Below are 57,671 nucleotides of genomic sequence, written 5' to 3' on the forward strand. Positions count from 1 at the left end.
CTCATTTTTCTTATTTGTCTCTACCTCTATATTCGCCATGGATGTTCCATCTATATTAAATTTCTCAAGTTTTTCCATGAAAGCTCTGTAATCCTTTTTTGATAGTATATGCCTGGACATTATCCTATTATCCCCTTTATTTTCTTCAGTTGATCGTTCACGTCCTGGTTATTCACCATATCGTCAACATACTCATATATCCTCTTTCCAAGCAGAATCTGGTTTTCACTGAACATCCACTCCTCCTCATTCCCAACAGCTTTCAAAAAGGCATAGTATATGGATTTCTGAATATCATTATACATGTTCTTTCTGCCGAATTTTATTGAGTCGGATTTTCCATAATTAAAATAATATGTAATCAAATCTATTAAATACTTTGAATTCTCTGACCACGGATCCATAATTTTTGATTCCATGGATTTCTTGCTCTTCAAGAGCTTTGCATTTTCTATAACCTCCACTGGGTTTCCCTTCAGGGACTTAATTTCAGAGTCCGTAAGGTCATACATTAATTTTACTATCTCGTTTTTATATTTCGGGAAAAGATATTCAAGTACCTTACGCTGGCTTGGCGATTCAAGCACGAATCCCTTTGAGGCTATTTTTTCCCGGATGAAGGGTTTTAATTCCTCATCAAATTCAAGTTTGTCCAGAAACTGGTCAATATCATATTTCTGGTAATCTATAATGTAATAATTGTTTTTCAGGGCATAATTGATCTTGTCCTTTCTTAAGTGAGTAATTAACTGTTTAGTGCTAATCCTCTTCTGTATGAATTCATTTATGATCTCTGGATTATCGGGTATAAAATCCATGAAGTCTGACTGTATTTTAAATGGAATATCAGGTAATAGCATATGTTTCAGCATTATGAAGACTATGTTATGGTCAAAATCTTCATAGACATCCAGCACAGCATTATAAACGGATACAGTTATCTTATTTCCCGAGGTTCCCAGTACTATTTTTCCTTCCTGTGTTTCAAAGGGTATATTCTCTTCCCTCAGAAGGTCTGATATAAAATCACTATCAATTTTTTCCCTACATGTTGCTGTAAAATAATTCTTAGTGGAATATACCCTTAATTTTTTTAATTTAACTGTATTAGTAAATGCCAGAAGCCTGTAAATATCATTATCATAGTTTTGTATCCCTGATATTATAAGTTCATCAGCTTTTCCTCTTTTACAGTAATTGACCGAACCGTAATTTGTCTTTATAACTCCCATGAGAGGGGCTTTTTCATTTTCCAGTATCCTGTATGTTTCAGAAATTCCTGCAAGGAACTGGTCAGCAGAATTATAATACTTTCCATAATTTCCAGACTCCTTCATTTTCTGTATTTTCTTTTCATAACCTTTTATGGGGCACATGAAACAGCTGTCTGTACATTTCGGAAGTATAACCTCTGGGTTGGCAAAAAAATTTTTAATGTTATCGATAAACGCTTTTTCAGATTCCCTTGAATTAGATTTTGTTATCATGTTTTATCCATATTTCTAATAGCCTCAGCCTTGACGGTTACAGGTATGGGAACCATGGATTCTATTAACTGTACTGTTACCTCCTCCTTTGCAGCATCTATTGCCGTAACTTTTGCCCTTTCACCCTTGAATGGGCCTTCCACTATTTCCACCAGTGATCCCATTTCCAGCCCAGAAACTGCAGGCTTTGGTGTGAGGTATTTTTCTATCTCGGATATATCTATATCCCCTGTAACAAATCCCTTAAAACCTCTTATTGATTTTGACAGCACTTCAACTCTGTCAGCATGCATGGTCTCAATAAAGAAATAACCCTTTATCTCATATGGAGACATTACAGCCATAACCTCATTTTCAGCATTCTGGTTTCCCTCTCTGCGTTCTTCCTTATCCCTTTCAGCATGATTGGAAAGATCTATTGCGATGTCGAGTTCCTTTCCTATTGTGCATTTTGCTATTTTAATTACAGGAACAAGAACTACCTTGAAATCCTTATTATAGCTGTTTATACCATCCTCAGATTTTATTGACAGTTCCACAGCAAGTTCATCGCCTTCGTATCCGCCTATGGGCGTATCTATCTCTAAGCCCAGGTCCCTTTTTTTATTTCCATCCAGTTCAAATTCATACTCTATTTCAACGTTTTTATTGCTGGATAGCGTGTAATTATCTTTCAACTTCAATTTCCATTCTATGGAAGGATCCTTAAGTCTTAGTGAAGTACTGATATTCACATTAAATTTTCTTTTAGAACCCTGTATATTCTTTATTGAAATATTCATGGGAACAATTTTTTCCCTGTCATCTTTTTCTTCTAATTTCTTGATTCTCTTATCGCATCCAGCATTGACAGTATCGGGTATATCCGATGTTAACCAGTCATATTCCATCATTAAATTCACCTAAAACACTATCTGCATTATATAATATATAATAAACCCTATTAGTCCAAGCAGGATTATTCCGGAACCGGCAATCAATACTACCTTTGTGTATTCATTTCCATTGGGTTTCTTGGCCATTTTCAGTATACGGGCATATTTGCCCTTACCAATGCCCTGAAATTTTCGTTCTATTTTATCCTGCTGTTCAACGAGTTTCCCCTCGATGCCTTTGTCCATTATATAGATAAGATAAACATAAAATAAAATCTTTTCTAAAATTTAAAAACAAAGTAATTAAACACTATGATTTCTATTAAATTTAATTCCAAAATATATCCAATTATAAAATATCAGTTCAAAAAAATAAAAAGTTTGTAAGGCAAAGCTGCCTTTCACATGGAGGTGATCCATCCGCAGGTTCCCCTACGGATACCTTGTTACGACTTAACCCTCCTCACCGACATCAGATTTGATTTAACCCTCTCGAATTAAACCTCATCCAACACCAACTCGGATGGTTTGACGGGCGGTGTGTGCAAGGAGCAGGGGCATGTTCACCGCGGGTTGTTGACCCGCGATTACTACGGAATCCAGATTCATGAGGGCGAGTTACAGCCCTCAATCCTAACTATGGACGGGTTTCGCGATTAGCTTCCCCTTTCGAGGTTGCAACGTATTGTCCCGTTCTTTGTAATGCGCGTGTAGCCCGGGAAATTCGGGGCGTACTGACCTGCCGTCGACCACTCCTTCCTCCAACTTAGCGCTGGCGGTTTCTCTAAAGTGCATGCATATTCTCATATACATTTGCAATTAAAGATGTGGGTCTCGCTCGTTATCACACTTAAGTGAACGCCCTACGGTACGAGCTGACGACGGCCATGCACCACCTCTCCTGCTATCGAGTAAACTCGTCAGGTTGACTCTCATGCACAGGTCGTTCCCGGTGAGTTTTCCGGCGTTGAATCCAATTAAACCGCACATTCCTCCCGTTGCGGTGCTCCCCCGCCAATTCCTTTAAGTTTCAGTCTTGCGACCATACTTCCCAAGCGGCCCATTTAACACCTTCGCTCCGACACTGCCTTCCCTCAACGGAAAAGCAACATCAAATGGGCAATGTTTACAGCTAGGACTACCCGGGTATCTAATCCGGTTTGCTACCCTAGCCTTCGTTCCTTACCGTCAGATTCGTTCTAGTTAAACGCTTTCGCCACTGGTCGTCCTTCCGGGATTACAGGATTTTACCCCTACCCTGAAAGTACGTTTAACCTCACCCGATCTCAAGTCTTGCAGTCTCTTCAGACTTTCTGGAGTTAAGCTTCAGGCTTTATCTAAAGATTTACAAAACCGGCTACGAACGCTTTAGGCTCAATAAAAGTGACCACCACTTGTGCTGCGGGTGTTACCGCGGCGGCTGGCACCCGTCTTACCCAGCACTTATTCCTCATGCTTTTTAGGAATGAGAAAAGTCTTGGCTATGCCAAGACACTCAAGCTCCCCGTGTCGCGCTTTCGCGCATTGCACAGTGTTCGCGCCTGCTGCGCCCCGTAGGGCCTGGACTTATGTCTCAGAGTCCATCTCCGGGCTACCCCTCCCAGGGCCCGTACCCGTCTGAGGCTAGGTGGTCCATTACACCACCTACTACCTGATAGGTCGCAGACTCATCCTTGAGCGTCTGAACTTTTATTGCTTAAACATTCCAGTTTTAAGCAATTATAAGGTATTATCCTCAGTTTCCCGAGGTTATCCCTTACTCAAGGTTAGATTATCCACGTGTTACTGAGCAGTTTGCCGGCATCTTACGATACCTTGACTCGCATGGCTTAGTCGGAACTTGATAGCGGTGGCCGCCGGCAGGATCAACCGGAGTTAATCCTACCTCCACTCTTATTAATAAGAAATTAGCGGCTTTGCCTTACATATCGGAACTCATCATATGATGAGAACTTCATCTGTCCCAATCCTGGAATATAGATTTCATCATTGCACTTTGTGCATATATCCATCTATTTGCTGTAGATTGGTTGTGTTGACTACTCTAAATCACTTAGCAATATTTAAGGATTTTCAATTTATGAACTTATATAAAATCGATAAAAATAATGAGATATTATATATTAATATTATAATATCTAATCTTTATATTCCAGAATACCTTTAAATTTCAGGGTTAGTGATATAAATCCATATCAAAAGATATATTTATTCCCACTCTTTTCATATCATTTAGAAATTCTGGATAGCTCTTGTTTATTTTTTCTACATTCTTATATTCGGTATGGGATTCAGCTATTATTCCAGCTATTATCGCACTCATTATCATCCGGTGGTCGGTAAATGCTATAGATTCTGGGTCTTTAATACTATCCCTTTTAATGAAGATAAATTCTTCATTTGTTACAACTGAGGCACCAAAGGCACGGCACATATCAATTATCCCTTTCCATCTATCAGATTCCTTTGTCTTTAGTCTATGATAATTGTAAATTTTCACACCTGCAGGCGAGAATATCCCTATTACTGATATTATTGGCGCTATATCAGGAGATACTGAGGCATCTACTATAATTTCACCCATATTATTTGCCTTCTCAACGTTAAGCTCTCCATTATGAAAATCTATGGATCCGGTTGCCCTGCGTAATAAATCCACAACAATCCGGTCCGGTTGAAGGGAATTTTCATTCAGGTTTTTTATTTTTATATTGCCAGAAAATATACCTAGAACCATGAAGTATGAAGCAGAGGAATAATCACCTTCTATATCAATATCTTTTATATCATAATTGCCAGTTGTTATAGAATAGTTATTACCATTACCATATACTGTAACCCCAAAATTGCGGAGACAACTCTCTGTAATTTTAACATAATCTTCTGACACCATATTGCCTGCAGTAAATTTTCCACTTCCCAGAATGGAATAATAATACAGCATAGCACTTATGAACTGGGAACTTGTGCTCCCATCAATCCTGACCGGCTTATTAGAAGAGTTACCTGCATCCAGCCTGTAAAATCCATCCTCACAGCGGTTAAAATTACTGCCTGCTTCAGACAGGGCATTTATCAATGTCTCTACAGGCCTTCTGGCCAACTGCCCTTCACCAGTGATAAGTGTCTGGCATTTTCGTGCTGCTAATAGTCCCAGAGAAAGTCTGTAGGATGTACCTGATTCTCCAGCATAAATACGATCCGGGCATCTAAAATCAGGTTTTATCCTTATACTTTTTTTATCATATACAATGAAGGCATTACAGGTTTCTGCAATTTTTATTGATATTATCTCATCATCAGAAAATGATACATTGTTAATTTTTATGGGCCTGTTGGAAAAAGCAGAATATAGTACATATCTCTGAGTAAAACTTTTTGAGGATGGTGCAAAAATTGTCCCAGAAATCTCTCCCTTTCTTATCTTTACATTCATAGCTAAGATATATTAATTTCTGTATTATTAAATCTGCTTTTTATAACATGAAAACCGTCAGATATGAGCTCTTTAAAGGAACTTTCCATAGAACTCTCCGTCTCATATACTCCAAACACAGCAGGACCCTTACCGCTTCTTCCCGCGTATACTGCACCAGTTTCAAGCATATGGTTTATTACAGGAATGTCAGATCCATCACTGAAAATGTGGCCATTTAGCATCATAGATTCGTATATGTAGCCATCTTTCAGGAGTTTTAATATTCTTCCATAAAAATTTTTATATCCAGAAAAATCCATGTTTTTCATTCCATATGTCTCTGTTTTTTTGTTTCCAAATTCCAAAATAATATATTTCTCTTCGATTTTATGCCTTGATATGATACTATTTCTGACGTTGTCCGTAAAGCAAAATCCCCCGTAATAAGCTATTGATAGGTCATCAAAAGCCCCTGTTATTGAAGTATTGTTATGCACCGATGCCTTAGATGCTATTTTTAATATATCCTCAGAATCCATATCGATACCATTCATTTTCAAAATTCCATATATTACTGAAAGTGTCATGGCGCTGCTGCTTTTGAGTCCCATACCCATTGGAATCTGGCTTCTTATATTTATTGAATATTTATCGGGCAATGTAAACATCGACCTTATGAAATTTACCGTATCTGCAACTTCAGCGGTAGGGAAAATATCAAATTCATTTTGATTAATTTCTGTATACATTGGCAGGTTTATTGATACTGCTGCACCATAACCGTTGATAAATGCAGACAGGACGGAAAGTCCACCATTAGTTTTAACAATCATATTATATTCACCCCTCATTTTAGATTTTCAAAGAAAATATTACGGAATTCTGAGTAATCTATAGATAAATTATATATTTTTTTCATTGTTTCTATGCCCTGCCCAATAAACATGTCAACACCATTTACAGCGGTTCCTTCTCTCGCCTCAACGGCTTTTAAGAATGGGGTTTTGAGAGGGTTGTATATAATGTCTATACCTGTTTTTCCCTTAATTATGCGATTAGCAGGAATTGGCATCCCTGTGTCCGGAAAGGTTCCAATGGGAGTGCAGTTGATAATTATATCGTAATCATTAATCTCATCATATCCTACTGTATTTATTCCGGCAATACTCTTTTTCCCGGGTTTTCTGGATACTATATTAATATCAGAATTATAATTTCGGATTATTGCGTATGTTATAGTTCTTGCCGCGCCGCCAGATCCCATTATTACAACTCTTTTACCTGAAAAATCAATGTTGTTTTTTCTGGCAAGCATAAGGAAACCATCATAATCACTGTTGTAACCGTATAATTTTCCTCCCTCGTTCTTCACCAGATTCACCGACCCGGTAGCTGAAACTATTTCATCCACATGATCTATGAATTTTAATGATATCTCCTTATAGGGTGCAGTGATATTAAATCCTGCCATTACCTCTCTGGCCAGGTCAAAAAATCCTGGTAAATTATCCCTATGTACTTCTATTGCAAGATACTGGGAATCTATCCCATACTTTCTGAAGATCCTGTTATAAATATCCTGTCCCACTGAATGCCCCACAGGGCTCCCGATCAATGCTGAAAAATTCATAGGTTATCCCTGTAAATATTAATGTAGCGCCTGAGCTGCGAGAATTCTATCTCACCAATTTCTGCCCTGCCTGAACCATTCAACATCACCATATTGAGTTTTCCCCCCTGCACCTTTTTGTCGTTTTTTATGTATGATAAGAGTTGATCTGTTTCAATATCCCTGAAATCTATTAATGGAATGCCATAGGCGGATACAGCGGTCCTAATTATATCATGAAAGGGCTGTGAAAATCCGGATTTGTAAGCTATATAACTTTCCAGTATCATTCCATTTGCAACTGCAGTTCCGTGTGATATCCTGTTTCCGGTATAGGATTCAAGGGCATGTCCTATTGAATGCCCGAAATTAAGGAGATAACGTACCTTTTTTGTATCATAAAAATCCTCAGAGACCACATCCAGCTTTATTTTTACGCTCCTTGATATTATATGTTCAAGGCTTTCAGCATTGTGAACCGAATCTATGTTATTCCTGAGAAAATAGTCGAAGAATGATCCGTCCCTGACCAGGGCCATTTTTATGGCTTCGGCTATGCCATCCCGTAAGATAGTAGGATCTGATTCAACCAGGAAATCCACATCATCAAATACCACATCAGGATTATAGAATGTCCCTATAGCATTTTTAAGATTCATGAAATTTATTGCATTTTTACCCCCGATGGAGCTGTCTACCTGTGCGAGAAGGGTTGTTGGAACACCTATAAGATGAATGCCTCTTTTATATACAGATGCAGAATATCCGATAAGGTCTCCAAGAGTGCCACCCCCAATATAGGATATGGAATTATTGCGCTCAATTTCCATGCTTATTAATTTTCTTACAATAATATTGAAATACTTCGTTGATTTGGATGCTTCACCATCCCTGAGAAAGTATTTGAATGAGGATATGGCATTGATTTTCTTTTTATATAGCTGTTTCAGGGCATAACTTACAAAGGAGACATTTTTCATGTATTTTTCCATAGAGCTGTTAATCTCATTTTCCAGTCCCGATCCTATGTATATTTTTATGTTTTTGCCATTTATGGACTTTTCCAGCTTCTCCATGAGTAATAATGTCAAGGTATTATATTTAACAATCGATTTCATGATGCCTGTACTATACACAATATAAAAAAATATAATTACATATAATTTATTACCAATAATGCTTCTTTTTGACGATTACAGAAAAATTATACTGGATGAAATTAAAAAAATATACAGTATACAGGACAATGACATGGACATAAATGGCAATTTCGGTGATTTTACACTTAAAATATTCAAATTTAAGGAAAACAGAGAGGAGGTTTATTCTAAAATCAAATCAATTATGGGCAAGGACTTCATAGATAAAATAGAATTGCAGGGAAACTACATAAATTTTTATATCAGGGCGGAAAAAATGCTTGATACTATAGACAATTCCCTTGAAACCTTTGGCATGTACCCCAACGTTTTTCAGGATACCTCCAAGGCGCTTATAGAACATACAAGTTCAAATCCTACCGGACCAATACATGTGGGCAGAATAAGAAATTCAATAATAGGAGACTCCATTTACAGGATAATTAACAGATACGGCACAAGGTCATGCACACAGTACTTTGTGAATGATTCCGGGAAACAGGTGATATCATTATATCTGGGACATATAAAATATCATAGGGATGAGGAGATGACTGTGGAAAATCTTCTGGACGGTTACCAGAAGATCTACACAAACATTGAAAAAGACCCCGATATCAAAAAAGAGGTACAGGCATTAGATGAAAGGTACGAAAACGGGGACAGCCAGCTAATAAAGGAAATACAGAAAACAGCATCTATTGTTTTGCAATCCATAACAGATTCTCTGGAAAAACTCGGCATCCATATTTCAACATATGTTTGGGAATCAAATTTTATAATGTACGGCAATGTTAATGAACTTATCAATTCACTTTCTGATAACCTGAAATCAGAGGGAAAAGCAAAATATATAGAAATAGGTGACAAAAAAATATTTCTGACAAGGCAGGACGGCACATCCCTATATTTTGCCAGGGACCTTGTATATCACATGTTTAAATCAGAAAATTTCGACTGGATCATAGACGTTCTTGGAGAAGACCATAAGGACCATGTAAAAAACCTTGACTACGTTCTTCATAAATTTCTAGATTTTCCCTCAAGAATCGATTACCTGTTCTATGGCTTTGTTTCTCTGGATACAGGAAAAATGTCCACAAGAAAGGGCAATATTATAACGGTGAACGATCTATATGAAAAAACCGTTGAGGAATCTGTCAGTATAATAAAGGAAAAAAGGCCGGATTATGGAAAAGACGAAATTGATAGGATAAGCCGGGCAATAGCAGCATCGTCAATCCGATTTAATATCGTAAAAATAAATGCAAACAAGCCCTTAACATTCAGGTGGGAAGAAGCACTTAATTTTGAGGGAGATTCTGCTCCATACATAATGTATGCCTATGCCAGGGCATGCAGCCTTATCTCTCGCTCGGGGAAAAGCGGAAAATCCTCAGTAGAATACAATGAATATGAAAAAAATCTCATCAAGGCAATATATTTTTATCCATATTATATACAGAATTCTGTGGACTTTCTCAGGGCAGATATTATGGCAGGGTACATGCTTTACCTTGTAAAATCTTTCAATGATTTTTACCTGAACTGTCCAATAGTAGGCACTGAAGAGGAGCAGAAAAGGATAAAAATAGTAGAGGTATTCAAAAAGATTATGGAGGACAGTGCAGAACTTGTAGGAATTCAGCTTCTGGAAAAGATATAATATGAATAATAATCCTACCAATAAGCTTATTATATTCTGAATTATCCATTTTTATGACAAAAACTAAGATAGTTGCCACAATAGGCCCTGCAAGTTTTGACGAATCAACCATTATAAAAATGGCCGACAAGGGCCTGGCCACAATCAGGATCAATACAGCGCATATTGAACCTGGCTATATCACAGATGTTAGCCGCCTCGTCTATAGAATCAATAAAGAGCACAATAAAAAACTTGGAATAATGGTAGATCTGAAAGGTCCTGAACTGAGAACCGGTCAGTTTCAGGATGGAATTTTAAACATAGTGGCTGGAAAAATATACCAGATTTCCGACAGTCCCGGGATTAAATCCGACATATCCATAAATTACAAAATTTCTGATTATATTGACAAGGATACTTTAATAGCCATAAACGATGGAAGGGTAAGATTCAACGTGGAATCAATAGGCAATGGGATAATAATGGCACAGGCAATGGATAATGGAACACTGCATGACAGGTCAAGGGTAAACATTCCAGGTAAATACATCGAATTAGGAATTCTTACGGATCGGGACAAAATGTTCATAGAGGAAAGCCTGAAGAATGATATAAATTTCTATGCCCTTTCCTTTGTTCAATCCAGGGAAAATGTATACGAACTGCAGGATTATATATATGATAGAAACGGCCGCGGTGACATCATAAGCAAGATAGAAACAAAGAGTGGATATGACAACCTGGAATCTATTGTAAAAGCTTCTGATTTTATCATGGTTGCAAGAGGGGATCTAGGCGTTGAACTTCCACTGAAGGAGGTTGCCATGGCGCAGAAGAGGATTATAAAAATATCACATAAATATGCAGTGCCTACCATAGTTGCAACACAGATGCTTGAATCCATGGTAAATTTAGATTCACCTACAAGGGCAGAGGTATCTGATGTAACAAATGCAATACTGGACGATACGGACGCAGTAATGCTCTCAGAGGAGACTGCAATGGGAAAATATCCGGTGGAAGCTGTAACATACCTTTATGAGATTTCCAAGTATGTGGAGTCCCAATCACTATCCTTCCCTGAACCAGAAAATTTCATGGTAGATCCCATAGCATTTTCCGTGGCAAAGGGTGTAAAAATTATGTCAAGTACCATTGATGTGAGTTCAATTGTTGCATTGACGAGATCCGGGCACACAGCAAAAATAATATCGGCAATAAGGCCGGTTAATGATATTTATGCAGTTGTACAGTCTGAATGGGTTGCAAGGTCCATAAACCTTATGAAAGGTGTTGTGCCGGTTATACTGCCTCATGAGTATGCACAGAAAGAGGATATTTATGAAATAATAAATAAAATTGCACCGCTGGGATTCCTGCAACCGGGAGAGAAAACAATAGTAGTCTCTGGGTCACCCTCACTCTATCTGGGTGGAACCAATAATATACGGGTGCTTTCCATTGGTCGCTTCATGGGCAGAGGATATCCTGCAGGAACCAGTGTCACAGGAAAAGTGGATCCCGATATACCTGAAAACGGAAACATCATATTGCTGGATAAATACGAAAACACAATTGATTATTCAAAATATAAGGCTATTATAATTAAATCAGATGTTACAAACAGGATAATAGATAAATTCCTTGATTTAGGAAAAACTCTTGTGTATAATGCAGAACTTGTAGAAAAGATAGATAAAAATATCACAATCAGCATTGATGCTGATACAGGCATTATTACAGGAATATAAATTTATAAATCATCAAAAAGGCTGTTGTTTATGGTATTTATGTACAAAGGCTTCTTTGAGTAATCAACGTATACATTCTTTAATTGAAGATATTCATTTATACCGTATTTGCTGCCTTCGCCGGCCTGGCCTGTCAGTCTAAATCCTGTATGGTATCCCTGTGATGCTTCAGGGCCTGGCATGTTTATGTAAAGTTCCCCGAATCTGATCTTTTCCGAAGCATCCAGCATAAGTTCTGGATCCTCTGTAAAGAGGTAAGATGCCAGCCCGAATTTTGAATCATTAGCCTTGGTATAAAGCTCTTCTATGCCTGAAACCTTTTCTGTGCCTATTATGGGCCCGAATATTTCATCCTGGAACAGGCTGGAATTCTGATCAACATTTTCTATTATCGTTGGCTCAAAGAAATATCCATTTTTATATTTTCCCTGGAGATTAGCTGCACTGCCCCCTGTCAGTATTTTATATCCTGAATCTCTGGCACTATCTACGGTTTTGGCCATTCCGGAAAGAGCCGCTTTGTTTATTAGAGGACCAACATCCGATGTTTCTGGATTTCCCAGTTTCAATTTCTTTGTGACGGCTAAGAACTTTGACATGAATTTATCATATATTTCCTCATGTATATATAATCTCTCAGCTGCTATGCACGATTGCCCAACGTTCAGATACTTAGCCCACACAAGGCTTTTCAATGCCCTTGTTATGTCAGCATCTTTCCATACCATGAACGGTGCTTTTCCGCCAAGCTCTAGAATCAGTTTCGCCATATTGGAAGATGCATTCTGCATTATTCTCTGGCCAATAGACGTTGAGCCAGTCATGGTTACGAGCCCAACCTTCCTGTGGTTTACTATATAATCTCCTATTTCAGATCCCCGGCCAGTCACAAAATTCAAAACACCTTTAGGAATTCCAGCCTCTATGAATTTATTGACTATCCATTGGGCGGTGAGTGGCGTATCAGAACTTGGTTTCAGTATCACAGTATTTCCTGTCAGCAGTGCCGGTGCTAACTTTCTAACTACCATTGCGGCAGGAAAATTCCACGGGGTTATTGCAACTACTATACCATATGGAACCTTATACTGGAAGATTTTTCTCTTTGAATTCGACCCTTCCACTATGTCCCCTGTCAGCTTTCTTTCAAATTCGGCATAGTATTGTATCTGGTCAATAACGCCATTAACCTCATCTACTGCTTCCCTTTTGATTTTTCCAACTTCCAGTGTAAGCAGGTTTTCAAGTTCCCCTCTTTTCTGTATTATTAACTCTTCTGCCTTAAAGAGAATCTTTGCCCTTTCAGCAGTACCCAGATCGGACCATGATAGAAAAGCAGATTCAGAAGCGTCCATGGCTTCATCCACATCATCCTTTGTGGCTGCAGGGAATGTGTCTATGACCTCACCTGTGCTGGGATTGTATTTATTCAGGGTGCTACTGTTGGAAGACTCTTTCCAAATTCCGTTGATATATATTTTCATAATAAATCATTCATACAATATATGAAAGTATTTTAAATTTTATGAAATTATAGATATTTTCATGGTCACAGTATTCAATATCCCTATTTTCAATAAATATAAATAGAAATTAATAATTCCATACAGTAAATTATCGGTGATTATTGATGAATGATGGGGATTTCATAGAACTAAGCTTCGAAATGAGAGCAGGACAGGAAAAAAAATTAATTTCAACCAGCAAGGAAGATTTAGCCAAACAGGATAATATATTCGATGACAAGAAGAAGTATAAAAATGCTGTTATTGTTATAGGCACAGAAGGTCTTTTTAAAGAAATTAACGATTCATTTAAGGAGGCAGAAATAGGCAAGGAATACGAAGTTGTGGTTCCGGCAAAGGATGCATATGGTATGAGAGACAACAAAAATATCAAAGTTGTTCCCATGAGAGAATTCCAGAGGAATAAAATCAATCCGGAAATCGGAAAAGAAGTGAATATAAATAATAAAGTAGGCAAAATTATTACTGTGACTCCTGGTAGAGTCTTGATTGACTATAATCATGAACTGGCTGGAAAAGACTTATATTATAAGTATCAGATTGTTAAGGTAATAGATGACCTCGCAGGAAAAATAAATGCAATAATAGACATGGACTATTCTGATTCAGAGAATTTTGTGGTGAAAATTCAAAACGACTCTATTGGCATACAGATTCCAGAAGAAGCAAAGTTTGATGTGAACTGGATAGATGCCAAGTACAAAATCGTAAATGATATAAGAAAATATATACCTGGCAAGGACATAGTTATAAAGGAGACTTACAAGAAAGAAGAGAAAAGTGAAGAAAAAACAGAAAATGCTCCTGTAGAAAAAAGTGAAGAAAAAACAGAAGAAAGCAAGGAAAAACCCAAGGACAACGTAAAAGAATCACAGTAAATGTTGGAACTTGATAAATTTATCTCTGTTGTGCTTGTTGAGCCCAAATATCAGGGAAATATAGGGGCTGTTGCAAGATCAATGGCAAATAGCGGAATAAGCGACCTTAGAATAGTCAAAACTCCTGTAGAAACAGAAGCCATGTATAGATCCATGCATGGTCGCTATATTTTAGAAAATGCTAAGACATTTAATACTCTTAAAGAAGCAGTAAAAGATTTTGAAATCATTGCCGGGACTTCAGATATTTCCAAATCTGGGGAAAAATTTCGCCGTGTCCCCACCGGTCCGGAAGATTTCTGGACTAATAATGGTCTGAAAGGGAAAAAAGTTGCACTGGTATTTGGAAGGGAGGATAATGGCTTAAACTATGAAGAACTTGGCCTGTGTAATTTCTTCATAAAAATTATAGGGAATCCGGAGTACCCTGTCTACAATTTATCACATGCTGTTGCCATAATACTTTATGAAATGATCAAGTATAACTATTCAGGCAATGCCACAATAACTCACGATATTATAGATCGGGATAAAATAGATACCCTTTCCGGCAGGATAGAAGAACTTCTTGGGAAAATAGATTATAATGAACCAGAAATAGAGACACTCATGAATATGCTTAACCGCATAATAGCCAGGGCAAATATAACGGATTCAGAATTCTTCAAGATCATGGGGATCCTGCGGCAGACTATAAACAGGATAAAATAAAACTATTTGGCAAACTTTATCATTATATATAAAATACGTGATGGATTAAGATGCTTTCTGTTCATAAAAGAATAGATGAACTCCCCGTAAGCCCATTTCTCCTAAAAATTACATTCCTCTCCTCAATGGGGATTTTCATGGATGGATATGTGCTTTCAATATATTCAATCGCCATACTCTATATGCGTGATTATTTTGATCTGTTCCCTGGAACACCATTTTATGTTTATTACATATCATTTATGGGTTCCGCACTTTTCATAGGTATGTTCTTCGGAAGCATAATACTGGGAAATATTTCAGATAAATACGGTAGAAAGAAGATATACGAATATGATCTTGTAATAACTATGGTGTTTCTCATACTCAGTGGCATTTCAACTAATATAACAGAATTCATCATATTCGAGATCTTAGCAGGTGTGGGAATAGGGGCAGATTATCCTATAAGTTCTTCAATCCAGGCAGAATTTTCACCCAAAAAACAAAGGGGAAAGTTTCTCGTTTTCAACATATTTTCATGGACAATTGGTGGAGTAGCACTGCTTCTTGTTGCAATTCCGGTTATACTTTACATACCCATATCTATTAACTGGAGAATACTCTATCTTACCGGTGCTATTATTCCCTTTTTTGTCATACTGTCACGTAGAAATCTTCCTGAAAGCCCATTCTGGCTCACAGGTAAGGGAAAGAACAGTGAAGCATTGAAATCATCCAATTATCTTGGCAAATCGGCGGGGGTTAACGTTGATGAACTTCCTGTTGTTGAAAAGGGCAATTCAAAAATAAGCGATCTTTTCTCGAAAAAATACCTTTATTATACTATTTTTGTGTCAGTAGCATGGTTTTCATATGATGTTTCAAGTTACGGGGTTTGGGAATATACACCATCCGCGTTTGCATACAGCAATTCCAGTATTATTATGGTAGTCCTTGCAACGTTGCTTGAGGAATTGCCGGTGTTTATCGGGTTCCTTATATGCATGTACTATGTAGAAAAAACTGGCAGAAGGAGCCTGGAACTCATCGGTTTCGCCGGTGCTGCAGTTTCACTTGCAATTTTTGCCGCAGTTTCAAATTTTATGGCACTGGGCATTCTCCTTACATTCTTCTCATTTGCAACAATGCATCTTTTCCATAATATGGGACCCACAAATCTTACCTATGATTATCCCGCAGAGATTTTCCCAACAAGGATACGGGGAACAGCTATGGGTTTTGCCACTTCCGTTTCCAGAATCGGCGCAATTGTAGGAACTTTAGCATTTCCAATAATCCTTTTTACATTGCCATTTACATACGTTTTGATGTTCCTTGTTGTGTTTGAAATCATAGGTTTTTCCATAACATTCAAACTTGCACCGGAACCAAAGAATAAAAGCCTCAACTGAGATTACTTTTTACATTCAATAAATTTATTAATTAATTATCAATATGGACGTATGTCGATCAAAGTAGAGAGAAAGACAAGCGTCCATTTAATAGACGTGATAAATAATTTGCTTGAAAGATCGAGGGAGAGCCAGAGTAGCTTCTGGCGCGATATTGCCTCTCGATTAAATTCTTCAAGAAACCATTACGCAAACGTGAATCTTGGCAAACTTGACAGATACGTTTCTGAGGGGGAAACAGTGGTTATACCTGGAAATCTCCTTTCATCCGGGATACTTCACAAGAAGATCAGGATTTCTGCCTTGAAGGCCAGCGATAAGGCCAAAGCAAAGCTTGCCGAATCGGGTAGTGAGTTCATAGAGTTAAAGGATCTTGCCAATGAAAATCCCAAGGGTACAAATTTAAAAATTATAAAGTGATACATATGATATATATTGACGGGGACAACCATATTTACGGAAGGCTTTCAACATATGTGGCAAAGCAGCTTCTATTGGGGGAAGAAGTAGTAATAGTGAACGCTTCTAAAATAGCCATAACAGGCAGCAGGAAGTTCATTCTTGAAAAATTCAACCACAGAAGAAATATAGGCAGTGTAAGAAAAGGTCCGTATTATCCCAGGACACCGGATCAGATAATGAGAAGATCAATAAGTGAAATGCTTCCCATAAAGAAGACAAAGGGACTGGAAGCACTAAAAAAATGCAAGGTATACAGCGGGATACCAAAATCACTGGCAGATGTGGAATTTGTCAAAATAGACAAGGCAATGAATACCAACGCAACAGGATTCATAACATTAGGAGACATTTCAAAGATATTAGGTGAGAACCAATGAGTAATGAAATACTGACAATAGGAAAGAGGAAAACTGCAACTGCCAGAGCGGTTACTCGCAAGGGCAATGGAAAAGTCCTCATAAACGGGAAACCGGTTGAACTTTATCCTATAGAACTTCTGAGGAATAAACTCGTTGAGCCTCTGAAGATACTGGGAGACAGGGCCAATGAAATAGATATTGAAATAAAGGTAAGCGGTGGCGGAAATACCGGGCAGACCGACGCAGCCAGAACAGCTATGGCAAAGGGAATAGTGAAATATTTCTCCGATGACCAGGAACTTGAAAACAATATCAGGACATATGACAGAACGATGCTGGTAAACGACATAAGAAGAAAAATGCCAAAGAAGCCTATGGGATCAGGAGCCAGGGCGAAGAGGCAGAAATCATATAGGTGATATCATGATAATACCAGTAAGATGTTTCAGCTGTGGAAAGGTTATAGGATCGGACTATGTAAAATTCGTGGAAGAATCAAAGAAAATCCGTAAAGATACTGGCCACGACCCAACAGGGGAGGAAAAATCCAGGATAATGGATAGCCTCGGACTGGAAAGATACTGCTGCAGAAGGATGATTCTTTCCAATGCGGACCTGATGGATGAGATTATATCCTATTCCTGAAGTTTTGTTAGATATTTAAGTAAAATAGGAAAGGCAGAATAACAATGTATTTCTGCTATTGAAAATTTTATATCCTATTTCGATATCCATAATGTAAGGGACCGTGGGGTAGCTTGGTATCCTACCAGCTTGGGGTGTTGGTGACTCCGATTCAAATTCGGACGGTCCCATTGACCATGGATTTTATTTATTTTTTAGCATTTTCTCTGCCGCTCCCATTCTTATTTTATATTTTCTTCCATTAATAATCTGATCACAGTAATTTTTTAAATCGTTATTTCCCGTTCTCGCCATGTAATGAGCATAATAAAGCGGTGAAACAGCGCGATAGAATAATACTCTTTTAATTGCCCTGTGAGAAAATTTTTGTTCATAATTTAAAAGTAAAGGATCAAGCGCAGCTATGGGATAATTGTCAACAATTGCTGCAATATCCAGTGCCATATCCCCATAACATGAATCAGACCAGTCAATGATGCCATTTATCCTGTCGTGCCTCCTGTTGATGATTACATTACCATTTGATAAATCTCCATGTATGAGGGAAAAGTCATCAGGTTCCAAATCAGAAAAAGCAGATTCCATTAAATTGACTATATTATTGAAATATGACTCTTTAATATGGTCTGCTAAAGATTCAGAAAACATCTGTATCAGGGAGTTTTCATAATATTTCCATGTTTTGTAATTGTATATATCTATGTCATTACTATGGAATTTATAACCATTATAGGATTTTAAATAATTTAAAAATCTTATAAAATCACTCAAAATACCCTTGCCCAGAGATTTAGAATTGTTTAACGGCACACCATTTATTTTGTAATATCCTCCATATACGGGTTCATCTTTGCTGATAAATACATACTCTGGAACTTTTACTGGGGGATTATGAAGAATAGACAACAGCCTGATTTCTTTCTGAAATTTTTTAACCATTTTCCTGGTTTTAGGGAATCTAAATACAATGGCATCATTAATGACTATTATGTAATTCATCCAGCCGGATTCTATTGCATAAAATTTTTTTATGTTGATTTCTGGAAAGTTGTTTTTTATCCGGCTGATTAAACTTTCCATAATTAATTCATCCACATTTCACACCAGTCAGGACGGATAATAAAAGTTGAAAATATAATTTTTTCCATTTAACCAATGATTTAACTGCCCGTTTAGCTAAATAATGGATTTAAAACTAAAAATTCTTTATAAAATTTATAAAATGAATTCTTAACATAGTAGTTAGGTATGCCTAACAAATATTTAAATATAAACTTAAGCTAACTTAAAAATACATCATAGACTGAAATATCCACATAATTTGAGGTTCAAAGCAATGAATATGCGTAATATTAACACAGGGAGAAAATTATTCAACAGAGATACATTAGTTCTATTCGGTCCTGCATGGTTAGTTATGATGGCGGATATGGACGCATCATCCTATATTGGAGCTGCACAGACAGGAGCAACTCTTGGATATGGACTTATCTGGCTTATGTTAGTATTAATTATACCCCTGTACATAGTCCAGGAACTTGCAGGCAGAATAAGTATAGCCACAAGAGATGGTCTCGGAAACATTATTCGCAAAAATTACGGAAAGAAAATAGCATCTCTGGTTGCATTGCCAATGGCATTAACGGATATGGTAACCTATGGCATCGAATATCTGGGAATAGGTATTGGTCTCGAGATAATGGGCCTTTCCATTTATTATACGATTCCAGCTATATATCTTATACACATATTGATAGTTACCCGGAAAAAATATAACCAGGCTGAAAAACCATTGCTCATAATGTCATTTTTCCTAATAATTGCATTACTCTTATCATTGTCTCTTCGTGGCTTCATATCCATGTCATCTCCTCTTTCTAATCCAATAATGATAAAACCCACTTCCGGATATTTTTTTCTGCTGGCGGCTAATGTTGGGGCTGTGATAATGCCCTTTATGATATTCTTCCAGGCATCAGCAACTGGCCTGAAATTGACTGGCATCGACAATACCAGCATCAAAATAAGCAGGCCCAGATCAGTGACCATAATGCGTAAGGAAACCTTAGCAGGTGCAATAATGACAGAATTACTTATGATTATTGCACAGATGGCCTTTGCTGGGATACCACATGCTTCACATGCATCATTTTTCTCAACGCCAGGAGAACTTGGCAGTGTACTGACGCCAATAGCCGGATCCCTATCACCTATTGTACTGGGATTTGGGCTTATAGGAGCAGGTTTCATAGCCCTAATAGCCATATCACTGGGAAGTGCATGGGGAATTGCAGAATCCCTTAATATTTCAAAGAATTCCTACTGGCTCGTCTATATACTCGAGAGTTTACCTGCAGCAATAGCAATCATGTTTATAAATCCATCAAGTATGATTTCTCTGGTGCTTTACTTGCTGATATTTTTTGTTTTCACCCTTGTGGCTCCAATGACAATGCTGTGGATTATAGGAAGAAATAAGAAAATCATGGGTGATCTCGTTTTGTCAAAAAAGAATGAGGCTGTATACCTCGTAATGTTTGCCTTGATTGTGGCAACCGCCTGTATAGCAGTGGCAACATAACTATTCTTACTGTTAATAACTGTCATTTCCAGGATTGATTTTTTACAGACATTATATTTATGGTAATTATAACGTAAAAATAAAAAAATTTATAATTATTGTGCTATGGTTTCCACCTGTTCCCTGGAACTTTTAGGCCCAAGAATCCCCAAATCTAAAACTACAATTGCAATGAATACCCATATTATCCCGAAGCTAGCTATAACACCATGAGGAAGGAATATATCAACTATAAACAGGGTTAGAATAGCCGTTGAGACCCTGCTAACGGCGTATACAGTTCCTGCTGCTGTTGGCCTTATCCTTGTTGGGAATATCTCTGCCTGGTATGCGTGGAAGAAATTAGAGAAGTTCCACAGTATAAATGTTGTTATAAACCCGAATATAACTATAAGGTATACATTAGAAACTATTGCAAATGCCGTTCCAAATATTCCTGCAAGCACTGCACTCCCTACTATGCCCCATTTTCTCTCAACCTTATCTATTATAAATAGGTTAAATACCGAACCAAAGAAAAACCCTGTAAAGATGAGGAATACGAATCCTAGAGTTGTTGGAAGGTTAAATCCCTTCTCAATAAGGAATAATGGGGCAAGTGATGTAAATCCGTAGAATATACCAGACTGGAAAAACTGGAAAATTATCATCATTATTGATCTTTTTCTAACATCCGGTTCGAACATATCTTTATATCTGCTCCTGTTTTCTTCTATTGGAGTGTTGGTTGTGGGTTTTGGCAGTTCACTCAGATGTTTAGCTTTCATGGTCCTCTGCTCCCAATCTGTTGTGATTTCATCTGCTTTTTTATATTCACCGTGTACTTCAAGCCATCTTGGTGATTCTTTCAGCCTTGTTCTAACAGCCCATATTGCGAATCCAACGACAGCCATGAACCAGAATAGTATTCTCCATGAATAATAAAGCGGGGCTATTTTATCCATTTCATATGTAAGAAAAGCTATGACAAAACCAGCTGTAACTGCGATAGTATACACTAATGCCAGACGGTTGCCACGAACCTTTGCTGGCATCATTTCTGTAGTAAAGGAATCCACTAATGGAAACTCACCACCTACTCCAATGCCACCTATGAATATAAATACAGCAATAAGGTAAGGTTGAGACATGAAACCCGCTATTAACATACCAAATGAGAATACAAGAAGATTGTAAAGGAAAACAAATTTTCTCCCTTTCTATCAGCAAGCCATCCGAAGAAAGCACTGCCGACAAATTCCCCCATAAAAAATGCGGTTGTTATAATAGCAGCACCCAAACTATGTGATATGCCCAACACCGTGATTACCAGTGCCAGTATTGCACCGTTACCAAGCAACATTAAGGTCTCAGCCCATTCTCCTCCAGCAACCATTAACAGGAAATCCCTCTGAACCGAGCTAAATGGCAGCCGTTCGAGTCTGTCTGAAACACTACCTTCATAAGGTTTATTTTGCATGAAAATACATATAACATTTATATATAAAGTAGTATTATAATATGTTAGAGTAACTAATATTATATAATTATTTCTTTTTTTAATTCTTCTATTTCGTCGTTAGTGTAGCCAAGGTCGGATAGTATTGTTTTGTTACAGTTTCCAAGTTTTGGAGCGTTATGAATATCCGCCACTGAAAATGGGAGCCTTGGAACCTCATAATTTTGATTGTTGTAGGTTACATTTACCATATATTTCATCGCCTGCGGATCATGTAGAAGATCCCATGGCCTGTTAAGCGTTCCATAACTTATATTATATAAATCCAGCCTTTTTTTGATTTCATCGTAATCAAGTGAAAGTAATTTTCTCTGAATTAATGGTATTAGAAAATCCCTTTGCCTATATCTTTCACTGTTACTGTTAAATTTCTGGTCAGAAAGAAGGTTATTTAAATCAAATCCAGTGCAGAATTTTTTCCACTGGTCATCTGTTGCAACAGCTATGAAAATTTTTTTATTATCTGCAGTTATGAAATAATCATATATCCCCCATGCAAAATTCTTTTCGTTTATTGGAGGGAGGTCGTATCCCTCTAACTGATAGGTTGCAATATGCTGCCCAGTAAGAAACATAGCAGTTTCAAAAAGCCCAATTTCAACAAGGCCGGATTTGTTCTCGGAAAGCAGTTGAAGTACCTTTGCGACACCCAGTATGGCAGCAACCATATCTACTATGGAAGCACCCATTCTCATGGGTTTGCCCTCGGTTCCTGTCATATACGCGAGACCAGATTCTATCTCTATTGGATAATCTAAAGACTTCCTGTTTTTGTATGGCCCATTCATATACCCTTTTATTGACATATATATTATTTTGCTGTTTATTTTCTTTAACTCTTCATATGAGAATCCCAGCCTATCCATTGTTCCCGGTGCCATATTCTCTATAACTATATCCGCAGTCCTGACTAATTTCTTGAACACATTTTTTCCTTTTTCTGTTCTGATATCCAGTTCAAGACTTTTTTTTCCTCTGTTGTAATACATAAAGGTACCTGAACTGCTACCACTTAACTCTCTTGCAACGTCTCCAGTTCCCGGTTTCTCTATTTTTATTACCTCGAATCCCATATCGGCAAAAACCAATCCTGCTGTGGGGCCTGCCACAATCTGGCCTAATTCAAGAACTCTCTTCATACTGCACCACCGGCAATTTTAATAATATCCTTTACAGATAATGCCTCCCCTCTTGATGCGGATTCGTCCTTTATCAATGACACAATCCTTTCGATTTTGTTCTCGTCGTATTTTACATTGTTATTTTTCAATATTTCTATAATCATCTTCTTGCCTGTGTAAACATTTACCGAATAATTTTTCTCGGTGAATACAGATCCATATGCCACGTGGGTTCCGGCCGTTTGAATTTTTGAGTTGGTTCCATATACAGGCATATTGTTTATGAAGAAATCTGGGCCAATTTTCCTTAATATGAGATTATACATGTAATTGTATGCTTTCCTGATGCCATTCAAATCTATGCTGGTCTCCATATTGTTCCTTTCCAGGTAATCAGCTATTGTAATAGAATCTGCAATGCCATTCCTTTCACCTGTGCCGAATATTGTAGTATCAACATAATCGACACCTGCCGATATTGCAGAGATTGTGTTGGCAACAGCCATACCATGATCATTATGGCAGTGTGCCTCTATTTTAATCTTTGTTGCATGTTTAACAGCCTTAATTATCTCACCTATTCCGGCTGGATTCAGCTCACCCCTGGTGTCTGGCAGCTGGACAACATCAACACCCAATTCCTCCATTTTAACACAGAATTTTAATATTTCATCAATACTAAACATGTCAATGTCCACGAAACCCACCTCGATAATTTTTCCAAGTTTGCATGCATATTTTATATTCTCAAAAATGGTATCCATATTGTCAATTCTGAAGGGGAGATGCAGGGATATGTTAGATCCAGTGTCGTTTATTATGTCAATGTCTGATTTTATTGTTCTGCCAAGGCCAAATACTTCATGAAAAAATTTTTTTTCCACAATATCTCTTGCAACCTCAAATTCTGATTTATGTGCGGGAGGATAGGCAACAAGGGCTCGTTTAATTCCTGCGGTAGATATGAGTTTGGCAAGTTCCATTTTTTCATTATATGACATGGCAAATCCCGGGCTCTGCATTCCTTCCCGCAAAGTATCATCAGTTAACATAGAAATATCATTGTCTGCGACTATTTAATCTATTAATATAACATATTAAAGAAAAATCAAGAATAAAAATGAATTCCTATAATTATATAAAAAAAATCGTCATTTGCTATATGGTTTATATAAGTAAGCTTATATACTGCTATTATCTATTTTGATATGTATTTTCTCAGTGTTCATGTGGACGGAGATTGCAGCCTGTCAAAATCGACAGAAAATAATGAATCAAAAATTATAATATCGAATATATATAACATAGTAAACGGTACAAATTCCATGATAGGATATTCAATAGGAAGCAGTATAAATGATATATACAGAAAGGATTTTAACACTATCAGATTCTCCAAGGGCAAGTATGCAGACATGTTTGCTGGTACAAAAACGGGGCACAATATAATGAAATCCATAATTGAAACCGGAGGAATTCCCATGTATCCATTCATCGCATACAATGGCGGAGAAAGCTATTTTATCATGCATTTTGAAAGATTATCAATGATGCACAATATAGATCTGATCGAAAAAAATAACAAAATAAAATACTATGACTATATAACAGTAAAATCTGGGGACGGCATTATGGACATATCCAGGCAGTTGAATCGGGAGATAAGCCTTCTAAATCTTACGGTAACTGAAAAAAAGGTAATACAGGAAGCATTCAACAATGGATATCTGGACTGGCCCAGGACCACTAATCTTGATGACATAGCAAAGAAATTTTCCATATCAAAACCAACCGCTCTCTTTCATATAAGAAACGCAGAAAGAAAAATATTATCCGGGCTTATATCCAAATAAAATTTTGTTTATGATTTTTTTCTTTTCATCCTGCCGTGGACGTAACCCCTGAGGCCGTAAAAGTTCCTTGCAACATATACTGGCGAGAGAAAGTCCCGCATTCCCATTCTATGTGATAATTTAATTGTATCACCGTATTTTTCCCTTAGCTGCCATCGTCCATAGCCGTTCCAGTATGCCTGTTTTTTGAAATCACTGAAAGTTTCCCTTGTTTTCGTATATACAACACATTTATCACATACTGTATACCTTGCTCCTGCCCTTACCGCCCTTATGTTCAGGTCTATATCCTCTGCAGTTACAAAACTTTCGTCAAAACCGCCCAAGTCCGTGAAGAGTGATTTTGAATACATAAGGTTTGAAGAGGGAAGTGTCACATCAAATCCCCTGTAAAATAACTTGAGCCTCTCCATAGAATATCTCATGTTGCCGGTATTGATACTTTTTCCAGCAACAAGGTCGTATGTTTCAGTAAACATCCTCAGATTCCTGATCCAGTGTTCTCCAGCAATTGCATCCCCGTCAATAAAAGCCAGATAATTGTAGTTTGCCATGGATACGCCATGATTTCTTCCTGCCCCCCTTGTTGTTTTTTTTCTGTAATATTTGATAAAATCATATTTTGCAGCATACTCTTCAAGTATTTTTGGAGTTCTGTCAGAGCTCATGGAATCCACTACTATGACCTCAAATGGCTGCTCCTGTGGTATCAGAGACACTATAAGGTCCCTGATATTTTTCTCTTCGTTGAGAACCGTTACTATTACAGAAATTCCTTGCATTTACGGGCTTACCAATCCATTCTCTGTGTGTCCCTTTCCTTTTTTGTGTTTTTCTTGTATTCCTTGTAATGGGCCTTGCATAAATGTACTTTGGTCTTTTCCTCCTTTAGGGAGAAAACTTTACCTGCCAGGTCAGCCGGGACCGTCTGAAAGCTCTTTTCATTGCATCCAGTAACGTCACATATTTTTTCCATAAAATACCAATACCATATCTGTTTATAATTTTTTACCTTTTTCAATGTAGGAACAGGAACCACGTATAGTAAGCATCTTTGCAAATGACTTGGAAATATACAGTACATCGTTTTTATGCAGGTAATAATCCCTGTCCGGCTGGGCTATTGGCGGTTGATCCTTAATAATCCTAACCAAAACAGGTTCATCAACCACAGTTGTTTCCTCCTCCTCTGGCTGAGGGATTCTTTCTTCATAAGGCTCTTCCTTTTCCTCTTCCTCTGCGGGTATTTCTTCACGTTCTGCCTGTCTTGTAATCCCGATAAAATCATTATAGTACCCCTTCATCTGCCCGTTTAACTCTTTGATTATATTCTTTTCTTCCGAGCTCATATTGTAAAGGTATTCCTCTATTTCATCGTAAACAGAGTATTTTGCAATCTTTTCGAATCTTACCTGGAAAAATGCCTTGAAATTTTTTTTCACCTCATCGAGCAATCTAGTTATTTCCATGTACTCTGTTATATCTCTGGACACAACCATATCCTTTTCCCCGTTGAGGTCAATGAACAGTGAATGTATGTTTTTGTAGAAATTAGGCTCTATTTTGTTTAGTTTTCTCGATTTCCTCTCAGAAAACAACATAGCCTTTAGGTCTTCGAGCAGTTTGTCGTATTTACTGATGTCGATCATTATTATTACTAATACCACAGGCATTTAAATATTTATCATTTGTGGAATAAAATTATTAGGGGTTCAATATTCTGCTTTAATTTATTTATTGAAGAAATCCTTCCCATAAAATCTAAATGGTACCTCCTCAAAAATTTTGTGGAAAATTTCCATATAATCTATATATGAATTTTTTATCATTTCCGCTCTCTTTGGAACAGAGAATACGGGAATTACCTTCCCTGGTTTCTCTTTCTGGTCTGTATAATCGGTTTCCAGAAGAAAATTCTTTTTTGATTCTATGGCAGACTTTACATTGTTCCTTGAGGCAACAACCGATTTTAAGATGCTGTCATTGAAACTGATATCTCTGGCATTCGCGTGATGTTTCATTACCCTCTCTATTTTGTAGTGTTTTTTAATCAATTCTTCAATTCTCAAATAACCATTTTTGTCCATATCCTCAGTATGCAGGATCAACGGAATATTTCTGTCGTGGCATACATCCAGGGCATATTTGAGAATTTCCCCGGAATCATTATATATTTTCTCATCAACAGGAAAATGTGGATAACCAACCTCACCCATAGCATCGGCCTCTCCATTTATTATAAGGCAGGCTGCCAGGTCTATTCCTTTTTTCATGTACTCCAAAGGATCTTTCCCGGCAGACTGAAAATAGAAATAGTCCAGCGGATATGGGCCTATTGTGGTTACTGTGTTTATTCCTGTTTTCCACACTGCTCTGGATACATTCACTGTTTCACTGTAAAGTTTCTCATAATGAGAATCAGGTGTATAGATATAATCCGGGAAGTTTGCTATATTCATTGATGTCCCCCCGTATTTCACAAATTCCCTTGCTGCATCCAGGAAATATCCAGCTCTCCTGATATGCACAAAATTATCAAATACTGTTCTATATAATACCACGGAAATACATGAAGACTTTTCATATATTTATTTCGTTGTAATCCATTTCTGGCTATATATTTAATGTTTTTTTCTTTTGACCGCTAAGGGAAAATTTTATAATGAAATATACATATGCATTTAAAGAAAAGATTATAATCTTATGTTATAATTAAGGAAGAGGTGAATAAATGCAACAGGGTCAAATGGCTTATGATAGAGCAATAACAGTATTTTCTCCCGATGGGAGATTATTTCAGGTCGAGTATGCAAGAGAAGCAGTAAAAAAAGGATCCACAGCCTTGGGAATAAAATTCAAGGATGGCGTATTGCTTTTATCCGAGAAAAAGGCAAGGAGCAGACTTGTGGAAAAGAATTCACTGGAAAAAATTCAGCTCGTGGATGACAACGTGGCAACAGTAACATCAGGCCTTGTTGCCGATGCAAGAGTATTAATAGACTTTGCAAGGGTTGGTGCACAGCAGGAAAAGGTAACATATGGCTCGCTTACAAACATAGAAAATCTTGTAAAGAAAGTGGCAGACCAGATGCAGCAGTACACACAATTTGGGGGTGTCAGGCCTTATGGTGTATCCATCATATTTGCTGGAACGGACACAATTGGCCCAAGATTATTTGACTGCGATCCCGCTGGCACAATAAACGAATACAAATCAGTTGCAATTGGTGCAGGTAAAGATGCTGTAACCGATTATATAGAAAAGGAATACAAGGAAGATATGAGTCTTGATGATACAATAAAACTGGGAATAGCCGCACTTAAATCTGCCATAGCAGATGCAAGTTCCATGAAAGAGCCGGAAATTGCATCCATAAAGGTTGGTGAGCTATTCCACGTTTATACCAATGAGGAAGTGGCAAAATACCTTAATTAAATATTTGCTATTTTTATTTTTTATATAATTTTGTTGGCTTCTATATATTTGAAATAACAGTTTTATACTATATTATCATGACATATAGGTTTAAATGATTTCAGTTATTCTTGGTTTGCAGTTTGGTGATGAGGGAAAGGGCAAGATTACGGATTTTATAAGCAAGGATTATGATGATGTAGTCCGTTTCAATGGAGGCAGCAATGCAGGCCATACAGTTGTCATAAATGGAGAAAAGTTCAAATTTCATCTGGTGCCCTCAGGGGCAATGCAGAGCAACAGGGTTATACTTGGAAATGGCATGGTGATAGACCCAGAAGAACTTGTTGATGAAATAGACCTTCTTAAAAAATCTAAGAAAAATATTGACATAAAAATTAGTGCAGGTGCGCATATAGTAACAAAAATGCATAAATGTCTGGATAAGAAAGAGGAAGAGATAAGGTCAAAGTTGAATATTGGAACCACATCCAAGGGAATAGGCCCTACCTATGAGGATAAATATGCGAGGACAGGGATACGCCTTATAGATCTCTCTAATACTGAAATAATAAGGGACAAGATAGAAACAATATACAACATGAAGAGACAACTTTTGAAAGGCAGCATCTATGAAAATCCTGAAGAAAGGGGCAAAATGGTAGAAAGTCTCTGCAGCTTTGGCAATTCTATCATGAAATATATGGATTATACTGAGAACGTTATATATAATGATTACAGAAGCGGAAAAAACATACTTTTCGAGGGTGCACAGGGTGGCATGCTGGACATAGATTTCGGCATATACCCATTTGTCACATCATCCAACACACTGGCAGGGGCGCTCTCTACCGGGTCTGGATTTTCCTTCAGGAAGGTTGACCGTGTCATAGGAGTTTTTAAGGCATACACATCCAAGGTTGGAGCAGGGCCTTTCCCTTCAGAAATACTAAACGGCAGTACATTAAGGGATTTAGGCGGCGAATACGGAACAACTACAGGCAGGCCCAGAAGGATAGGATGGCTTGACCTTCCTCTTTTGAAATATACCATAATGATGAACGATGTTGATTCCCTTGCTATCACAAAGGTCGATATACTAGGTAAAATGAAGACAATAAAGGTTGCTACGAAATATACAATTGACGGAAAGGAAATTGATTACTTCCCCAGGAGATTGGAAGAATTTGATAAACTTCACGTTGATTACGTTGAATTTCCAGGGTGGGGAGACATAACAAATGGAGAAGACATAATTTCAAAAGGATACCAGGAGCTTCCAGAAAATATGAAAAAATTCCTTGAGTTCATTGAAGGGGAAACCGGGAAAACCATTGATATTATATCCCTGGGAGAGGACCGCCGTATGACCATAACAAAACAAATATTTAATTAATATAATGCAATTATGCCATGCGGCTTTAAGGACGTAGCTTTTAAGCCATTTTTAGGCTCCGATGGTGTAGTCAGGCCAAGCATTCCGGCCTTTCGAGCCGATGACTCGGGTTCGAATCCCGGTCGGAGCATTTTGATAAAGGTTTAATGTGGGTAATGATGGTCTAAGATCCAGTAAAAATTTTTAGCTAGAGTTTAAAACGCACCATGAAAAAAATTGTTTTATACAGACAGGCATATGAACAAGAATTATTATTGATTTTTAACCCCGCAATACCTGTCGTTTTAATGAAAAGCACGTTTGAATCCACACATTCTTTTACAAACCTGCCAGGTTGTTCATCATAGACTACTGCATTTTGGATTAGGCATATAATTTCTATTCCCGGGTACATCTTCATTTGCACAACTTTCTTACTATGTCCGCAGTGTTTAGTTTTTCTATATGAATTAGAAATAATATGACGTTTTATTATAAAATGTAAGAAATATTACAAAAATATAAAATCTAATTTAATCTAATTATCCTGTAAAATTCAGCCTTTTAAAAACTTACGTTTCTGAAACGTAATTAGTCCAAATTCGTAATATTATAGGGTAAAGTATTACCATGATTTAAAAGTTAAGAAATTATTTTTCCAAGCCTCAGCAGTTCTGGGAAAATGTCACCTAGTGTTCCGTATCTATAATTTCTAAATTTTTTTTACTCACGTTATAATTATATAATATGTCGGAAACATCCACCACCATTTCAGTTTTTACATAGAGACGTTGTATTTTACTATGTTTTCATACACTGATATGGGGGCAGATATCTGGATTATTTCTATTTGTTTCCTCTAATCGATAGAGGGGAGACTGGACATCTTCTTTGCAGGAATTATCTATGCCATAGCCTATCCATAAAGTATCTGGAGAAGGGAGGTCAGGATTGATAATGCATTATTCTGCACCGGTGAGTGGCACAATCTGTTCAATATGGGTAGATTTTAGAACATTCCCTCACATTCTCTTATCTTATAATCATTAACAATAAGATGGAAGAAACGAAAAATATACCAGCAATTATTAGTGCCAGTTTAATCCACTTTTCATGAGATAGCAATTTTGTCCTTGTTTGAGCGAAAGCCAATGTTAAAATAAAGACACTCTCTATTTCCAATGAGTCAAATAGATATGAAATATTATGTAAAATCAACCATATAATGTCAGTAAATGGGAATAATATTACGAACACTATAAGGCTATACATTAAACCAGCTAGACCCTCTTCCGTCTTTATTCTATAAAATATTCCTATTGAGGTTATATTTTCATCCGTTCTGTACTTATTAGAAACACTAAAAGAAAAAAAATTTTTTCTGAAATCTAAATGTATTCTTTCATTATCCAATAGAACTGAATCATCAGAATAAGTAGCTAGGCCTCCCCTTTCTATTGTTAACCCGTCTTCCCATTGACAAAAAATGCTAAGAGTTTCCTTATCATAGAAAGATATCCAGTCTATACGCTCTTTTTCAGTAAATATAAAATATTTTCTATCTATCTCCTTTGCCTCATAATCTAAATGTATTGAGTAATATTCATCTTTCTTAACTGGTTGGTTCAGTTTTATTAATAAAATATACCGCTTTTTTCCTAGATCTTTTTCATTCATAGCGTTTAAAATATCTTTTGGGACGTTTCCCTCTTCTTCTATCTTGTAATTTGGTAGATATATCAATTCATTTCCATCATTATCGATGATTTTTAGATTTGGCTTAAATTTTTCAACTTCCAAAATTATTTCTGGTAATATCCTCTCTGATGTGTTTTTGAAAGTTATTTTTTCCGTGGCATTTCTTTTAAGAATACCTGAAGGATGAGTATAATATATACGTCTGCTTATAATTTCTAAATCTTTGGGATAAAAAAATAACAAAATCTTCCCCTAATTATTCTTTTTCAGCCACAACATAAACAGTTATACCATTTTCCTCTATTGGTACATACACGTCATCGTGTCTTGGATGTTTAACTATCCTGATACATTTAGAATTCTCAAGAATTTTTAAACGTTCATCCCATGTATATTCTTTATCCACTCTTTTATTTTCCATTCATCTCCCCACTCATTTAATTTTAGTACAGTATGTATATGGTATATGTTGTGTATATCTCATATACAATATATATATTTTTTTATTGAGTATCTCCCTTTAGTCCATTCCTGAACGTATTCAGCAGCTCGGGACCCTTCAATATTTCCTCCAGGACATTCTCTATCAATTTAGACTTAAAAGCCTCTGGTGTCTTCTGAATAAGACTTTTGGTCAATCCTAGTATGGCCTCAGATTTCTCTATGACACCCTCTATTTCCTTTTCCTTGTCCACATATTCCATTGCCATAATAGTCCATGAAGGCAGATTTAAATATTTAAGTATACTTCACTTTTATTAAGTAAACTTAAGTGGATAACATGATCCTTCGAATAAATAAAAGTTCAGGCGATTTGAAATCTAACGTACACAGATTCATAGACCTTTCGGCACTCTCAACATCCAGTGTTGCACCCGCATTCAGCATTGCAGCATCATATGGCGTCATTGTAATGTATCTGGGTTTTTATTCTATCATGGCAATTATCCTCACTTTTCCGGTATGGCTCGGTGCAGCCATAATATTCAGAAAATTCAATAGGCTGTATCCAAGTGCAGGAGCCTCATATCACTGGGGAAACAGAATTGTATCAAGAAGATATGGATCAATGCAGGCGTGGGTAATCACACTGGCATATTTCTTTTCCATACCTCCAATTGTAATACCTGCTGGTGAATACACAGCAGTATTGTTATACAATACTGGAATCATAAATTATGCCACATACAATAATGCTACAACAATATTTATAATAGGAAGTGCGTGGATTTCAATTACGCTTATAGCTTCCATAATGGGTGCAAAACCCACGGCAAGGCTAACTGAAATATTCCTTGTCCTTGAGCTATCAATAATCGTTGTTTTTGTTGTAATAGCCATATATTTTCTTCCAGGGCATACTGTTAATCCAGTTTCATATAGCTGGTTTATAGGTTTTGGACAGATATTAAAGAGCCCATATAAATTTATGATAGCATTTCCTGTGATCGCAACCATAATGGACGGATGGGAAATAGACTCATACGCATCAGAGGAATCTTTTAACCGTGAAAAATGGCCAGGAACCACAGGGATTATAGGTCTTATTGCGGTATTTGCCATTTATCTGGTCACAATGACATTGATGGATATTGAAACCCCCATAAATCTGCTTTCAGCCAGTCTTGATCCACTGGCTACATGGTCTCAGTACATGATCCCAAAATATTCATTTATAATGGATATTGCCGTTATAGCATCCACAGCAAGCTCATTATGGCTTACAACCTATATACTCAGCAGGGCCTGGTATGCAATGTCCCGTGAAAAACTTTTTCCCAGGCAATTCGGATACATTAACAGGGAAAGGAAAAGCCCATATGCTAATCTTCTCATGATAGGCATTGCGGCAGAATCAATAAATGCGGTGATGCTTTTTGTACCCTCTATAGAAGGATTCTTCGCTGAACTCCTTTCAATATCTGGGATATTCCTTATGATGGAATTTGGAATAGATGCATTTACAGGCATATACCTCTATTCGCGCAGGCGACAAATAAGCAGGAAACATATGTACCTTGCAGTGTCAATATTTTCATTTACGGGTTTTTCTATTATGATTTTATTTGGTCTCATAACTGATACGATATTCCTTATACTTTTCATAATAATGATGATTCCCGCCATAATGATGCTGTACACGAATAAAAATTAGGATATGATTTGAAAGTGGCGTTTTCTCCCAGCTTTTGCAGGGAGCTTCTCACTTCAAAGGTTGCTGTCTTAATCTCCATGGACTTGAATTCCTTCGTGCTAAGCCATCCCACTTTAGGCACGCATGAAGCAATATGCTCTCCTATCTGCCGGCGGATAGAAGAATATCTTGCAAAGGAGGACTTCCGTTTATAAATGTTAAAAAATAAATTTTTATTACTTCGTTTTTTCATCCCTGTTATTTTCCTGTTTTTCTGTTTGCTTGCCCGTCTGTTTAGGTGCTGCAGGTTTTCTACCATAGAAGTAATAAACCGCAGCCCCAAGGAGGACTATTGCCACACCTATTCCCACGTATGCACCTATATAATCTGTATGAATCGGCACTACATTGGTGCTGGTAAGTGAGTTTGTCGTTGTAATACTTGTTACAGTATATGTTTCGTTGGCTGTAGTTGTTCCACTACTTACGTCCTTAGAATATGAATTTACATTTTCATACAATATGAGATCCGTTGCAGGGTTCACATAGATGGCACCAGTAATATTCATGTATGAGGCGGCACTTGTAGAGGTTGCCTTTGCAGTAACTGTATGTTCATCTATAATGTACTCTGTAGCTTTCACAGGTCCAAAGGGCGTCTTGTAATAGGGTAATACAACTGCTTTTGAATAATTAAGTGTGAAGTTACTGGCAAAGCTGTCATATTTTCCCTGATATATTGGGTGCAATAATGTCACATTTTTGGAAGTACTGCTGACATAGATAGGCACCATATATTTTGCCTGGGAAATTGGTAAATTCGAATACGAGGTCGTCCCAGATGATGTGGGAACAGTTATATTTACAGCAGTTTTATTTGAGCTGCTAACTGTTACGTTGTAATAGTATGTGTTCGGTCCTTCGCTTGTGTTGGTTATGCTGGTTTCCCCTATTCCTTTATGCATTGAATATGTATGGCTAGCATGATATCCGGATATGTTGCAAACATAATTCATTGAGGATCCACTTGCCAAATATGATGGTGTGCTGGGGCTTGCTGCCATGGATAATGGAACACCGATCATAAGGGCTGCTGTAAACATAGTAGCTAACACTAAAAGACCTTTATTATTTAGAGGTTTCATAAAATAAGTAATTATATATCATATAAAAATTTTTGCATAAAAACATATGTGGGACGTAATTATTTTTTACCCTTTTCCTGAATTGTTCCGGGATTTTTTGTGATTATCACATAAACCCTACGTCCAATATACCTTCTTGGAACATCCGCTTTTCCTGATGTTCCTATGGGTGTTACCGTGCGCTCGAGAAAACCCTCAATCTCATTTTCGTTCAGTATAAGTTTTCCATTATCCACTTCAAGTCTTCTTACCATGTATATGGATATCTATAGATAACTATTTAACCTTTTGTTACATTACCATTTATGTCAAGAATCGTATCCGGGGACATTAAGGATAAACTGCATGAACTTGACAGCATCCTATCAAAGAAATATGTACTTGAACACCCTAAAAAGGAAAGGGACTGGAGAACCTACGAGCAAGAATTTGCACAGAGAATCAAGATGGCGATGGAGGATCTTGATCCATTGATAAATGAAGCTGTTTCAATGATACGGATAGTTCCAAGAGCTGGACATCCACATTCTCTCACCCTGGAACAGAGGGTCAAGCTGTTGATGATCAAGCAGCTTGTGGGTGAATCAAACAGGATGTTTGCAAACATGCTTGCCATATTCTCCATGTTATCAGGAATAGATGTATCATACAAAACCATAGAAAGACTATATTCAGATGAGGAGGTCATAATTGCAGTACACAACCTGCATGTACTCATACTGGGGAAAAAGGATATTACGAATTCCAGTGCAACAGGTGATGGTACAGGTTATTCCCTTACTGTGAAGAAGAACTATGAATCATATGCACAGAAGCTTAAGGATCTTGCCAAGGAGAATCCTAAAACCACTGGGGAAAAGGATGGAAAGAAATCAAAGTCACATAAGAAAAGATTGTTTGCATATTCATTTGCCATAATGGACCTTAAATCAAGGATGTACATTGCCTTCGGTTCATCAATGAAATCTGAGAGGAGTGCTTATGACAGAGCAATGGATCTTCTTTCCTCAATAGGTATAGAAATGGATTCCATACGACTGGACAGGTATTACTCCTCTCCATCATACATGGATAAACTTGGGGAAACAAAGGTATTCGTAATACCGAAGAAGAATTCCACACTGAATGGATCTCTGAAATGGAAAAAAACAATGAAAGATTTTATTGAGAATACCATGCCATACCTGGAACAGTACCATCAGAGAAGCAATTCTGAATCTGGATTTGCTGCAGACAAGAAGATGCTTGGATGGAATGTAGCACAGAGAAGGGATGACAGAATAGATAATGCACTATTCTGCACCGGCGTGTGGCATAACCTGTTCAATATGGGTAGATTTTAGAATAGTGTCCCACACTCCATAAAAACGGCTTTGGGACAAATTTATTCATGGGTTCCCCTCAGTATTTTTTCATCATCTGAGGTTAGTTTCACCTCTCTGACATGCAGTGTAAGGGAATACTGTTCCAGGAAATTTAATACCTTTGCAGCATCCTCATTCCTGAGTATCAGAACTCCTCTTAGGAGCTTTCTATGAGGTATGCTTTCCAGCAAACCATGCCTATGGTACTTATACTTGCCATTCCCTGAGGTTGAATCCTGTCCATAGAACTTCTGCATGAACTTGTTTATTGTTCCATGAGCTGTCTTCTCTGGAAAATGAAAGAGTATCATTGTTCCATTCATTATGTGGAATAGTACACATAACTATTTAAACCTGTTCGTTATACATATATGTGGCAAAGAAGAATATAGAGGATCTGAGGAATCTTGTCAAATCGGTAAGGGATAAATCCTTCCCCTACGAGAAAAGGGATCAGGCCGAAAGGAACTGGCATCTCTATGACCAGGCACAGGTGAATGAAATAGCCGATGTGCTGGAAACAATCAGGGATGTGGTTAACATAGCCTCTTCCCGTATTCAGGAGGAGAAGAGGGGAGCTGGAAGGCCTCCAGTTCCAGCCTCAGACATAGTCAAGGTTATGCTGATGCAGGCATACTTCGGCATGCCCAACCGCATAGCTGAGGGATTTCTTAGGCTGTTCAGTGAAAAGCTTGGGATATCCTCAGAATTCTCCTATAAGACCATAGAGAGAGGCTATGAACCTGAACGATCAAAGAAGCTCCTGGATGAGGTTCTCAGGATCATGAACGAATCAGGCAATTCCACGGAGAAGATATTCTCCACAGATGGAACAGGTGATCCGGCAACGATGAAGGCCAACTATGAATCGAAGAGAAGCCAGCAGAGGATCGAGAAAGAGAAGAAAAAGGGCGAGAAGGAGCAATCGGATTCTTTTCCCCACACGAAGGGAAAACACGACTTCCAGTATTCATCATTTTCAGTGGGAGTCCATACAAAGATGATAGCGGGCCTATACACCACAGATGACCACTCAATAGGAGAGCTGTCCATGTTTCCAGGTATAATGGCACAGACCATAGACCTGTGCCCTCAGATAGAGACAATGTTGGGGGATGCACTGTATTCAAGCAGGAAGATCTGCTCTACTGTTGATGGATACGGTATAACTCCCTATTTCCTTCCAAAAACTAATGCAACATTCCGTTCCAAAGGAGTGCCATCATGGAAAACAATGCTATATGGATTCATTGATAATACTCAATACTGGATGGAGCAGTACCATATGAGATCAATATCAGAATCTGTGAATTCAATGATGAAGAGGAAGATGCCTGTAAAGATAAGGAAGAAACTGTCTCAGAGAAAGAAGACGGAGGAGACCCTGAAGATCAACATGCACAACCTGAGGCAGTACAGCTACCTGAGGCGTACAAATCCGGAGATGATAAAAGATTACCGGGGATTCCCCTCAAAATAATATTGTCCCAAAGCCCATAAAAACACACTCTCCGCATGTCCAACCGGATCGGACATGTATAATTCATCGGCAATGTAGTTTATTACGATACAACAGATTCTGATTGCTTATCTATCGTGGCAGACAAGTTAAAATTTGGGGGATTAATATTGTATTATGAAGCAACAAAATAACCCCCCGTTATGTAATGTAAAGGACACTAAAGAATTTTTCTCCTCAGCTATGAAGATCATGTTCACACCCGTCATGAAGAGAAGGTCAATCTATACTGAAGGCGATGTATCAGGAACACTGAGGAATGCCATTGCAGATCGTCTGTACGTTGAGACATACATAAGGAATTACGGAAATACAAGAACACCGTCAGGTGATACCATGTTCAGGCTGTTGAAGGGAATTGCATCTGAATCCGGTTCACACAGGAGAAAAGGATCTGATATGGGTAAGAGCAGGAAAACAGTGAGAACTGGAATAGAGAAGATACAGTCACTGCTGGATCTCATCGTTAAGAAGGCAATCTCCACTGGTGCCTTCTCAACATCTGTGAATGTTGCCATAGACGAACATGACCATCCATATTACGGTACCGACAGCAGATACCTCATAGCTGTGGGTTCGAAGAAGTTCAGGGTTACAGGCAAAGCATACAGATTTGCAACACTGGAATCCGTGAAGAAGGGTGAGAGGTTTGTACTTTCAGTCATGAGGCGTGATCAGCTTGACGGCATTGACAATTCCATGGAGGTAAGGACACTTATTGGACATGCAGTGGATCTTGGAATAAAGATCAACATCATTCTCATGGATCGTGGCTACCTGGATGCAGGTGTGATGAATGATATGGATATCATGGGGATGAAATACATTGTACCTGCAAAGGACAATCCAAAGGTGTTGAGGTTCAGGGAAAAGGAGATGCATTACTCTGCAAAGAATGATCTGTCATTCCTTGTTGTGAATGACAGCATAGATTCAGGGAAAGAGGTGGCTAAAACCACCTTCGTCCATGTGAGATACCACAGGGACGGGAAACTTCATGATTTCTGCTTTTACACAAATATTGAGGTCACTGAGGACAATGTTGAAAATCTTGCAGAGATATACAGGGAAAGGTGGAGTATTGAGAATGGTTATGGAGAGAAGATAGTTTTTGAGGAGAATACACATTCCCCCGACATTGGCGTGAGATATTTCATATTCTATTTTTCAGTACTGCTCTATAACCTGTGGATTCTCATAAATCTCATGAGAAGGCTTTCGGGGCTGGCATGGATCATATTCATGGATTTCGTAATAGACATGAAAATGGGGAGATGGGGATCAATAACCGGTGATTTTGGATAAAGCTGAAGGCAAATTCTGGTTTGAGAGGATAGAGAAAGAAGAGTAACAGCCATGGCTATGTCCATGAATCACATGAAGGGATGCTGTTACTGTGAAAATGGATGATTCCTGTAGCATTGGATGCTGCAGATCATAAGGTTCTGCAGGCATGCAGTCATGAAAAGTGACATAATATTGGTGAAACGGGAAAATTAAGTGTTGGTTCTCAATACATGCGGAGAGTGTGAAAAAAATGGACTTTGGGACAAATTTTTTCATCATCCGAATATGTTTCGTAAAGTTAGGGTTATAATTAGATAGTAGATTGTAGTTGAAATAGCTACTATATATATATATATATATATATATATATATTCAAAGTATTTTGATTTATATGAACAGGAAAGTAAAGCTTTTAGGTATAGTAGTCATCGTTAGCGTGATGTTATTGCTAAATTTCTCTGGAATACCCAGCCATTCTGATTTAAATGGTAATCAAACCATATCACCTTCTACTTCCACTCTATCTTCAAACTCATCACTTGGGAAAGGCTCTCTACAAAATGGGAAGTTTAATTATAAACAAACTTCCGCTGAAACAAGCAGTTTTAATCTTTCTACAACAAATAACATGAGAATTGCCAATAAAGCACTTGATACGAAGGAGTTTGAGTTGGAGAATGTAATAGGTTCTCTTTTTGGAAAGTGGTATAATCAAACTTATGGTCAAAATAATAGAGCAATAAACTCTACACATTATGAATCGCTATTCAAAGAATTTCTAAGGTCAAGCGTTACTGCCTCACTACATCTGCACGATCTCTCATCTCTGGAGATGAAATCACATTCACTCCCAGATCAAATCCCGTCTAAGGCTTCATTTGTTCATCAAGTTGTAAAGACAGGTCACATAGTAAAGCAGATTAATACTACCACTCCTACTCCCAATGGAGTCTATCATGATCACAGTGTTGAGTATGTTGCGTATATTAATGGAACCGTTTTTAAAGCCTGGAAGGTCAAAGTTACAACACCCAGTGGTAGCATAATCGATCCCTGGGTGTGGGTAAATATCAATTACTTTGTTTATAAGGCTCCCTGGTGGCTTGGTGGGTGGTCTATAACATATGGGGAACAGGATCACTACAATGTGAAATTCAGTGGTTCTGCTGCTCAGTCATTTTTCAACACATGGGAGAGTGCTACCACCGATCTTGGGTATGGTCTTTCTGCCGCAGGATTAATTGCATTGTTTATCCCCGTGCCTGTATTGGCTCAGGCTATTGGCGCTGCCCTAATATTGGTTGGGATTGGTTTACTCTATGAAGGGTCTACCATGCTAAATTATTTTGAGAGCACCGGCTATTCCTATATCCACATGGAATTTGTAAATGATTATTATTACCCATGGGTTGTCACACCTCTTGGTTCCCTTGCCTCTTCTATGGGGCTTTACGGACTGGATAACAATGGAAATTCCTACACATTTTGGTACAATATTCCATATATTGCCTATGGTGGCTACACTGCAGTTTTCTTCAGCGAGTATATTTCAAACAATTGTCATCAATTTGTTAATGAATATGGCAGTGGAAATCAGATATGGTTCTCATAATGGTGGTGTAGCAAGTGATTCCTATTTTTTATTTTTGGATTGCAATACTCGCAATTGAAGTTCTTGGGTTGATCCGCACAGTAATATTCACGATTGGCAAAGCGAATATCTCTGTAAATAGAATATTATTCATTATACCAATATTGCTTTTTGTTTTCTCTGTCACAATAACTGGAGCGGAGGTTTACTTATTCTATCCGCTTTTAATGAAAGCACAGTATAATGCAAGTATAGAAAACGCACAATTCGTTTTATTAATCTTAAACTTCCCTGCAACTATTCTAGCGGCGCTATTGTATGGTCACTGGCGAAGAACATAAGTAGCTTATCAATCGCCAGGCAGTATAAAATAAGAGCATCAACCCTTCCATGGGGTTCTGTCGATAATTTAATATGGTTATAGGAATAATATTTGATATGGTACAATGTTAACGGTCCAACACCACATACACTGACTTTCAGTGATCGCTGTATTCTGTATAGATACAACTTGGTTCTAAGTCTATTTACTACAATACTTTTATAACACAGAATTTTACGAGGTATTGCCGCCCTTAATGTGTTTGTACAATACTCAATTGGGAGTCATTGTTCTTGCAGAAGGAATCATTCAATCACCCTGCAAATCCGAATAGTTGGTTTTATGTCTTTGATGAGTTCGGATTTACCGTGCCTGTCACCTATTTCTCAACACACATCTTTCTGCTCTTTCTGACAAAGGCAGTTTCATCATGTCGAAAATTTAGGCATTCTCTTCCTTATTCCTATTATTATAGGTAGAGTTCCTGTTTATTTTTCCGGTTTGGGGGGAGTCTATTAGGACACTTTTCCATATCAGTGCTCCCATTAGTTTCTGGAATTTGTGTAATAATTGCACTGGGACTTTCACTCGCCTCTATGAAGCTAGAAAAAGCGAGGATGATCAGTATCAATCAAACAACTGAGTTTGGTGAATAAATACTTTTTTTACCTGAAAAGGACGTGTTAGAGACCTAAAATTAAGAGATGATTAAATGAGATATTTAAAAAAATTTGTTTATTTTAGGTGTGAACATCTTAACCTACCAAAATTAATGTGGGTTTCCATCTATCATTTAGAAAGCAGGATTTGCTGACATTTTTAAATGGGCCTGGCCGGATTTGAACCGGCGATTTCTTCCGTGTGAGGGAAGCGTCATAACCACTGGACCACAAGCCCGTCACTCTATATCTGTTTTTAGTTATTAATTTTTTAGGGTTTAATGGGAAGTGGAGTAAATGTGAGCACAAACATTACCAGTGAAAATACTGCTATTCCTATATCAAATTTTGATATCTTTTCATAATCGTTCAATGCCGGCGGATGTACCATTCCCATGAAAATCACGAACAAAGCCAGGAAAAACCAGCCTATGTAATGATATGCGATAGTCAGGTAAAGCATGAATCCTATGAATATGTACCCAATTATGTATGATTTTCGCCCCAGTATTCCTCTTGCTATATGGCCCCCATCTAACTGTCCCGCAGGTATGAGATTCATTGCTGTTGCGAACATTCCAACCCAGACAGCAAAAACCATGGGGAATATAGGGACATTTGTAGGTTCTACAATGCCAAACAGATGATAAATCTCAGGATAGTTAAGTACAAATGGTATATAATTGCCTATGGGCTTAAATATTCCCTCTAAATATTGTGCAACAAACATTAATGGAATAGCAGCAAGAAATCCTGCAATAGGTCCTGCAGCACCTATTTCTGCCATGGCCTTTCTTGTTGGTACAGGATCCCTGAGTGAGACAAATGCTCCGAATGTTCCTATCATATAGGGAAACGGGATAAAAAATGGAAGTGATGCATTGACGCTATACCTCCTTGCAACTATATAATGTGCTGTTTCATGTATTCCAAGTATAAACATCAGTGGAAGGGAAAAGAAAACAAACCCGTAAAGCAGTTTATATTCTTCAGCTAAGGGTCCTGGATACACAAAACTGCTTGCGTATATGGATCCAACATATATTGTAGATACCAGTGTTAATATCAGCATAATGAGATTTACCTTGTTGCTCCTGTACGAGGCTTTCGGCCTTATTCCCACCTCAACATAATGTTCCACATCCAACACTAGCATGGGTATGTAACCCATGGGCACTAGTATTTTCCTTAATTCGTCGAATTGCAAGTTAATATCGGGATTGTCACTGTCAAAAAAAAGGAATTTAATGCTTGCAGGGTTGGCCAGAACTTCATATGTATTGATCTTTGATTTTACAATATCAATGACCTTTTCCATATTCTCGTTTTCAACCTTTACACTTTGAAACATAATGACACCTGCATCCACTGTATTTTATTTAATCGTGGTAATTAACCAATAATGTAGTAATGCTTTTAAAGTTTTATGCCTTTGAAAATTTATTAATGCATTTATTTTTTATGTACAGGGATTACAATTTATAGGTGAGGCATTCACTATTTAATGCATGGAAAGATTTATTTTTAAATGAAGTATAGTGTTTTAAAATGGATACATTCTCTGATTTTATGAACTACCTGGAAAAAAATGGGAATTTAATGAAACATGACCTAAAGTTGGATGAAACATCTGACATATATAAATTCTATCAAAAACTATTCAATTCAAATTATATTAAGTTCACTCCATATGACCCAGGAAAAATAGATGTGGCAGCAACAGACAGCTCAGAATTCCTGAGGATGCTATACAATGGTAAAAATATAGTAATTATCAGGGCGTATACCCTTTATAATAACAGTATTACATCAGACTTTCATGCTGACCTTGTTGCAGTTGATCCAGTTGACCAGAGAAACTTTACTATACTGCTCATGGAGCATTTAGAGCATAAATCAATAATAAAATTTCTGGAAGAAAATTCTCCGGAATACATATTCGTGGACGGTTCTTTGAAGGGCAGATTATCACATAGAATCGAGTCACTTTCCATTGAAAAATATGAAAATTTCATGTATGATTATATGAAAACACTTAAAGAACTCATAAGAAAAGCCTATGAGAGAGGCACAACGCTCATATTCATGGCAAAAAGCAGTTATACTGAATCCTTCAAAAAATATCTTTTAAGCACTGCCCGCAATGACGCAGAAACCCTGAAGATAAAAGAAAAGGAATCGGGCATTTATAGAAATGACCATTATATAATAAAATCATTTGCAAAGGAAAGTGGATATACAACTCCAGTAATGTACCGTAAAAGTCTGGAGGGCACAGACATAAATTATGTTTCCTTTGATATTCTTCCTGATCCCCTGGATTTGCCTATGAAAGTCCAGGTACTGTCAAGGGATTTCATAAGGGAAGATCTGGACCAGAAGCCATACAATCTGGACGAGAAGATAATAAATACACTATTTTACGGTTATACAGGGTACAAGGTTTATAACCTGTGGCTGGTTGATGTGGACAAGAAAGTCAAGTTCAGGTCAGCAGAAATGGAGAAGATATATATGCGTGCACTGGAAAGAAAACTTGGAATAACATTCTATGAAACGAGGGGTGAGAGACGTGCAAGAATCAGAGCCTAAAATAGGCTATACAATCGGTGAAAATACTTCTGGAAAATTTCAGTTTGTCATATCGGATGAAAGCAATATAAAAAAATGGGAATATGTCTATTTAAAAATCAGAGAGGAAACGGTGATAGGCAGAATAGAGGAGGTAATATCAAAAAGCGAGTTAATGAATGACAGCATGGATTACCAGAGCATTGACCGCTATGCTAAAACCGGGCTGAACGATTTTGTGAATATATGTATTTCAACTATACTGGGAAGGCTTGAAAATGGGTTTCTTTCCCAGTCAAGGGAAATCATAAAACCGGGAATGCCCGTTTATCCTGCCAGTGATGAAATACTCCAGAAGGTATTTACATTTAATGATGAGAAATCTCTGGATATTGGGTCATTGCCAGACAATAATGTACGGGTTGCCCTAAATGTCAACGGGTTGAGGCGCCATCTTGCCATACTGGCACAAACCGGGGCAGGAAAAAGCCATACAGCAGCCGTCATAATGGAGGAACTTCTCAAGAAAGGTGCATCAATTATAGTCCTTGATCCACATGCAGATTATGTGTTCATGAAGAAGGGTACGAATGGAAAAATGTATTCTGACGGAATAAGCGTCTTCAGGACACCATTGAGTACAGGAAGATACACAAATAACGATGTTGGGATAATAAATAACTTTACAATCAGGTTCAGTGACCTTTCTCCTGATGACGTAAAGGGTATAATGGACATAAGGGAAGGCTATACTAACCTTATTTCAATTGTGGATGACATATACAAGAAAATGAAGGGCAGAAAGGATCTTAATGATTTTCTTGAGACAGCTGAATCACTTTCCCAGGAGGATTACAAGAAAATACGGGGGAGGCTTACTTTTTTAAAGAAAATAAAGGATATATTCCAGGATTACACAACCGGGATAAACGATTATCTTGGTCCCGGGAAAATGTCAGTAATGGATTTATCGGGAATGGACCAGTTCCTTGCTAATTACTTCTCATACAGGGTTTTAAGCTCTATTTACGATGTAAAGCTATCATCGGAATTCAAATACCCTGTATTCGTCTTTATTGAGGAGGCACATAATTTTGTTCCACCGAGAACCAACAGCAATATAGCTAAAATGATTAAAAAAATAGCAGGAGAGGGCAGGAAATTTGGAATATTCCTTGTGGTAATCACCCAGCGCCCAGGGAAAATAGATGCCGATGTCCTGAGCCAGTGCAATTCACAGATTATACTCCGTGTCACAAATCCATCGGACCAGAATGCCATACTGGAAAGCAGTGAAAACATTACAGGTTATCTCATGAACGATCTCCCATCATTAGACACAGGGGAGGCTATAATAGTTGGAGAGATCGTGAAAATGCCAGCCATAGTCAAAATAAGGGACAGGGAAACTATGGCAGGAGGTTCAGATATTGATGTAATAGCACTTCTCAAGGAGGCAAGGGAGGAGGTAAGGAAAAAGAACGATCCATCTGAAGTAAGGAAAAAGGCTAAGGACCTCCTGGGGGAATTTTAATGGCGCGTTTTCTCCATTTATCGGACACACATCTGGGTTATAAGCAGTACATGATGGATTTGCGGGAAGAGGATTTCTACGAATCATTCAATGAAGCCATAGATTTAGGGCTGGAAGAGAACGTTGACTTCTTTGTCCACACAGGGGATTTATTTGATACATGGTCGCCTTCAAACAGGGCAATGAATGAATTCAAGAAGGCCATGATAAAACTTTATAAAAAGAATAAAACAATGTATCTGATAATGGGCGATCATGACCGTCCAAAGAGAACGGACGAAATAGCATCGAGAATATTTGATTTTCTTGGTGTAAAACTTCTTGGGACAGAGGGGCTCCAGAGCATTGTAATAAATTATGGCAATGAGGATATACTGCTTTCCGGTATCTCAAATATGAAAGGATTAAGAAAAAACAGCCTGGTGGAACAGTACAGGAAAGCAGATGTGGAAGCAAAATCATACAGGAATTCCATAATAATGTCACATCAGGGTGTTTCACCATATCTCATAGCAGAGGCGTGTGAGGTTGATTCAAAGGATCTCCCGGTAAATTATAAATACCTTGCATTCGGCCATGTCCACGATTCCTATTTAATCACAGATAAGTATCCTGTGTTTTCCTATGCAGGATCCACAGATTTAAACAGCACAAACGAGATTAAGAATTTTCTGAGAAACGGGAAATCAGTAAATCTTGTTGATATTGAAAAGGGAAAAATAGATGCACAGAGAATAAAGTTAAAGACAACAAGATATCAGAACACTGTAAGTTCCGATTTTGCCAACTACCTTGAAGATACACTAAAAATAATTGAAGCCCCGAAAAGCAATGAGAAAGAACCTCTCATATCTGTAACTATTCATGGGGAATCTGACAGAGATGAGGTAAAATCCAAGATCAAGGCACTTGACCATGTTATCATCAGGGGCCCGGTATTCGAAAAGGAGGTAAAAAGCATAGAGGAGAAACCCAACATGTCCAAACTGCAGGACTATTTCAGGGCATATTTCAAGGACGATACTATGGCGCAGCTGGCAGAAAATATATTCAATTCCATAAAAAATGAGGACAGTGAAACATCATACAGGCTTATAAAAGAGATAATGCAGGTGGAATAATGATTATAGAATCCATAAAAATCTCAAATTTTCTGTCGCATGAGAATACGGAAATAAATTTTGAACAGGGAGTGAACATAATTACCGGAAAGAACGGTGCAGGGAAAACAGGCATACTTGATGCCATAAAATTTGCACTGTTCGCAGAATCCAGGAATAATGAAAAAAATAATGAACTTATAAAAAAGGGAAAAAATTTCTTTGAAATCACATTGAATTTTAATATAAGCGGAGACCATTACGAGGTTTACAGGCATTTCGGTGTAAAAAAGGCAAAAAATGCAGAAAGGCTTGCATATGTAAAGAAGAACGGTGTAATGACCGCAGAAACATATGAGGGTGTAAATTCAGAAATAACAAGAATCCTAAATGTTTCCAGGGACGTATTCAAAAATTCTGTCTTTGTTGAGCAGGGGCAGATGGATTCCCTGATATCAGGTACTCCAAAGGAGAGAAAAACTATGTTTTCCGACATAATAGGGCTTACATCACTATCAAGGAGCGCTGACCGCCTCAGGGAAATCATAGGCAATTTCAGGGATGAAACCATGCTTCTCCAGGGTTCAAGCGACAGGCTGGAACAGACCACGCAGGATGTCACAAAACTGGAGGCAGATAAAAGCTCTGCATTTGAATCGCTCTCCATTGCAAAAACCGAGACAGAAAAGTATTCCAGGAAACTTGATGCACTGAGAGTTAGGCAGAAGGAAAGGGATGGAATACAATCACTTATTCAACACCTGAAATCAAGCATTTCAAAGTATGAAAATGAAATAGCCACAAGGGAAAATAATGCAGAACAACTGAAATCCAGCATCTCAAAAATTAAATCCACATCTGATAAGGTTAAAAAACTGCAATCCAATCCATATTATATCAGCAGGGATCCTATAAACAACTACTTCCTGGAGAAATCTGGAATGGACAACGCCTTGAAGGATGAACAAAGGGCCAAATCAAAACTAACGGAGTATGAGGAATATGCCAAAAAACTTGAAAGCCTCTCAGAATACCATAATAATTATTCAGAACTTCATGATAAATACATATCAAACAGTGAGAAAATTAAGGAATATAGAAAAACACATGAGACATACCTGACCACAGACAGCAAGTTAAAATCCCTGTCTGAAAGGCTGGATAGGAGTAAAACATTCCTTGAAAATTTTATGAAATCCTCCGGTTTTACTATGGATGCCTTAATAAACTCCAGAACAAGAAGGGAAGAGATTAATCGTGAAATGAGAGAAAAAACATCTAGAAAATCAGAAATAAAATCTACAGTGGTATCATATAATCAGGCACTCAAAGAAGCAAGGGAAAATATGGATACACTTAATGGAAAGAACACCTGCCCACTGTGTGGCACAGACCTTACCCCTGACCATATGAAATCCATCCTTATGGAATACAGTGAGAAATCAAAAAAAATCCTCGAAAACATTGAACTATTGAAATCAGAGAAGAAATCCATTGAAGAAGATATAGAGAAACTGGAAAATCAATACAAAATATTCGGAAACACGGAAACAGAAACGGCAGCATCATATATTCAGGAAATTAAATCCATGGAAAGTGATAAGGCCACTCTGGAGGGAGAACTTGGGAATAACTTAAATGGCCATAAACTGTTCATCGAACTCTCAAATGAGAATGATAAACTGGATAAAAATATGAAAGTTATCCAGCCATATGAAGATGAATACATGCGGCATAAAAGCATTATTTCCGGTATTGACATCGGAGCTATCAGAAAGGAAATCGAGGATGCAGAATTATCCATTTCGGGATACAGGAAAAATATGGAGAAATTTGTATCAGAAATAGGCTTTTTGCCTGAATACGATGAGTACCTAAAGACCGGACAAATCTCCTCAGAAATAGACCGGCTTAAAATAGAAGTTGACCGGGAACGTGAAATGGAAGCACACCTGGAATCCTTAGAGTATGAAATAGAGGAAAGGCAAAAATCAATTGTTGATATTGGAAAAGAAGTGGAAGTAAATGAAAGAGAGTTGCAAAAATACCAGGGTTTAGATGATCAGGTTAACGAAATGGAATCACTGTACAGGGATGCAAATCAGAAAAGCATCAAAATGAATACCCTCGTGGAATCTTACTCCGAAAGAATAGCAGAAAACAAAAACATTGCAAAGGATCTTGAACAGGATGCCGAAAAATACAAAAAGCTCCAGAAGTCCATATCTACACTTGGGAAAATAAGGGATGCATTTGATTATAATGGAATCCAGGCAATAATAAGAAAGGACGCATCCGCTTCGATGACCAACCTCACCAGAAAATATCTGCAGTCATTTAACCTGGATTTTGACGACATTTCCATCGATGAAAATTTTGATATAAAAGTCACACAGAATTCCATGGAACAGACACTGGAATCACTGAGCGGTGGTGAAAAAACGGCACTTGCCATTGCCATAAGGCTTTCTGTTGCAGAATATGTACTGGACAGGATAAGCACCATAATTATGGATGAACCCACGAATTTTCTGGATGAGGACAGAAGGAATAATTTGAAGGATATTATACTTTATTCACTGAAGGGAGAAAATCTAGTTCCACAGATGATAATGATAACACACCACAGCGAGTTAATATCTGTAGCAGATGCATCCTATGAGATAATAAAAACTGGTGGGATATCCCGTGTAATTTCATCCTGATCCATGAATAGTAATAAAATTCAATAAACATAAAATATCTTTGTGATATTATAAAGAATCATGATCAATCTTGATTACTCTAATGATGTTTACAGACCGGCAGAGGATACTTACCTTATTCTGGATAATGTAAAATGTGGAAAAGATGTCCTGGAAATGGGTTCTGGCTCAGGATTAATAGCTATAACGCTGGCAAGCCAGGGGCATAATGTCACTGCAGCCGATATTTCACCAAAGGCAGTAGGACTGATATGGCACAATGCAACCATCAATAATGTGCATTTAGATATAGTTATGTCGGATCTGTTCGAAAACGTACATGGAAAATATGATACCATAATATTTAACCCCCCATATCTTCCTGTTGAGGGAGAAAGTCCACAGTGGTCAGGTGGAAAGGATGGTTTTGCCGTAACAGGGAGATTTCTGGAAACTGCCCATGAATACCTGAACCCCGGAGGCAATATCTACATAGTACTTTCTGATTTGACGGATATGGAATCATTTATAAAGAAAAACACAAACTATGAATTCATTAAAATTAAATCGTTGAGTTTTGATTTCGAGGCCATAGTGCTTTTTGAACTAAAAGTGAGAAAATGACAATACAGGAAAGAATAAAGGAAATAGAGGACGAAATAAAGAAAACACAGAAAAATAAGGCCACCGAAAAGCATATAGGGTTGCTTAAGGCCAGAATGTCAAAACTGGAACTGGAAGAGGAATCCCACAAAAAATCTGGTGGCTATGGTTTCTCGGTTTCCAAAAGTGGAGACGCCACCATGGCTCTGGTCGGATACCCCAATGTGGGTAAGAGTTCACTTCTGAACGCACTTACGAATAAAAAAAGTACCGTGGGAAATTTCGAATTCACAACACTTACCGTTATACCTGGAACATTAAACTACAACGGGGCACAGATACAGATACTGGATCTTCCAGGAATTATAGACAATGCTGCCCTGGGTGCCGGCCGGGGAAGGGAGATCATAAGTACCATAAGAAATGTCGATCTTATCGTACTGGTTACTGACATACAATTGAAGGGACTTGAGAGAATAGTTGCAGAGCTTTACAAAGCAGGAATAGTACTCAACAGAAAAAGAAAGGATATATCATTTAAGCGTAGTAATTATGGTGGATTGAAAATTCATAAACCCAGAAATGTTGAAATAAACAATGAAGATATACGGGATATTGCCAAGGAGTTTAAGGTAGTCAACGGCGATATTTATATCCGGGAAAATGTTGGAATGGATGATCTTATAGATTTTTTCAAGGGAAACATAGTTTATATAAAATCCTTTATGGTTGTAAATAAAATAGATATGCCACATGATGAGGATAAATTGAAGAAGAAGCTAAAGAACTTCGGTAATTACATAGAAGTTTCGGCTGAAACAGGATATAATCTGGAGACTATGAAGAATATGATTTATAAATCCCTTGATATGGTAAGAGTATACATGAGAAACAAGGCAGGGGAGGTGGACTACGATAGACCCCTTATACTGAGTGAGGGTGCAACAATAAGGGATGTCTGCCGAAAGATTAGCAGGGAAATGATCTCTACATTTAGATATGCAATTATAACTGGGCCCTCAAGAAAAATAGAGGCGCGGGTTGGTCTGGAATATAAGATAAACGACGAAGACGTTGTAACAATAATAAGCAGGTACTAATAGCACATCTTTTCAGGATAAAGTCAGTGCACCTTCTCAACACTCTTAATGATTGTTTTTATTGTATATTATATCTCCGTAATCCCTCTATGTACGTACTCAAAAACTCTTTATACATGGTAACGTTTTAGTTTAAATGAGTATAGATAATGGGCTTTACAATGTCACGCAGGCATATAATCTGGGGCATCTAAAAATAGCAAATCATGGATTCATTGCAAATAGTAGAACAGCGGGACTTATAGGAATAGATGGAACCATAGACTGGGCATGTTTGCCAGACTTTAATTCTAACCCTGTTTTTGATGCCATACTTGACTCACAAAATGGAGGTTATTTTAAAATTAAACCCATTATGGAATGCTACGTTAAACAATTTTATGAGGAGTACACTAATGTATTGATTACAGAATTTATAAAGGATGATCAGGTCATTCTCAGGCTTACAGATTTCTTCCCGATTTCGGAGTCCGGAACAATAAATTTCCCTGAAATACATAGATTTATAGAAGCACCAAGTTCTGATGTTGAGGTATCTATAGATTTAAAACCAAATTTTAATTTTGGGGCAGGCCAGAAAAAAATAACAGGAAATAGTTATGGATACCTTTTTTCTTCGGAAGATCAAACACTTGGCATTTCTACTAATATTAAATTAATTAAGGGAAGGGGAAATGTCTATAATAACATTATTTTGAAGAAAGATACATCCGAATGGATAGTTATACAGAGTGGAGTAAGGCAGATAGGAAATGTAAAACAATACAGATCAGCCAACAGATTGGAAGAAACTAGGAGATACTGGAAATCATGGTCCGAGAAAATAAATTATAACGGCATGTATCGTGATTATGTTATAAGATCGGCAGTTACATTAAAGGGGCTTTTCCATGGCCCTACAGGAATGATGGTAGCAGCCCCAACAACAAGCCTTCCCGAGGTAATAGGTGGTGAAAGAAACTGGGATTATAGACATACATGGATCAGGGATACTGCCTACGTTATAGAAGCCTTTTCTTTCATTGGTTTGACCGAGGAATCTGCAAAATTCCTATATAATATAATGGCAATAATTCAGCGGGATAAAAAGTTAAAAACAATTTATACCATAAACGGCGATGGCAACTTAAATGAGGAAATAGTAAATCTTTCAGGGCATATGGCCTCCCTTCCGGTCAGAAATGGGAACAAGGCGTCGGACCAGCTTCAAATAGATCAATACGGATCCTTAGTAAGCGCTGTATTCAGATTTCAGGAAGCAGGCGGCCTTGTAAGTACACAGCTCTGGGATTTTGTAATTCAACTTCTGGACACACTTAAGGATTTATGGAAATTGCCTGATTCAAGCATTTGGGAAATTAGATCAGAACCAAAGCATTATCTATATTCCAAATTTATATCATGGGCGGCATTTGACAGAGCAATTAAAATGGGCAAAGCACTTGACTATCATGCACCGTACAGTAAATGGCGCAGCATAGAAAATGAAATAAAAAAAGACATACTTGAGAAGGGATATAACTCCACCATTGGTGCATTCACCCAATATTATGGTAGCGATGAAGTCGATGCATCAGTGTTGAGAATGCCCTTAACCGGCTTTATTAAGGCTACCGATCCTCGATTCATATCCACTATCGCAAAAGTTGAGAAGGATCTCAAGAACCCATGTGGGCTATTTAGACGATATATTATTGATGATTATCTTCAGGGGAAGGACAATGCTTTCTTACTCATGTCCTTCTGGTATGTGGAAGATTTGATACTGTTAGGGCGTATAAATGAAGCTAAAGAGACATTTGAAAATATGTTGAAACACTCTAATCATTTGATGCTTTTCTCGGAGGAAATAGACTTTAATGACTGTAATGAGCTACTGGGCAATTTTCCCCAGGCTATCACCCATCTGGGCGTTATAAGGGCAGCAATAAAATTGAATAGAGTTTTAGGTAAAAGCTCAGAGTAATTCTACTTCCCCAATAGTCATTATACAGGAATATAATATTCAGTACCGTACGGAAAAGTCTCGAAATTTTACATTATAAATATTAGAAAAAAAATTTGTAGTTTTTATTTTAAAAACAGATTAAAATTATAAAAAATTATTTTAGACTATTATGGGTTTATACATTCCTTTTTCATAGTCATGTGCAACCGTTAAGTTGTAATTGGCGACCAGATAATTGAACATCTGTGAATTAACCGAATTCAATGCGCTGGATATTGTGGTGTAATTCTGTGAATGCCCATCAAGTATAAGGCTTGTCCAAACATTATCCATTAGTGTCTGCCAGTGTCCTATCCATGGTACTGGGTCCCTGATAAATACGCCTTCACTTAATGCCTTTATTGATACATTCAATACGGAATTACTCCCACTTATCTGTGTGGTGTTCATTCCGACCGTTTTAAGATCTACCGATCCTGGCCACTGATAATCCATCATTGTATATTTATTTGCAGCCAGCCCTTTATAGGATGCCCAATATGATGTTTTATACTCCGGACTGAAATATTTGCTTAAGTTGTATACATAATACATCGCACTCACATCGTGTGTTGAATTAAACATCACAGGATTGCCACCAAACTGTACAAACAGTTGATATAACTCCGTTGCAGTACTTGCACCGCCATGTCCCTGGAAGTTGATCATGCCCCGGTGATACTTATTGAAAAGAGTCTTTGCATCACTGAGAAGAGCAGTATAATTTTGCGGCTCCTTGCTTATCCCTGCAGCCTTTAAAGCCGTTTGGTCTATCCATACCAATGGTGTATTTATTATCTGTGTTATAAAAGGTATGCTGCCTGCAAATACTGTGCTCGTATAGTTTGTTAGCTTTACTATGGATGGTATTACGTGTGCTGGCATTACACTTTGTGCATTTAAAGTGCCATTGTAGTTCATGTTAGCGAGAAAATGATGATAGGCAAGAACTCCGATGTCAAGATTATCTATGCTCACTACTATAGGGGTTGTCGTCTTAGCACCAATATCACTTTCAACTCCAGTAATTATGCTTGTAGCAACCTCATCTTTGGATGTGACTTTTATATTCGTATAATGGCTATTGAAGGCGTTGACCATACTCTTTGTAAATGTGTAATCCGATGGTGATATGCTAGTGAAATATGTTATATCTACCGTTGTACTCCCTTTATATAGATCTGCTGGCATCACACTTGTGTTATGTGAGCTTATTGGTATAAATCCTGTAGCTTTCTCACATGCAAACTGTACTGGAGGAGACAACATATAGGATATAAACGTATCCATTGCCGCTACCTTACTTCCAGATAGCCCTGTTGTATTTGCCTCACCAATAACACATCCCCCTAGTAGATGATCTGAGTTAGCCGGCCCACTTGGTCCAGGATACACTTCCAGTGTTTGTACTGGAGCTGGTTTTGGTAATACATACGGTAACATTTCGTAGATTACCACACCAATAACCACCACTGCAATTGCTATTGCAATAACCTTAACCAAAAGATTCTTCTTTGGTTTTTTCAATCCTTCTTCTGGGTTTTTCATACTACCGTATTTAATAGGATGTATATAAATTTTATTATTAAACCTAAATTTTTGCGTTAAGTATATTAACTCTTCTAAACTTAACACTTTTAATATTTATAGTATATCTATATCTATCTATTAATTAGGGGTCGTCCGATTTTTGTGCGGGTTGTTCCAAGGATATGGAATTTAAATAATCATAATACCTAAAGTTTTGTGTTAATTATATTCATCATTCAGAATTTAATTCTTTAAATTTACCCATAAGGACTCTTGTTGACCTGTATGGATTCGTGAGTGATTTCTTTACAGGTTGAATGAAAGAATCGCCGTATTTCTTGAAACCCATAAACAGGGATTTAAGTATCTCAAAGGATATCCAGCTTTTCCTCTTGCCCATATTGTCACGAATGCCTGGATATCTGTTTATGTATCTTATGCTTGCGATTTCGAGGAGAACCCTTCCGGAAACCATGAGACGGAGGTACAATTCTGTCTTGCATAGTTTCCTGAGGAAGATGCTCTCTAACCCGTCTTGCTGAAGACCCATGTGCCTAACTTCAATAGATATATTATATTTCCCAACTTTATTATAAATAGGGAATAGGCATTCAAGGATATTATGGTCGTCAGTCGGGAAGATGTTCTCACTGAAATACTATTGAATAAATAATATTTCAATAAATACTATATTTTTTATACATATCTGCTCATGGAAATTTCTAACCATATGGAAAAATGAATTGCATATGATTATAATGAAATATGGTACATCTAAAACAATACATTCAGAAAGTAGAGAACTTGGGTAAAAAGATCATAAAAAAGTGAAATATTGGTTAAGCCCCTTATAACAAATGAAGGGGTAATATCCAAATCTTCAGTGAGGAGGGGACGATGACAGCATCAGGATATAAAGTAGAGATAATAGGACGAAACAAAAATTAAAATTTGTACGAAAAAAGTAAAAAATAGACCGTATTCGTATTTTCCTCCTAATTTGCATAAATATTCAGAAATTAAATTAAAAATAGCAAAGTTTTATGTATAAACTAACCAAATATTCAATAATAATAAAAATTATCGACAGAAATACTTATAAATAGATTATTGTCATAATACAAATGTTTAAATATAACATTTCAATAAATAATTCCTGATGTACGTAAAAAAATATAGAAACTATAAATATTTGCTCTTCGTTCTTCCGGCCTTAGCATACGTAGCAATTTTATCCTTTTTTCCTGCCGCATCCGTAGTATTTTTTAGCTTTAAATCATCAAGGGGGGTTTATTCTTTATCAAACTATACTGCCATAGTTCAAGCAGGCCTTCTTAACTCGATAATTCATACTGTGATTGTTAGTTTCGGCGCTTTATTAATTCAGCTCTTTTTTGCTATGCTTATAGCTAACATTTTAATTAAATCCTTAAAGGGGAACAAATTTTTCTCTACAGTGTTTATAATACCATATGGTGTTGCCACAGTTGTTTCCGCTTTTATTTTTGCGCTTATTTTTAGTCCCGTAGGAGGATTCGCAAACTCAACTCTGCATTCATTAGGCATTCAAGATGTTAACTGGTATTCCAACATTTATTCATCTATGGGCGTTGTGATGTTTGCAGATTTTTGGAAGAATACGCCGTTGGTAGCTTTAATATTGCTTGGTGGACTTTCTAGTATACCCCCTTCAATGAATGAGGCCGCCAGCGTCGATGGGGCTGGCCCTTTAAGAAGATTTATCTATATAACACTTCCAAATCTGGCGCCCTTTATTGCAATAGCTCTTTTAATAAGGGGCGTTAGTGAATTTAATATATTCGCTTTACCATTAATATTAATAGGCTATCACCCATCTTTAATAAATACGCTTGTGTATGAATATTTTAACTCTATATCTTCAGTTGGTTACTCATACGCTGCTGCTACGGTGCTTTTGCTAATAATTTTGGTTTTTGCATTTGTAATAATAAAATTCGGAGGGACGGCACAATATGAAAAATAAAAATATATCATCTTATATAATGGCTATAATACTTGCTCTGGTATTCATTTATCCACTCTACATTCTAATACTTATTGCCTTTGAACCGATAAGCCTCACATTTGATAGAGTACATCCATATCAGTTGCCATTTGTATTCACCTTAGCCAATATTGAATCAGCTTTAAAGAATCTATCCTTAATTAGGCCTGTTATAAGAAGCGTTATCGTTGCATTTACTGTGGGGTTTCTCGCTCTTGTGCTGGCAACACCTGCAGGTTACGGATTAAATAAACTTGCTGCAAGATTTTCAAATAGGATAATTATGTTGTTATTCGTTGTTAATATGATGCCGGCGATAGTTATAGCAATACCAATTTCAGTTTATTTCATCAGAATAGGCCTTTACAATAATATATTTGGAATTGCATTAGCGCAGGAACTTGTAGTTTTACCTATCTCCGTTTTTATAATGCTGGGCGGGTTCAGAGCATTGCCACGGGATCTGGAGAATCAGGCATTTATTGATGGTGCGTCAATGTTCTCCTCTTTCAAGAATGTTATTATGCCATTAATACGGGTCCCGTTGCTAATTTCATTTTTACTGGCGTGGATGACTTCATGGGATGAATTTACATATGCAGTTATAATCTCACCATTGAACCCCACATTCCCGGTGAGCCTTTATAATTATGTTAGCAGAGGGGAGCCCTTTATAGCATCAAGTTTCGCTTTATTAGTGACAATACCTGTTATTGCCATAGTGGTTATATTACAGAAATATTTGAAAGGGGAATACCTGACTGGAGGAATGAAAGCATGAGTTATAAAATGGAATTGATAGACCTAGAAAAATCGTATTCGAATGTTAGAGTTTTAAACAAACTCAATTTAAAAGTTGAAAGTGGAGAATTTCTCGTTGTTCTCGGGCCATCTGGAGAGGGAAAATCAACGTTATTACGGACTATTGTGGGTATAGAGCCACCTGATGCTGGCAAAATTATCGTCAACGGTGAAGATGTTACGTACAAGCCCCCTAATAAACGAAATATCTCTATGGTTTTCCAGAATTATGCCCTATATCCAAATATGACAACATATGAGAATATAGCAT

Annotated in this window: 55 protein-coding genes, 3 tRNA genes and 1 rRNA gene (1 of these 59 only partly in view); 30 read left to right on the forward strand and 29 right to left on the reverse strand. The window is 37.4% G+C overall.

Annotated elements, in window-relative coordinates; translation table 11 throughout:
- The 9 genes from AMDU4_RS14140 to aroB all read right to left on the reverse strand — a co-directional run.
- On the reverse strand, window positions 1-120 hold a 120-nt coding region (locus AMDU4_RS14140), incomplete at its 3' end, for a DUF1947 domain-containing protein (protein ID WP_394324939.1).
- Complete coding sequence (locus AMDU4_RS02930; RefSeq protein ID WP_021786496.1) at window positions 120-1,487, reverse strand: hypothetical protein; 1,368 nt, start codon at window positions 1,485-1,487, stop codon at window positions 120-122. The genes AMDU4_RS14140 and AMDU4_RS02930, both read right to left, overlap by 1 nt.
- Window positions 1,484-2,380, reverse strand: a complete 897-nt coding sequence (locus AMDU4_RS02935) for a transcription elongation factor Spt5 (RefSeq protein WP_021786497.1) — start codon at window positions 2,378-2,380, stop codon at window positions 1,484-1,486. Before AMDU4_RS02935 ends, AMDU4_RS02930 begins: the two co-directional genes overlap by 4 nt.
- A 9-nt stretch (window positions 2,381-2,389) precedes the next feature.
- Window positions 2,390-2,608, reverse strand: coding sequence for a protein translocase SEC61 complex subunit gamma (locus AMDU4_RS02940; RefSeq protein WP_021786498.1), 219 nt, complete (start codon window positions 2,606-2,608; stop codon window positions 2,390-2,392).
- 160 nt (window positions 2,609-2,768) lie between these two features.
- Window positions 2,769-4,238, reverse strand: a 16S ribosomal RNA gene (locus AMDU4_RS02945).
- Between the two features lie 300 nt (window positions 4,239-4,538).
- A complete protein-coding gene (locus AMDU4_RS02950; protein WP_021786499.1) occupies window positions 4,539-5,798 on the reverse strand; it encodes a 3-phosphoshikimate 1-carboxyvinyltransferase in 1,260 nt (419 codons plus the stop codon).
- A gap of 2 nt (window positions 5,799-5,800) precedes the next feature.
- The gene (locus AMDU4_RS02955; RefSeq protein ID WP_021786500.1) at window positions 5,801-6,613 is read right to left on the reverse strand and encodes a shikimate kinase; all 813 of its coding nucleotides are present in this window, start codon (window positions 6,611-6,613) and stop codon (window positions 5,801-5,803) included.
- A 14-nt stretch (window positions 6,614-6,627) separates the two neighbouring features.
- The gene (locus AMDU4_RS02960; RefSeq protein WP_021786501.1) at window positions 6,628-7,410 is read right to left on the reverse strand and encodes a shikimate dehydrogenase; all 783 of its coding nucleotides are present in this window, start codon (window positions 7,408-7,410) and stop codon (window positions 6,628-6,630) included.
- Entirely contained in the window at window positions 7,407-8,507 is a 1,101-nt protein-coding gene (aroB, locus tag AMDU4_RS02965) for a 3-dehydroquinate synthase (protein ID WP_021786502.1), read from the reverse strand. The genes AMDU4_RS02960 and aroB overlap by 4 nt, the downstream gene beginning before the upstream one ends.
- 58 nt (window positions 8,508-8,565) lie before the next feature.
- Here aroB and argS point away from each other — a divergent pair, with 58 nt between their 5' ends.
- A complete protein-coding gene (gene argS / locus AMDU4_RS02970; RefSeq protein WP_021786503.1) occupies window positions 8,566-10,194 on the forward strand; it encodes an arginine--tRNA ligase in 1,629 nt (542 codons plus the stop codon).
- Between the two features lie 53 nt (window positions 10,195-10,247).
- Entirely contained in the window at window positions 10,248-11,927 is a 1,680-nt protein-coding gene (pyk, locus tag AMDU4_RS02975; RefSeq protein WP_021786504.1) for a pyruvate kinase, read from the forward strand.
- A gap of 2 nt (window positions 11,928-11,929) precedes the next feature.
- On the opposite strand, the gene AMDU4_RS02980 is transcribed toward pyk, so the two are convergent.
- Window positions 11,930-13,411: a D-glyceraldehyde dehydrogenase gene (locus AMDU4_RS02980; protein WP_021786505.1), complete on the reverse strand. Its 1,482-nt coding sequence runs from the start codon at window positions 13,409-13,411 to the stop codon at window positions 11,930-11,932.
- A gap of 146 nt (window positions 13,412-13,557) precedes the next feature.
- On the opposite strand from AMDU4_RS02980, the gene AMDU4_RS02985 reads away from it, so the two are divergent.
- The 8 genes from AMDU4_RS02985 (at window position 13,558) to AMDU4_RS03020 (ending at window position 18,072) form a co-directional block, all read left to right on the forward strand.
- Window positions 13,558-14,331, forward strand: coding sequence for a peptidylprolyl isomerase (locus AMDU4_RS02985; RefSeq protein WP_021786506.1), 774 nt, complete (start codon window positions 13,558-13,560; stop codon window positions 14,329-14,331).
- The gene (locus tag AMDU4_RS02990) at window positions 14,332-15,042 is read left to right on the forward strand and encodes an RNA methyltransferase (RefSeq protein WP_021786507.1); all 711 of its coding nucleotides are present in this window, start codon (window positions 14,332-14,334) and stop codon (window positions 15,040-15,042) included.
- A 50-nt stretch (window positions 15,043-15,092) separates the two neighbouring features.
- Window positions 15,093-16,436 carry an MFS transporter gene (locus AMDU4_RS02995; protein WP_021786508.1) on the forward strand — a complete coding sequence of 448 codons (1,344 nt, stop codon included), beginning with the start codon at window positions 15,093-15,095 and terminating at the stop codon, window positions 16,434-16,436.
- A 51-nt stretch (window positions 16,437-16,487) separates the two neighbouring features.
- On the forward strand, window positions 16,488-16,856 hold the full coding sequence (locus AMDU4_RS03000) for a 50S ribosomal protein L18e (RefSeq protein ID WP_021786509.1): 369 nt from the start codon (window positions 16,488-16,490) through the stop codon (window positions 16,854-16,856).
- Window positions 16,857-16,861: 5 nt separating this feature from the next.
- Window positions 16,862-17,275, forward strand: coding sequence for a 50S ribosomal protein L13 (locus tag AMDU4_RS03005; protein WP_021786510.1), 414 nt, complete (start codon window positions 16,862-16,864; stop codon window positions 17,273-17,275).
- A complete protein-coding gene (locus tag AMDU4_RS03010; RefSeq protein WP_021786511.1) occupies window positions 17,272-17,676 on the forward strand; it encodes a 30S ribosomal protein S9 in 405 nt (134 codons plus the stop codon). Before AMDU4_RS03005 ends, AMDU4_RS03010 begins: the two co-directional genes overlap by 4 nt.
- A 4-nt stretch (window positions 17,677-17,680) precedes the next feature.
- Complete coding sequence (locus tag AMDU4_RS03015) at window positions 17,681-17,902, forward strand: DNA-directed RNA polymerase subunit N (RefSeq protein WP_021786512.1); 222 nt, start codon at window positions 17,681-17,683, stop codon at window positions 17,900-17,902.
- A 97-nt stretch (window positions 17,903-17,999) separates the two neighbouring features.
- Window positions 18,000-18,072 (forward strand) — tRNA-Pro (locus tag AMDU4_RS03020).
- Window positions 18,073-18,085: 13 nt separating this feature from the next.
- On the opposite strand, the gene AMDU4_RS03025 is transcribed toward AMDU4_RS03020, so the two are convergent.
- Window positions 18,086-18,982 (reverse strand): phosphotransferase, encoded by an 897-nt coding sequence (locus AMDU4_RS03025; RefSeq protein ID WP_290704027.1) that lies wholly within the window; start codon window positions 18,980-18,982, stop codon window positions 18,086-18,088.
- Between the two features lie 262 nt (window positions 18,983-19,244).
- Here AMDU4_RS03025 and AMDU4_RS03030 point away from each other — a divergent pair, with 262 nt between their 5' ends.
- On the forward strand, window positions 19,245-20,483 hold the full coding sequence (locus AMDU4_RS03030; RefSeq protein WP_021786514.1) for an NRAMP family divalent metal transporter: 1,239 nt from the start codon (window positions 19,245-19,247) through the stop codon (window positions 20,481-20,483).
- Window positions 20,484-20,578: 95 nt separating this feature from the next.
- On the opposite strand, the gene AMDU4_RS03035 is transcribed toward AMDU4_RS03030, so the two are convergent.
- The 4 genes from AMDU4_RS03035 to AMDU4_RS03050 are packed head-to-tail and all read right to left on the reverse strand — an operon-like array spanning window position 20,579 to window position 24,154.
- The gene (locus AMDU4_RS03035; RefSeq protein ID WP_021786515.1) at window positions 20,579-21,631 is read right to left on the reverse strand and encodes an MFS transporter; all 1,053 of its coding nucleotides are present in this window, start codon (window positions 21,629-21,631) and stop codon (window positions 20,579-20,581) included.
- Window positions 21,625-21,942, reverse strand: coding sequence for a hypothetical protein (locus AMDU4_RS03040; RefSeq protein WP_021786516.1), 318 nt, complete (start codon window positions 21,940-21,942; stop codon window positions 21,625-21,627). Before AMDU4_RS03040 ends, AMDU4_RS03035 begins: the two co-directional genes overlap by 7 nt.
- A gap of 59 nt (window positions 21,943-22,001) precedes the next feature.
- Window positions 22,002-23,120: a CaiB/BaiF CoA-transferase family protein gene (locus tag AMDU4_RS03045; protein ID WP_021786517.1), complete on the reverse strand. Its 1,119-nt coding sequence runs from the start codon at window positions 23,118-23,120 to the stop codon at window positions 22,002-22,004.
- Complete coding sequence (locus AMDU4_RS03050; RefSeq protein ID WP_021786518.1) at window positions 23,117-24,154, reverse strand: hypothetical protein; 1,038 nt, start codon at window positions 24,152-24,154, stop codon at window positions 23,117-23,119. Before AMDU4_RS03050 ends, AMDU4_RS03045 begins: the two co-directional genes overlap by 4 nt.
- 156 nt (window positions 24,155-24,310) lie before the next feature.
- On the opposite strand from AMDU4_RS03050, the gene AMDU4_RS03055 reads away from it, so the two are divergent.
- Complete coding sequence (locus AMDU4_RS03055; RefSeq protein WP_290704030.1) at window positions 24,311-24,955, forward strand: helix-turn-helix domain-containing protein; 645 nt, start codon at window positions 24,311-24,313, stop codon at window positions 24,953-24,955.
- An 8-nt stretch (window positions 24,956-24,963) separates the two neighbouring features.
- On the opposite strand, the gene AMDU4_RS03060 is transcribed toward AMDU4_RS03055, so the two are convergent.
- The 4 genes from AMDU4_RS03060 to AMDU4_RS03075 all read right to left on the reverse strand — a co-directional run bounded on the left by AMDU4_RS03060 (window position 24,964) and on the right by AMDU4_RS03075 (window position 27,516).
- Complete coding sequence (locus tag AMDU4_RS03060; RefSeq protein ID WP_021786520.1) at window positions 24,964-25,737, reverse strand: glycosyltransferase; 774 nt, start codon at window positions 25,735-25,737, stop codon at window positions 24,964-24,966.
- A gap of 8 nt (window positions 25,738-25,745) precedes the next feature.
- Window positions 25,746-25,931, reverse strand: a complete 186-nt coding sequence (locus AMDU4_RS03065; RefSeq protein ID WP_021786521.1) for a hypothetical protein — start codon at window positions 25,929-25,931, stop codon at window positions 25,746-25,748.
- Between the two features lie 22 nt (window positions 25,932-25,953).
- Window positions 25,954-26,604 carry a hypothetical protein gene (locus AMDU4_RS03070; protein WP_290704032.1) on the reverse strand — a complete coding sequence of 217 codons (651 nt, stop codon included), beginning with the start codon at window positions 26,602-26,604 and terminating at the stop codon, window positions 25,954-25,956.
- An 81-nt stretch (window positions 26,605-26,685) separates the two neighbouring features.
- On the reverse strand, window positions 26,686-27,516 hold the full coding sequence (locus AMDU4_RS03075) for a TatD family hydrolase (RefSeq protein ID WP_021786523.1): 831 nt from the start codon (window positions 27,514-27,516) through the stop codon (window positions 26,686-26,688).
- Window positions 27,517-27,686: 170 nt separating this feature from the next.
- Here AMDU4_RS03075 and psmA point away from each other — a divergent pair, with 170 nt between their 5' ends.
- The 3 genes from psmA (at window position 27,687) to AMDU4_RS03090 (ending at window position 29,896) form a co-directional block, all read left to right on the forward strand.
- On the forward strand, window positions 27,687-28,391 hold the full coding sequence (psmA, locus tag AMDU4_RS03080; protein WP_021786524.1) for an archaeal proteasome endopeptidase complex subunit alpha: 705 nt from the start codon (window positions 27,687-27,689) through the stop codon (window positions 28,389-28,391).
- Window positions 28,392-28,485: 94 nt separating this feature from the next.
- A complete protein-coding gene (locus tag AMDU4_RS03085; protein WP_021786525.1) occupies window positions 28,486-29,766 on the forward strand; it encodes an adenylosuccinate synthase in 1,281 nt (426 codons plus the stop codon).
- Between the two features lie 55 nt (window positions 29,767-29,821).
- Window positions 29,822-29,896 (forward strand) — tRNA-Glu (locus AMDU4_RS03090).
- A gap of 881 nt (window positions 29,897-30,777) precedes the next feature.
- Here the strand turns inward: AMDU4_RS03090 and AMDU4_RS03095 are convergent.
- The 3 genes from AMDU4_RS03095 to AMDU4_RS03105 form a co-directional block, all read right to left on the reverse strand.
- Window positions 30,778-31,686: a hypothetical protein gene (locus AMDU4_RS03095; RefSeq protein ID WP_021786527.1), complete on the reverse strand. Its 909-nt coding sequence runs from the start codon at window positions 31,684-31,686 to the stop codon at window positions 30,778-30,780.
- A 13-nt stretch (window positions 31,687-31,699) separates the two neighbouring features.
- On the reverse strand, window positions 31,700-31,864 hold the full coding sequence (locus AMDU4_RS03100) for a hypothetical protein (RefSeq protein ID WP_021786528.1): 165 nt from the start codon (window positions 31,862-31,864) through the stop codon (window positions 31,700-31,702).
- 82 nt (window positions 31,865-31,946) lie between these two features.
- The gene (locus AMDU4_RS03105) at window positions 31,947-32,147 is read right to left on the reverse strand and encodes a hypothetical protein (protein ID WP_290704035.1); all 201 of its coding nucleotides are present in this window, start codon (window positions 32,145-32,147) and stop codon (window positions 31,947-31,949) included.
- A 77-nt stretch (window positions 32,148-32,224) separates the two neighbouring features.
- Here AMDU4_RS03105 and AMDU4_RS03110 point away from each other — a divergent pair, with 77 nt between their 5' ends.
- The gene (locus AMDU4_RS03110; protein WP_021786530.1) at window positions 32,225-33,598 is read left to right on the forward strand and encodes an APC family permease; all 1,374 of its coding nucleotides are present in this window, start codon (window positions 32,225-32,227) and stop codon (window positions 33,596-33,598) included.
- Window positions 33,599-33,813: 215 nt separating this feature from the next.
- On the opposite strand, the gene AMDU4_RS03115 is transcribed toward AMDU4_RS03110, so the two are convergent.
- A complete protein-coding gene (locus tag AMDU4_RS03115) occupies window positions 33,814-34,722 on the reverse strand; it encodes a hypothetical protein (protein WP_021786531.1) in 909 nt (302 codons plus the stop codon).
- A 59-nt stretch (window positions 34,723-34,781) separates the two neighbouring features.
- Complete coding sequence (locus AMDU4_RS03120) at window positions 34,782-34,976, reverse strand: DUF2080 family transposase-associated protein (protein ID WP_021786119.1); 195 nt, start codon at window positions 34,974-34,976, stop codon at window positions 34,782-34,784.
- Window positions 34,977-35,027: 51 nt separating this feature from the next.
- On the opposite strand from AMDU4_RS03120, the gene AMDU4_RS03125 reads away from it, so the two are divergent.
- Window positions 35,028-36,065, forward strand: coding sequence for a transposase (locus tag AMDU4_RS03125; protein WP_021786532.1), 1,038 nt, complete (start codon window positions 35,028-35,030; stop codon window positions 36,063-36,065).
- A 41-nt stretch (window positions 36,066-36,106) separates the two neighbouring features.
- Here the strand turns inward: AMDU4_RS03125 and AMDU4_RS03130 are convergent, their stop codons facing one another.
- Entirely contained in the window at window positions 36,107-36,409 is a 303-nt protein-coding gene (locus tag AMDU4_RS03130) for a hypothetical protein (RefSeq protein ID WP_021786172.1), read from the reverse strand.
- Window positions 36,410-36,459: 50 nt separating this feature from the next.
- Here AMDU4_RS03130 and AMDU4_RS03135 point away from each other — a divergent pair, with 50 nt between their 5' ends.
- From AMDU4_RS03135 to AMDU4_RS03145, 3 genes are all read left to right on the forward strand, one after another.
- Window positions 36,460-37,566, forward strand: coding sequence for a transposase (locus AMDU4_RS03135; RefSeq protein ID WP_021786533.1), 1,107 nt, complete (start codon window positions 36,460-36,462; stop codon window positions 37,564-37,566).
- A 156-nt stretch (window positions 37,567-37,722) separates the two neighbouring features.
- Entirely contained in the window at window positions 37,723-38,910 is a 1,188-nt protein-coding gene (locus AMDU4_RS03140) for a transposase (RefSeq protein ID WP_021786534.1), read from the forward strand.
- A 373-nt stretch (window positions 38,911-39,283) separates the two neighbouring features.
- On the forward strand, window positions 39,284-40,504 hold the full coding sequence (locus tag AMDU4_RS03145) for a hypothetical protein (protein ID WP_021786535.1): 1,221 nt from the start codon (window positions 39,284-39,286) through the stop codon (window positions 40,502-40,504).
- A gap of 1,125 nt (window positions 40,505-41,629) precedes the next feature.
- Here the strand turns inward: AMDU4_RS03145 and AMDU4_RS03150 are convergent.
- Together AMDU4_RS03150 and AMDU4_RS03155 are read right to left on the reverse strand one after the other, a co-directional pair.
- Window positions 41,630-41,702, reverse strand: a tRNA-Val gene (locus tag AMDU4_RS03150).
- Between the two features lie 33 nt (window positions 41,703-41,735).
- Entirely contained in the window at window positions 41,736-42,815 is a 1,080-nt protein-coding gene (locus AMDU4_RS03155) for a site-2 protease family protein (RefSeq protein ID WP_021786537.1), read from the reverse strand.
- A 197-nt stretch (window positions 42,816-43,012) separates the two neighbouring features.
- On the opposite strand from AMDU4_RS03155, the gene AMDU4_RS03160 reads away from it, so the two are divergent.
- The 7 genes from AMDU4_RS03160 (at window position 43,013) to AMDU4_RS03190 (ending at window position 53,022) form a co-directional block, all read left to right on the forward strand.
- The gene (locus AMDU4_RS03160; protein WP_021786538.1) at window positions 43,013-44,056 is read left to right on the forward strand and encodes a DNA double-strand break repair nuclease NurA; all 1,044 of its coding nucleotides are present in this window, start codon (window positions 43,013-43,015) and stop codon (window positions 44,054-44,056) included.
- Window positions 44,037-45,569, forward strand: coding sequence for an ATP-binding protein (locus AMDU4_RS03165; RefSeq protein WP_021786539.1), 1,533 nt, complete (start codon window positions 44,037-44,039; stop codon window positions 45,567-45,569). Before AMDU4_RS03160 ends, AMDU4_RS03165 begins: the two co-directional genes overlap by 20 nt.
- On the forward strand, window positions 45,569-46,690 hold the full coding sequence (locus AMDU4_RS03170; protein WP_021786540.1) for an exonuclease SbcCD subunit D: 1,122 nt from the start codon (window positions 45,569-45,571) through the stop codon (window positions 46,688-46,690). Before AMDU4_RS03165 ends, AMDU4_RS03170 begins: the two co-directional genes overlap by 1 nt.
- Entirely contained in the window at window positions 46,690-49,374 is a 2,685-nt protein-coding gene (locus tag AMDU4_RS03175) for an AAA family ATPase (RefSeq protein WP_021786541.1), read from the forward strand. Before AMDU4_RS03170 ends, AMDU4_RS03175 begins: the two co-directional genes overlap by 1 nt.
- A gap of 60 nt (window positions 49,375-49,434) precedes the next feature.
- Complete coding sequence (locus tag AMDU4_RS03180) at window positions 49,435-49,977, forward strand: HemK2/MTQ2 family protein methyltransferase (RefSeq protein WP_021786542.1); 543 nt, start codon at window positions 49,435-49,437, stop codon at window positions 49,975-49,977.
- Entirely contained in the window at window positions 49,974-51,056 is a 1,083-nt protein-coding gene (locus AMDU4_RS03185) for a GTP-binding protein (RefSeq protein WP_021786543.1), read from the forward strand. Before AMDU4_RS03180 ends, AMDU4_RS03185 begins: the two co-directional genes overlap by 4 nt.
- Window positions 51,057-51,192: 136 nt before the next feature.
- Window positions 51,193-53,022, forward strand: a complete 1,830-nt coding sequence (locus AMDU4_RS03190) for a glycoside hydrolase family 15 protein (protein WP_021786544.1) — start codon at window positions 51,193-51,195, stop codon at window positions 53,020-53,022.
- Between the two features lie 141 nt (window positions 53,023-53,163).
- On the opposite strand, the gene AMDU4_RS03195 is transcribed toward AMDU4_RS03190, so the two are convergent.
- On the reverse strand, window positions 53,164-54,591 hold the full coding sequence (locus tag AMDU4_RS03195) for a hypothetical protein (RefSeq protein WP_290704037.1): 1,428 nt from the start codon (window positions 54,589-54,591) through the stop codon (window positions 53,164-53,166).
- A gap of 214 nt (window positions 54,592-54,805) precedes the next feature.
- Window positions 54,806-55,123 carry a hypothetical protein gene (locus AMDU4_RS03200; RefSeq protein WP_290704040.1) on the reverse strand — a complete coding sequence of 106 codons (318 nt, stop codon included), beginning with the start codon at window positions 55,121-55,123 and terminating at the stop codon, window positions 54,806-54,808.
- A gap of 609 nt (window positions 55,124-55,732) precedes the next feature.
- Between AMDU4_RS03200 and AMDU4_RS03205 the strand changes: the two genes are divergently transcribed.
- The 3 genes in view from AMDU4_RS03205 to AMDU4_RS03215 are tightly spaced (each overlapping or abutting the next) and all read left to right on the forward strand, a layout consistent with a single transcriptional unit that may run on beyond the window.
- Window positions 55,733-56,578, forward strand: coding sequence for a carbohydrate ABC transporter permease (locus tag AMDU4_RS03205; protein WP_021786547.1), 846 nt, complete (start codon window positions 55,733-55,735; stop codon window positions 56,576-56,578).
- Window positions 56,568-57,380 (forward strand): carbohydrate ABC transporter permease, encoded by an 813-nt coding sequence (locus tag AMDU4_RS03210; RefSeq protein ID WP_021786548.1) that lies wholly within the window; start codon window positions 56,568-56,570, stop codon window positions 57,378-57,380. The genes AMDU4_RS03205 and AMDU4_RS03210 overlap by 11 nt, the downstream gene beginning before the upstream one ends.
- A protein-coding gene (locus tag AMDU4_RS03215) for an ABC transporter ATP-binding protein (RefSeq protein WP_021786549.1) crosses the window boundary here: on the forward strand, window positions 57,377-57,671 show its 5' portion. It continues 731 nt past the right edge of the window; 295 of the gene's 1,026 nt are visible here — the first part of the coding sequence; it begins with the start codon at window positions 57,377-57,379; the stop codon falls past the right edge of the window. Before AMDU4_RS03210 ends, AMDU4_RS03215 begins: the two co-directional genes overlap by 4 nt.

The organism is Ferroplasma sp. Type II (assembly GCF_000496155.1).

Excerpts from the sequence above, each read along its gene's own strand:
- AMDU4_RS03125 (WP_021786532.1), top strand. The coding sequence starts at position 35,028 with ATGTCAAGAATCGTATCCGGGGACATTAAGGATAAACTGCATGAACTT.
- pyk (WP_021786504.1), top strand. The coding sequence starts at position 10,248 with ATGACAAAAACTAAGATAGTTGCCACAATAGGCCCTGCAAGTTTTGAC.
- AMDU4_RS02995 (WP_021786508.1), top strand. The coding sequence starts at position 15,093 with ATGCTTTCTGTTCATAAAAGAATAGATGAACTCCCCGTAAGCCCATTT.
- AMDU4_RS03185 (WP_021786543.1), top strand. The coding sequence starts at position 49,974 with ATGACAATACAGGAAAGAATAAAGGAAATAGAGGACGAAATAAAGAAA.
- AMDU4_RS02985 (WP_021786506.1), top strand. The coding sequence starts at position 13,558 with ATGAATGATGGGGATTTCATAGAACTAAGCTTCGAAATGAGAGCAGGA.
- AMDU4_RS03010 (WP_021786511.1), top strand. The coding sequence starts at position 17,272 with ATGAGTAATGAAATACTGACAATAGGAAAGAGGAAAACTGCAACTGCC.
- AMDU4_RS03060 (WP_021786520.1), bottom strand. The coding sequence starts at position 25,737 with ATGCAAGGAATTTCTGTAATAGTAACGGTTCTCAACGAAGAGAAAAAT.
- AMDU4_RS03200 (WP_290704040.1), bottom strand. The coding sequence starts at position 55,123 with ATGGGTCTTCAGCAAGACGGGTTAGAGAGCATCTTCCTCAGGAAACTA.
- AMDU4_RS02930 (WP_021786496.1), bottom strand. The coding sequence starts at position 1,487 with ATGATAACAAAATCTAATTCAAGGGAATCTGAAAAAGCGTTTATCGAT.
- AMDU4_RS03195 (WP_290704037.1), bottom strand. The coding sequence starts at position 54,591 with ATGAAAAACCCAGAAGAAGGATTGAAAAAACCAAAGAAGAATCTTTTG.
- AMDU4_RS03170 (WP_021786540.1), top strand. The coding sequence starts at position 45,569 with ATGGCGCGTTTTCTCCATTTATCGGACACACATCTGGGTTATAAGCAG.
- AMDU4_RS03035 (WP_021786515.1), bottom strand. The coding sequence starts at position 21,631 with ATGTTAATAGCGGGTTTCATGTCTCAACCTTACCTTATTGCTGTATTT.
- AMDU4_RS03120 (WP_021786119.1), bottom strand. The coding sequence starts at position 34,976 with ATGGTAAGAAGACTTGAAGTGGATAATGGAAAACTTATACTGAACGAA.
- AMDU4_RS03070 (WP_290704032.1), bottom strand. The coding sequence starts at position 26,604 with ATGATCGACATCAGTAAATACGACAAACTGCTCGAAGACCTAAAGGCT.
- AMDU4_RS02990 (WP_021786507.1), top strand. The coding sequence starts at position 14,332 with ATGTTGGAACTTGATAAATTTATCTCTGTTGTGCTTGTTGAGCCCAAA.
- AMDU4_RS03140 (WP_021786534.1), top strand. The coding sequence starts at position 37,723 with ATGAAGCAACAAAATAACCCCCCGTTATGTAATGTAAAGGACACTAAA.
- AMDU4_RS03030 (WP_021786514.1), top strand. The coding sequence starts at position 19,245 with ATGCGTAATATTAACACAGGGAGAAAATTATTCAACAGAGATACATTA.
- AMDU4_RS03000 (WP_021786509.1), top strand. The coding sequence starts at position 16,488 with ATGTCGATCAAAGTAGAGAGAAAGACAAGCGTCCATTTAATAGACGTG.
- AMDU4_RS03115 (WP_021786531.1), bottom strand. The coding sequence starts at position 34,722 with ATGAAACCTCTAAATAATAAAGGTCTTTTAGTGTTAGCTACTATGTTT.
- AMDU4_RS03105 (WP_290704035.1), bottom strand. The coding sequence starts at position 32,147 with ATGGAATATGTGGACAAGGAAAAGGAAATAGAGGGTGTCATAGAGAAA.
- AMDU4_RS03175 (WP_021786541.1), top strand. The coding sequence starts at position 46,690 with ATGATTATAGAATCCATAAAAATCTCAAATTTTCTGTCGCATGAGAAT.
- AMDU4_RS02955 (WP_021786500.1), bottom strand. The coding sequence starts at position 6,613 with ATGATTGTTAAAACTAATGGTGGACTTTCCGTCCTGTCTGCATTTATC.
- AMDU4_RS03005 (WP_021786510.1), top strand. The coding sequence starts at position 16,862 with ATGATATATATTGACGGGGACAACCATATTTACGGAAGGCTTTCAACA.
- AMDU4_RS03085 (WP_021786525.1), top strand. The coding sequence starts at position 28,486 with ATGATTTCAGTTATTCTTGGTTTGCAGTTTGGTGATGAGGGAAAGGGC.
- AMDU4_RS03110 (WP_021786530.1), top strand. The coding sequence starts at position 32,225 with ATGATCCTTCGAATAAATAAAAGTTCAGGCGATTTGAAATCTAACGTA.
- AMDU4_RS03160 (WP_021786538.1), top strand. The coding sequence starts at position 43,013 with ATGGATACATTCTCTGATTTTATGAACTACCTGGAAAAAAATGGGAAT.
- AMDU4_RS03155 (WP_021786537.1), bottom strand. The coding sequence starts at position 42,815 with ATGTTTCAAAGTGTAAAGGTTGAAAACGAGAATATGGAAAAGGTCATT.
- AMDU4_RS03130 (WP_021786172.1), bottom strand. The coding sequence starts at position 36,409 with ATGAATGGAACAATGATACTCTTTCATTTTCCAGAGAAGACAGCTCAT.
- AMDU4_RS03045 (WP_021786517.1), bottom strand. The coding sequence starts at position 23,120 with ATGAAGAGAGTTCTTGAATTAGGCCAGATTGTGGCAGGCCCCACAGCA.
- AMDU4_RS03205 (WP_021786547.1), top strand. The coding sequence starts at position 55,733 with ATGTACGTAAAAAAATATAGAAACTATAAATATTTGCTCTTCGTTCTT.
- AMDU4_RS03050 (WP_021786518.1), bottom strand. The coding sequence starts at position 24,154 with ATGTTAACTGATGATACTTTGCGGGAAGGAATGCAGAGCCCGGGATTT.
- AMDU4_RS03190 (WP_021786544.1), top strand. The coding sequence starts at position 51,193 with ATGAGTATAGATAATGGGCTTTACAATGTCACGCAGGCATATAATCTG.
- AMDU4_RS03055 (WP_290704030.1), top strand. The coding sequence starts at position 24,311 with ATGTATTTTCTCAGTGTTCATGTGGACGGAGATTGCAGCCTGTCAAAA.
- psmA (WP_021786524.1), top strand. The coding sequence starts at position 27,687 with ATGCAACAGGGTCAAATGGCTTATGATAGAGCAATAACAGTATTTTCT.
- AMDU4_RS03025 (WP_290704027.1), bottom strand. The coding sequence starts at position 18,982 with ATGGAAAGTTTAATCAGCCGGATAAAAAACAACTTTCCAGAAATCAAC.
- AMDU4_RS03040 (WP_021786516.1), bottom strand. The coding sequence starts at position 21,942 with ATGCAAAATAAACCTTATGAAGGTAGTGTTTCAGACAGACTCGAACGG.
- AMDU4_RS02960 (WP_021786501.1), bottom strand. The coding sequence starts at position 7,410 with ATGAATTTTTCAGCATTGATCGGGAGCCCTGTGGGGCATTCAGTGGGA.
- AMDU4_RS03065 (WP_021786521.1), bottom strand. The coding sequence starts at position 25,931 with ATGGAAAAAATATGTGACGTTACTGGATGCAATGAAAAGAGCTTTCAG.
- AMDU4_RS02935 (WP_021786497.1), bottom strand. The coding sequence starts at position 2,380 with ATGATGGAATATGACTGGTTAACATCGGATATACCCGATACTGTCAAT.
- AMDU4_RS02980 (WP_021786505.1), bottom strand. The coding sequence starts at position 13,411 with ATGAAAATATATATCAACGGAATTTGGAAAGAGTCTTCCAACAGTAGC.
- argS (WP_021786503.1), top strand. The coding sequence starts at position 8,566 with ATGCTTCTTTTTGACGATTACAGAAAAATTATACTGGATGAAATTAAA.
- AMDU4_RS03145 (WP_021786535.1), top strand. The coding sequence starts at position 39,284 with ATGAACAGGAAAGTAAAGCTTTTAGGTATAGTAGTCATCGTTAGCGTG.
- AMDU4_RS03210 (WP_021786548.1), top strand. The coding sequence starts at position 56,568 with ATGAAAAATAAAAATATATCATCTTATATAATGGCTATAATACTTGCT.
- AMDU4_RS03100 (WP_021786528.1), bottom strand. The coding sequence starts at position 31,864 with ATGGAAAATAAAAGAGTGGATAAAGAATATACATGGGATGAACGTTTA.
- AMDU4_RS03180 (WP_021786542.1), top strand. The coding sequence starts at position 49,435 with ATGATCAATCTTGATTACTCTAATGATGTTTACAGACCGGCAGAGGAT.
- AMDU4_RS03015 (WP_021786512.1), top strand. The coding sequence starts at position 17,681 with ATGATAATACCAGTAAGATGTTTCAGCTGTGGAAAGGTTATAGGATCG.
- AMDU4_RS02940 (WP_021786498.1), bottom strand. The coding sequence starts at position 2,608 with ATGGACAAAGGCATCGAGGGGAAACTCGTTGAACAGCAGGATAAAATA.
- aroB (WP_021786502.1), bottom strand. The coding sequence starts at position 8,507 with ATGAAATCGATTGTTAAATATAATACCTTGACATTATTACTCATGGAG.
- AMDU4_RS02950 (WP_021786499.1), bottom strand. The coding sequence starts at position 5,798 with ATGAATGTAAAGATAAGAAAGGGAGAGATTTCTGGGACAATTTTTGCA.